We start from the raw sequence: 56173 nt of genomic DNA, 5'->3' as shown, positions 1-56173 counted from the left end.
GCAGAACGGCGGCTTCCTGGGCGGCCTGTTCGGCGGGAACAGCTCGCCCGCGCAGGACCCGGCCACGCAGGACCCGCCCGCGCCCAGCCGCACGGACGAGCAGCAGGCGGCCGCCGAGCAGGCCGCACGCGACCGGGCCGCGCAGGAACAGGCCGCGGCGGAACAGCAGGCGGCAGAGCAGGCCGTCGCCGAACAGGCCGCCCAGGAGCAGGCCGCGGCAGAACAGGCGGCGCGCGATCAGGCCGCGCAGGAACAGGCGGCCGCCGAACAGCAGGCCGCTGCCGAACAGGCCGCGCGTGACCAGGCGGCCGCAGAGCAGGCCGCACGCGATCAGGCCGCGCAGCAGGCCACCCCGGACCAGAACGGCACGCAGCCCACCCCCGACCCCACCCAGACCACGCCCGGCGACACGCAGAGCGTTCCCGGCGACCTGCAACCCCTCCCCGACCAGAACGGCACGGATCAGAGCGGCACCCAGAACAGTACGGACGGCAGCACGACCGGCACGGACTCCACCGTGCCCGGCGCCCTCACCTCCCCCGGCCAGTAAAGGGCGGAAGGGCACGCCACACCCGTCGACGGACCGCATGGAGCACAATCTGGCCGTGCGTGACCCTGTTGCCGGCAGTGTTACGCGAACGCAAAAGCGCGTCCGAGAAGCGCACGTGAACGGAATCGTTCCTCGGCCCCTCCTTCGGGTCTCCCCGGCATGGCGGCGCTTAGCGATGGCTTTACGCCTGCTGGCTCAAAGTAAAGAAGAAAGAGGTCGTGTCGGCTCGGCAGGGTCACCTCGGGCCGGCCGGGTGGCCTGAACGTCAGCTCTCACGGCACGCATCACCGTTGTCATCGAAGGAAAATTAAAGTAAAATCCGCCTGAATTCATGATTTTGACCGATTCATTGCAATCAACCTGCTGTCGTTCACGCCCGGCCGTGAACGGACTTCAAGCGCCGCCCCACACCCGACCCTGAGGTTTACCGTGAAACTCGCCCTGGACGCCAAAATCCTCGTGACCGGCCACAACGAGATCGTGGGGCGCTCCATCGTGCGGCACCTGCAGGGCCTCGGGTACACCCGCATCGTCACGCGCGACGACCACGCGCCCGGCAGCTGGGAACCCGCCGCCGTCAACGCGTTCTTCGAGGAGCACCTGCCCGACTACGTGTTCCTGCTGCCCGTCAGCCTCAGCGGCGACGACCGCCTCACGCCCGCCACGTGGCTGCGGCACGCCCTCATGATGATCACCAGCGTCATCCACGCCTCGTACCTGTACGAAGTGGACCGCCTGCTGTGCATCGACTGCGACCCGACCCTCTTCGACCCGACCCTGCAGGACCCCGCGCCCGGCGAGGACGACTACCTGCAGGCCGAACTCGTCGCCGAGAGCCAGCGCGCCCGCGAGGCCGCCGGGACCATCATGACCGAACTGTGCGACAGTTACCGCACCCAGTACGGCTGCCACTTCTCCAGCGCCCTCGCGGGCGGCCTGTACGGCCCCGGCCTGTGGCTCGACGCGCCACGCGGGAACCTCGTCAGCGCCCTCTTCCGCAAGGTCCTGCGCGCCAGCGACACCGGCCAGAGCACCGTGCACCTGTACGGCCACAGCAGCTCCCCCTGCGACCTGCTGTACATCGACGACCTCGCCGACGCCTGCCTCTTCCTGATCGAGCACCTGTCCGAACCCGGCACGCTCGTCATCCGCCCACACGAACGCCACACCCTGCGGCAACTCGCGGACACCGTCAAGGCCGTCACCGGCTACCACGGCGAATTCAGCTTCGACACGCCCACCCCCGACCCGCGCGCGCCCGAACGCCGCCTCCTGCACCGCAACATCCAGCGGGACGACGTCGCCGAACTCGGCCGACTCGGCCGGGCCGGCTGGACGCCCGAAACCACCCTCGAAGGCGGCTTCCGGAAAACGTACCGATGGTTCCAGCGCCACCGCATCGAAACCACGCACACCTGATCCGGTTTTGAGCTGAACTCCAAAAGTTCAGCCGAGCGGAGCGAGCATCAAAAACTACGGTTTTGAGGAGGTGGAAGCGGTCAGGCGTCCTGTAGGGCGTCCGTTCTGCCCAAGAAGGGATGTAGGTGCTGTTCCCGGCATCCCTGGAACCGGATCAAAACCGTATGACCCGGACCGTCAAGACCCGCCCCCCGATCAGCCACGCGGGGGCATTCCCATGCTGTTCCGGACACAGCAGCACGGCCCCCAGCGCAGGCGGTGCGTCTCTGTGCCGACAGGGCCGGCGGTCGGGGGCGGCCCCTCCCTCTTTCTAGATTCGGTGGTGCGTCTCTGTGCTGATGGGGCAACCGGTCGGGGGCGACCCCTCCCTCTTTCTAGATTCGGTGGTGCGTCCCTGTGCTGATGGGGTTCCTGTTCATGTCCTTGTACAGCAGGTACTTGCTCCACTCGCGGCCCAGCGCGGCGTACCACTGCGGGCAGTGCGCGCCCATCCAGATCACGTCGCCCGTCTGCACGGCGTAGTAGTGCTCGCCGAGCTTGTACAGGCCTTCGCCTTCCAGCATCAGGAGGCCGTGCTCCATGTAGTGCACTTCCGTGTACGGGAGGCTCGCGCCGGGCGCGAAGCTCATGGTGGACACCATGAAGTCGAAGTGCAGTTCGTCCGGCAGGAGTTTCCGGGCGAGCAGGTGATCGTCGCCCTCGAAGGGCGTGCCGGGCACGTCGCGCTCGTTGCCCCAGTGCACGTCCGGGACGCGGCGCGCGTCGGCGGGCTGACCCTCCTCCGGCTGGCCTTCCTCCGGCTGGAAGGGCTTCTCGAAGACGCTCACGCGGGCGGGCGCGCCGGACGTGAGGGTGTGCGGCCGTCCGGCGGGCAGGTACACGTAATCGGAGGGGTGCAGGGTGCGCGTCTCGCCGTTCACGGTGACGTTCACCTCGCCGTCCAGCACGAACACGAAGCGCTGCTGCAGGGAGCGCGGGGCGTGCACGGTCGTCCCGGCCCGCAGTTCCGCCGTGAACTGCGTGAAGCGCGCGCCCGTCCCCATCACGGGCGAGATGTGAACGATGATGCCCGCGTCTCCCCATTCGGCCATGCGGGTGCGGACGAAGGTGTCGGGCGTGATGAGCGCGTGGTCCGTCAGGTGACGGCTGCGGGTGACGCCGAGGTGCTTCACGCGCCCCTCCTGGGCAGGTTCAGCAGGAAGTGCCACGCGACCTGCAGGGCCGCCTGCACGTCCTGGCCGGACACCGTCTCGTCCGGGTGGTGGCTCAGGCCGCCCGGCGTGCGCAGGAACAGCATCGCGGCGGGCATGGCGCGCGCCACGATCATGGCGTCGTGCCCGGCGCCGCTCACGAGTTCCGGCGCGTCCAGCCCGGCGGCGTGCGCCGCGCGGTGCAGGGCGGCGCGCAGCGCGTCGTCGAGAGGCACGGCCGGAATGACGGTCAGCACGTCCAGGCTGACCTGCACGCCGCGCGCCGCGCCGATCCGTTCGAGGGCCGCGTGCAGGTCCGCGAGTTTCCGGGCGCGCAGCGTGTCGTCCGCGTGCCGCAGGTCCAGCGTGAGTTCCGCGCGGCCCGGGATGACGTTGGACGCGCCGGGGAAGGCCTGCACGCGGCCCACGGTCGCCACGAGGCCCGGCGTGTCCTGCGCGGTGCGTTCGGCCTCCAGCATCCATTCGGCGGCGGCGGTGAGGGCGTCGTGCCGCAGGTGCATGGGGGTGGTGCCCGCGTGGTTCGCGCGGCCCGTGAACGTCACCTTCGCGCGGTGATGCCCGACGAGGGCGCTGACCACGCCGAGCGGCTGTCCGGCCGCCTCCAGCACGGGGCCCTGCTCGATATGGAACTCCAGGAAGCCGAGGTGCTCGCCCGTCAGGGCGGCGTTCGGCAGGCGCGCGTCGTCCAGCCCGAAGTCCCGCATGGCCTGCCGCACGCTGACGCCCGCCGCGTCCGTCAGGTCGAGCAGGTCGGCGGCCTGCCCGAGCGTGCTGAGGCTCCCGATGAACGGCACGCCGAAGCGCACGCCTTCCTCCTCCGTGAAGCCCAGCACCTCCAGCCGGTACGGGAGGATCGCGCCCGCCGCGCGCAGCGCCCCGGCCAGCGCGACGCCCATCGTCACGCCGAGCAGACCGTCGTACCGCCCGCCGTCCGGGACGGTGTCGAGGTGCGACCCGATCAGGAAGGTCGGCGCGTCCGGCTGCGCGGCGGGCAGCGCGGCCCGCCAGTTCCCGGCCTCATCCACGCGCACGTCCAGGCCGAGCGTGGTCGCCCAGGCGCTCAGGTCGGCGTGCATGGCGGCCGCGGCGGGACTGAGGAAGGTGCGCTGGATGGTGCCGGGCACTTCGGTGTGCTCGCAGAGCGCCGCGACGCGCGTCATGAGGTCGGCCGTGAGGGCCGCGAGGTCCGGCGGGGTGAGGGTGGCGGTCATGCCTCCATTCTGCCAGGGTGCGGTCCGGCCTGGACGCTCAGGGTGCGTCGGGGAGGGCCGCCTCGGGAAAGAGGGTCTCGGCGACCGCCGGGAAGTACGCTGCGGGCGTGTCCGTCAGCACCAGGGCGTCCAGCAGTCGCGCGGCGGGCGCGTCGTCCGGCTGCTGTTCGCGCCGCAGGTGCAGGTACGCGTCCCGGTCCAGCAGGCCGCGCGCGTGCCAGTGCTGCAGGTGCGCGCGGGCGAGTTCGGCGGTGGCGGTGTCCTCGGAGCGTCCGGCGCGCGCCACGTCGCCCACCCCGGCCAGCCACGCGCCCAGCACGGCGAGCGCCACGCCCAGCGCGTCCCGCACGGCCTCCTCCGGCACGTGCGCCGCGAACGGCAGGTCGAGGGCCGCCGCGCGGTGATCCTCCGGCCGTGGGGGCGGGGCGGGGGTGCGGAAGGCGTCACGGACGGCGCCGAGCAGCTCCGTACGGCCTGCCCAGGCGGCCACGAAGCCCTGCGCGGCCTCGCGGTCCTTGTCGGCGCGCACGGCGTCCAGGGCGGCCCGGTCGCGGCCGGGGTCCCCGGTCAGGGCCACGGCGGCCGTGCCGCCCACCGCCTGCGCGCCGTGCGCGGCGCACACCGACACGATCTGCCGCGCGTACGCCTGCATGGACGGCTCGTTCATCCCGAGCCGCGCACGTTCCGGCAGCGGGGCGGGCAGGTGCGGCCCGAGGTGCTTGACGACGCTGAACACGTAATCCCAGCGGCCCGCGTTCAGGCCGTACGCGTACCCGCGCAGTTCGTGCAGCAGCGCCTCGGCGCGCAGCAGGCCGGGCAGCGTCTCGATCTGCAGGCACACGCGCACGCGGCCTTCCGGCAGCTGCAGCCAGCGTTCCGCGAGCGTCAGCGCGTCCCGCCAGAAGCGCGCTTCGGGCACGCTGTCGATCTTCGGGAGGTACAGCAGCACCTCTCTTGCCCGGAAGGCCGTCATGCACGCGGCGAGGTCCAGCAGGCCCGCCACGGCCGCCCGGCCGTTCAGTGTGGCGCGCGGCTCCCGGTGGGCGAGGGGCCGCACGCGCGTCAGGAACACGCCCGGCAGCGCGGCGTACGCCGGGAAGTTCCGGTACGCGCGCCGCAGGTTCCCGGCGCGCGGCGAGAACACGTCGTCCAAGTCCAGCACCACGGCGTCCGCCCCGCTCTTCAGACCGTGCCGCACGGCCGCGTCGTCGTGCGCGGCCACGATCAGCTCCACCCGGCGTTCCCGCAGGACGTCCGGCACGTCTGCCGCCCGCCACGCGTCCACCGCGAGCGGCGCGAGGTCCGCGGGCAGGTCGGCGGGCGTCCAGCGGGCCGGGAGGGCCAGGGCCTCCCAGGTGGGCATCAGCCGGTCGTGCAGGTGAACGGCGAGCGCGTGCGCGTCCGGGGAGAGCAGGTCAGCGGGCATCACCGGCCAGCATACCGGCCCTGACAGGGCGCCGCCCGGTCAGCGGGGACCGGGCGGCGCAGACAGCTCACGGGGCAGGGATCAGGTGTGGGTGATGACGCCTGCCCCGACGAGCACCAGGATGACGATGCCCGCCACCACGCGGTAGATGGCGAAGCCGCGGAAGTCGTTGCGGGACACGTAGCGCAGCAGCCAGCTCACGGACGCGAGGGCCACCACGAACGACACGACCGTCCCGGTCAGGAGGGCCGGGGTGCCGCCCGCCACCTGCGACAGCGTGTCGCGCGCCTTGTACAGGCTGTACAGGCCCGCCGCGCCGAGCAGAGGGATGCCCAGGAAGAACGAGAAGGCCGTCGCGGTCACGCGGTTCATGCCGGCCAGCAGGCCGCCCACGATGCTCGACCCGGAGCGGGACGTGCCGGGGAACAGCACCGAGAACACCTGAGCGACGCCCACCCACAGCGCCTGCCGCAGCGTGATGCGGTCCAGGTCCGGTTCCGCGCCCTCCTCGGTGTGCGCGGTCGTGGCGCGGCGCTGCTCGATGACGTACAGGATGATGCCGCCCACGATCAGGCTGATGGCGACGACGGTGGGCGTGAACAGCAGGCCCTTGATCTTCTTCTCGAACAGCAGGCCGATCACGGCGGCGGGAATGCACGCGACCACGATGTTCAGCCAGAAGCGCAGGGACGGCTGGTCGCCCCGGAACAGGCCCGAGAGCTTGCTGATGAGCAGCTTCCAGTAGTAGAAGACGACGGCGAGGATCGCGCCGAGCTGGATCACGATGGTGAAGGTCTCGCCCGCGTCGCGGTACCCGATCAGGTTCTCCGCGACGATCAGGTGCCCGGTGGACGAGATCGGCAGGAATTCCGTGAGGCCCTCGACGACGCCGAGCAGCACGGCGCTCAGTTGCGGGTTCACGGGACGCTCCGGCGGAGCGCGGGGACGGGCACGGAGGTGAGGGCAGGCGTCATGACGTTCAGGCTAACAGGCGGGAGTAGCGCTTGGGTATAGCGGGCGGGCGGAGCGGTACGCCATCTGGCGCTTCCGGCGTACAGGGCGCGGGCCGTACCCTGCGGCATGAGCGTGATGTCTTTCGTGCGTCCGGCGGCCCTGCGTGAGGGGGACGTGGTGGCGGCCCTCAGTCTGAGCAGCGGGTTCGTGGCGCGCGTCCCGCACCGGTACGAGGCGGGGCGGCGGCAGGTGCGGGCCGAGCTGGGGTGGCGAGTGGTGCCCGCCCCGAACGCCCTGCGCGGCGAGGCGTACCTGTACCGCAACCCGCAGGCGCGGGCGGACGACCTGCACTGGGCGCTGGAGAACCGCGAGGTGGCGGGCCTGCTGAGCACGCTGGGCGGCGACGACAGCGTGCGCCTGCTGCCGCTGCTGGACCCGGCGGTCATCCGGGCGCACCCGAAGGTGTTCCTGGGCTTCAGTGACAGCACCGTGACGCACCTGCAGTTCCTGCGGGCGGGCGTGACGAGCTTCCACGGTCCGGCCCTGCTGACGGACCTCGCGGAGCACGGCGGCATGCACGGGTACGTGTCGCGCGGGGTGCGGCAGGCCGTGATGGACGCGCGCGGCTTCCGGCTCCGGCCCGCGCCGGAGTGGACGGAGCAGCACCGGGAGTGGCTGGACCCGGACCTGCAGGAGGTGCGGCGGACCTTCGCGCCGTCCGGGGGGTGGGTGTGGCTGCAGGGCGAGCGGCCCGTGCAGGGGCACCTGATGGGCGGGTGCCTGGAGGTGCTGGACATGCTGAACGGCACGCCCGGCTGGCCGGAGCCTGCCCTGTGGCGCGGCGCGGTCCTGTGCCTGGAGACGTCGGAGGACGTGCCGGCGCCCGCGCAGGTGGGGTACTGGCTGCGGAATTTCGCGGCGCAGGGCCTGCTGGCGGGCGCGGCAGGCCTGGTGCTGGCGCGCCCCAGGGGGTACACGCCGGAGCGGGTGGAGGCCCTGTACGGCTGGGTGCGGCGGGTGCTGTGGGAGGCGGGCCGGGAGGACCTGCCGGTGCTGGCGAACGTGGATTTCGGGCACACCAGTCCGCAGTTGACGCTGCCGTTCGGCGCTCAGGCGCGTCTCGATCCGGCCCTGGACGTGTTCGAGGTGCTGGAGGGCGGCGTGACCGCCTGACCGGAGGCGTGGCGGGCGGGTGTGTGCAGCTGGTCAGCCGTTCAGGAACGCCTCGACGAGCGTCCACAGCCGGTCCGGTTCTTCCAGCGAGGGCAGGTGCCCGGCGTGTTCCAGCACCTCCAGTCGCGCGTTCGGGATGAGGCGGGCGACCTCCTCGCCGTCCCGGACGGGGTTGAGCGGGTCGTGCCGTCCGCTGATCACGAGGGTGGGGGCGGTCACGCGCGGCAGGACGGGCCGGAAGTCGAAGCCTTCCAGGGCACGCTGCGCGGCGAGGTCCTGTTCGGGCGTGAGGGTGAGCCCGGCGGCGGCATGTTCGGCGGTGCGGGCGGCCAGGGCGTCCCGGACCGTCTGCGGCGTCTCCGGCGCGAAGATGCCGTTCGCGACGTACGCCTGCACCTGGGAGGGCGTCAGGCCGCGCACGGCGTCCGCGTGTTCCGCGAGGAAGCGCGCGACGGACGACGTCTGCCCGCTGGCTTTCGGGGTGATGAGCACGAGTCGCCGCACGCGGTCCGGGGCACTCGCCGCGACGCCCTGCGCGATGTAACTGCCCATGGAGCTGCCGATCACGTCGGCACGTTCCAGTCCGAGGGCGTCCATGACGCCGAGCACGTCGTTGATGTGGTCCTGCAGGGTGTACGCGGCGGGCCGTGCGGAGCGGCCGTGCCCGCGGCTGTCGATGGCGACGACGCGGAACTGGCGGCCGAGACGTTCGCGTTCGGGGGCGAGGGCGGCGATGTTGCTGCCCAGGCCGTGCAGCATGAGGACGGGCTGGCCTTGCCCGGTCTGTTCGACGTTCAGGTCCGTGCCGTTGACGTGCATGCAGTGAGCATAACACTCGCCCGCCGTTCCGCCCCTGGCGTGCCGCTGCCTGAGACGCGTTGCCCTTTCTTCCCCGCGTGCAGGCACTAGACTGTGGGCATGTCAGCCATCTACCAGCGTGCACGGCCCATTCGCTGGGATCAGGTGGTGGGTCAGGAACACGTCAAGGACGTGCTGAAGGCGGCGCTGGAGCAGGGACGGGTGGGTCACGCGTACCTGTTCTCCGGTCCGCGCGGCGTCGGCAAGACCACCACGGCCCGCCTCATCGCCATGACCGCCAACTGCCAGGGGGGCGGCCTGAAGCCCTGCGGCGAGTGCGAGAGCTGCCTCTCGGTGCGGGCCGGGAATCACCCGGACGTGCTGGAGATCGACGCGGCCAGCAACAACAGCGTGGACGACGTGCGCGAACTGCGCGAGAAGGTCGGGCTGTCCGCCATGCGCGGCGGCAAGAAGATCTACATTCTCGACGAGGCGCACATGATGAGCCGCGCGGCCTTCAACGCGCTCCTGAAGACGCTGGAGGAGCCGCCCGAGCACGTGATCTTCATCCTGGCGACGACCGAGCCCGAGAAGATCATTCCGACGATCCTGTCGCGCTGCCAGCACTACCGCTTCCGTCGCCTGACGCCGGAAGAGGTGGCGGGCAAGCTGGCGGGCATCGCGGCGCTGGAGGGCGTGCAGGCGGAACCCGAGGCGCTGCAGCTGATCGGGCGGCTCGCGGACGGCGCGATGCGTGACGGCGAGAGCCTGCTGGAGCGCATGCTGGCGGCGGGCGCGAGCGTGACGCGCTCCGGCGTGGAGGCTGCGCTGGGCCTGCCGCCCGGCGAGCAGATGCGGGACATGGCGGGCGCACTCGTGCAGGGCGACGCGGGCGGCCTGCTGGACGGCGCGGCCACCCTGTACCGCGCGGGCTACGCGGCCCGGACGGTGGTGGAGGGGCTGGTGACGGCACTCGGGCAGGCGCTGCACGCGGAGCTGGGCCTGGACGCGGGCGGCACGGCGCGGCTGGAGGGTGCGGACGTGCCGCGCCTGCTGCGGCTGCAGGCGGCGCTGGACGCACAGGACTCGCGGTTCGCGCGTGGCGCGGACCTGCAGAGCCTGGAGCTGGCCCTCACGCACGCCCTGATCGCGGGCGACAGCGTGGCAGGGGGGGTGGCAGGGGGAACGGCGCAGGCCGCCTCCGGCGCGGCCCCTTCGGCGGACGTGACGCAGCGCCTCGCGCGGCTGGAGAAGGAACTGCGGGACCTGAAGGCGGGCGGCTTGACGCTGCCGCAGGGACGGCCCGCGCCTGCCGCTGCGTCGGCGCTGGACGAGATTCCGCCACTGGACGCGCCGCGCCCGGCGGCCCGCACGGCGCCCGTGCCGGTCGCACCGGCCGGTCAGGGCAACTGGGCGGACGTGGTGAAGGCTGCGAACTCGCAGACGCGCGCCTTCCTGAAGCCCGCACGGATGCACGCACAGCAGGGCTACGTGAGCCTCAGTTACGACGACAAGAGCACCTTCCACGCGAAGCAGGTCGTCAGCAAGTTCGACGAACTCGGGCGGCTGGTCGCGCAGGTGTTCGGGCCGGTGACGCTGGAGGTGCTCGGGCCGACCCCCGAGAGCAGCCGCCGTGCACACGTGGGGGGCCGCGCGGGGACGCCCGCCGACCCGGCCCCGCAGACGGCCCCGGCTGTGCCGGTGGCGCAGGCTGCGGCTGCCCCGGCTCCGGCGCCCGCGCCGCGCCCGCAGCCGGTCACGCCTCCCCCGCTGGACGACATCCCCCCTTTCGGTGAGGCCCGTGGCAGGCGGGCCACGTCTCCCTCCCCCGTCTCTCCGACCCCCGTCTCTCCCGCCCCTGCCGCGTCCGCCGGACCGTCCCTGGACGACATCCCGGCCTTCGGTGCGCCCCGGAGCAGTCCGGCCCGGACCGTGACCGGTCAGCCGCCCACGAGTCCCGCCAACCTCGACGCGCGCGAGCCGGCCCCGCTGCCCGGCCCGGCCACCGGCGGAAACGCGCACGTCGCGGACACGCCGCCCCTGCCGCCAGACGCCATGCCGGAACCGCGCGGAGCGGACGCCACGCCGGAATCACGCGTGTACATCCCCCCCGAACCGATCTTCGAGGAGCCCGACTGGGACGACCTCGGCGGTCCCTTCAGCGCGGCGCCCGCCCAGCCCGCCACGCCCGCGCCCGCGCCGGAGGTGCGGACAGCAGCGGCCGTGGAGCGCGCCCCCGCCGCGCCGCCCCCGATCCCCATGCCGGACGTGCCGCCCGCACGGCCCCGCACGGCCCCGGGCGGCAGGACGGACGACGTGCGCCCCACCCCCGTGCAGACGCCACTGGGCGCGGACCTTCAGGACCTGCGCGGCCACCCGCTGTACCAGCAGGCGACGCGCCTGTGGCCGGGCCGGGTGCGGGAGGTCGGCAAGCTGAAACTGAAGGGCGACGCGGACCTCCCCGACGCCGACCCTCAGGATGCCGACCCGGCCGACCTGCTCGCGGACGACGAGTCCGCCTGACGGTCCCGGCCGTTCATGCGAAACAGACAAATCCGGTCCGGCGCTTGCATTAAGGTGGAGGGCATGACCGTGACTTCCAAGGTGGATTCCACTCAGCCTTCCGGTGCCAGCACCGCCCAGTCGGAGGCGCTGTTCGACCGGGCACGCCGCGTCACGCCGGGCGGCGTGAACTCGCCCGTGCGGGCCTTCCGTTCGGTGGGCGGCGTGCCGCGCTTCATGGCGAGTGCCGACGGCGCGTACCTCACGGACGCGGACGGCACGCGCTACGTGGACTACATCGGCTCGTGGGGCCCCATGATCCTCGGGCACAACCACCCGGCGGTGCGGGACGCGGTCGTGCAGGCCGCGCAGGACGGCACGAGCTTCGGGGCGCCCGGCTGGCGCGAGGTGGACCTCGCGGAACTCGTGTGCCGCGTGACGGGCGCGCAGAAGGTGCGGTTCGTGAACAGCGGCACGGAGGCCACCATGAGCGCCCTGCGGCTCGCGCGGGGCTTCACGGGCCGCAAGTACACCCTGAAGTTCCGCGGGAACTACCACGGGCACGCGGACGCGCTGCTGGTCGAGGCGGGCAGTGGCCTGATGACGAACGCCGACCAGCTGGGCACGGCCGCGCCGAGCAGTGCGGGCGTGCCGGACGAGTACGCGCGCCTGACGCTGGTGTCGGAGTACAACGACCCGCAGGCGCTGGACGCGCTGATGCGCGAGCGCGGGCACGAGATCGCCGCCGTGATCTTCGAGCCGGTGGTGGGAAACGCGGGCGTGCTGCTGCCCACCCCGGACTTCCTGTCGGCCCTGCACCGCGTGCGGGAGCACGGGACGCTGCTCATCGCGGACGAGGTCATGACGGGCTTCCGGCTGTCCGCGAACGGCGCGACGGGCCGCCTGGGCCTCACGCCGGACCTGAGCTGCTGGGGCAAGATCATCGGCGGGGGCCTCCCGGTCGGCGCGTACGGCGGGCGGGCCGAGATCATGGACTTCGTGTCGCCGCAGGGACCGGTGTACCAGGCGGGCACGCTGAGCGGCAACCCGCTCGCCATGAGTGCCGGTCTCGCGACCCTGCAGGCCCTGCAGGACGACCCCGGCCTGTACGCGAGGCTGGACGCGTACACCGAACGGCTCGCGCAGGGCCTGCAGGCGGCGGCGGACGAGGCGGGCGTGACCGTGTGCATCAACCACGTGGGCAGCATGCTGACGGTGTTCTTCCAGGCGGGACCGGTCGCGACGTACACCGACGCGGCACGGTCCGACACGGCCGCCTTCGCCGTGTGGTTCCAGGGCCTGCTGAGGCGCGGCGTGTACTGGGCGCCCAGCCAGTTCGAGAGCATCTTCGTGAGCGGCGTGCACGGCGACACGGAACTGCAGGCGACGCTGCAGGCGGCCAGGGAAGCGTTCCTGGAAGTGGCCGCACACGCGGGAGCGGACGCGTGACGCTCCTCACCGCCCGTACGGACGTCATGAAGGTGCTGGAGGACAGCCGGGTGGTGGCCGTGATCGGCTTTCACCGCGATCCCGGCAAGCCCGCCCATTACGTGCCGGAGTACCTGGACCGGCAGGGGTACACCATCCTGCCGGTCAACCCGGCCCTGGCGGCCAGGGGCGAGAGTTTCTTCGGGCGTCCCGTCGCGTCCACCCTGGCGGACCTGCCCGGGCCGGTGGACGTGGTGGAGGTGTTCCGACGCTCCGACAGGGTGCACGAGCACCTCGCGGACATCCTGGCGATGCAGCCGCTCCCGAAGGTCGTCTGGATGCAGCAGGGCATCCGGGACGACGGGGTGGCCGCGCAGCTGGTGGCGGCGGGCATCAGCGTGATTCAGGACCGCTGTATGCTGGCCGACCACCGCATGTGGATGTAGGACGGATTCCGACCGAGTCGCACGGTGGCTGCGGGTTCACCCCGAGTGGTACGAGAGGAAACCCGACGCTTGGCGTTCAACTCCCGGAACGCGCGTGAGCACGACAGCGTGCGCCCACACCGGTGGGCGTGGCGGCATGAGGAGAGGGGTCCGGAACGCCGTCAGCGCCGGACCCCTCTGCTTGTCTGTGCGGCGCGCGGGTCGGTGTGGGCCGCGCGGCGGTTCAGCGTTTGTCGCCGACGTGGATGGCGGCGATCCCGAAGGTCAGCAGGCGGTAGCGGGTGCGGAAGCCGGTGGCGACCATGAGGCCCGCGAGCCGGTCGGGGGCGGGGAAGGCGAGGACACTTTCCGGCAGGTACGTGTACGCGCCCGCGTTACCGCTCACCAGGCCGCCGATGCGCGGCAGGATGTGCTGGAAGTAGAAGCGGAAGATGCTGCCGAACACGCCCGGGGCGGGCGGCGGGAACTCCAGGATCACGCAGCGGCCGCCGGGCCGCAGGACGCGCCAGAACTCGGCGAGGCCGCGCGCGTAGTCGGAGAAGTTGCGGAAGCCGAAGGCGCAGGTGACGGTGTCGAAGCTGGCGTCGGGGTACGGGAGGTGCAGCGCGTCGCCTTCTTCGAGGCGGATGTCGAGGTGCTGCGTCCTGGCCTTGGCGCGGCCGATGTCGAGCATCTGCGGCACGAAGTCCGAGCCGGTCACGGTGGTGGCGGGTGAGCGGCGCTTGAGTTCCAGCGCGAAGTCGGCGGTGCCGGTGGCGACGTCGAGCAGGTCGTGCGGGTGCAGCAGCAGGGCTTCCTGCGCGGCGGCGCGGCGCCAGCCCCGGTCCACGCCGAGGCTCAGGACGCGGTTGAGCAGGTCGTAGCGGTGCGCGATGGACGCGAACATCGCCTGCACGTCGTCGGCCTTGCGTTGCTGATCGGTCTGGGAGTGCTGGTCGCCGACGCGCGGAATGGTCATGCGGGGAGTGTAGAGCATCTGCCGGAGCGGCTGTGCAGCTTTTCTGACCGAGCGCACGCTCCGGAAGGCGTGCTGGAGGGACCGCAGGGACGCGGCGGGGGCGGTCAGCGGGCGCGGCCTTCGACGTTCACGGTGAGGGTGCCGCTGGCGGTGCGGCCGCCTTCCTGCACGACGTTCACGTTCACGGTGTACTGCTGGGTGGGGCCGTCCGGCGCGGCGCTGAGCGTGAGCGGCACTTCCTGCCCGAGCTGCACGTCCTGCGTGCGGGCGAGGGTCACGGTGACGGGGGCGGGCGTGGCCTTCAGGGGGTTGGTGGCCTGCGCCTGCAGCGTGAAGCGGTCGGGGCGGGCCTTGACGTCGAAGCCGCCGACGCGCACGCGCAGCTGCTGGCGGGTTCCGGCGGTGAGGGTCGTCTCGCTGAAGCCCTTGCCGGTCATGGGGCTGATGACGACGTACCCGCCCGCGCAGCCGAAGTTGCGCAGGCCCGCGATGTCGCGCGCTCCGAGGAACAGCGCCGGGAAGAGCGACGCGACGACGAGGCCCAGCCCGAAGATCGCGCGGGGCGGGCGGTTCCACTGGCTGGCGGCGAGGCCCAGTCCGCCCGGGCCGAGCAGCAGCGGCGCGATGAGGGCCACGACCGTCTGGCCCTCGCAGGGGTTGGGGTTCAGGCCGCCGAGGAGGCGCACCAGCAGGTACACGAGGACGCCCGCCCCGTACCCGAGCGCAAAGTGCAGGGGGGTGGCGCGGCCTTGCGGTTCGGCGGGGTGGAGGTCAGCGGGAGCGGTCATGACGGCAGGCTAGCAGGCGCGCGCCGGGACAATCACGCCGGGCGCCACGGGGGACGCGGCCTTGAATGTGAACGTTTGTAAGCAAGTGGTGAAGGGCCGACGTCTATCGTGACACTGAAAGGACGTGCCCGCCCGCCACGCTCTCCCGCCGTACCCTCCCCTGAACGCCAAGGACGCCTCATGACCCACGCCCGACCCTCCCTGTCCCTGCTGTCCCTCGCCCTCACGGCGGCCCTGCTGTCCGCCTGCAGTTCCTCCCCCACCCCGCCTCAGGCCTCGCAGGCGACCGCTCCGCCCGTCTTGCAGCCGGTGTCGCTGGTGACGGTGCCGCTGCAGGCGGGCGACTCGCCCTCGTCCGTCGGGGCGGCCCTGCACGGCACGGTCCTCTCGTGGAACGACGCGGGCTGCGCGTCCGGCGTGACCGTGGACTGCGAGGCGATCGTGGGCGTGCAGGCCCCTGTGGCCCTCGCCGCGCAGGGCGTGGGTCGCCTGGGGCGGCCCGTGACGGTGGAGGCGAACGGCGCGGCCTTCCGGGCGACCGGGACGCTGCTGGTGGGCATGGAGGGCGCACGCATCGCCTGGGCGGGCGGGAGCCTGCAGGCCTGGACGCAGGGCGCGCGGATCGCGTGGGCGGGCGGCACGTACGCGCCCGTCCCGCAGAACACCGCCACCTGGACGCAGGTGCACCTGCAGCAGGCGCAGGCGCTCGCCCCGGCCCTCGGGGAGGGCGTCACGGTGGCCGTCATCGACACCGGCCTTGACCTGACGCACCCGGCCTTCGAGGGCGCCCTGACGGACCCCTCGACGTGGCAGGACTACGTGGGCGCGGACCGCGTGCCACAGGAGGAAGGGGTGCTCGGCACGGGCGGTTACGGGCACGGGACGAACGTGGCCGGGATCGTGCTGCAGATCGCGCCCAACGCGAAGATCATGCCGCTGCGCGTGCTGGACGCGAACGGGGTGGGGACGGTGGCGAACGTGGCGCTCGCGGTGCGCTGGGCGGCGGACCACGGGGCGAACGTCATCAACCTCAGTCTCGGCAGCGCGAAGGACTCTAGGGCCGTGCGGGACGCCGTCGCGTCGGCCGCTGCCCGGCACATTCCGGTGATCGCGTCTGCCGGGAACGACGGCAGCACCCGCCTCACGTACCCGGCCGCGAACGCCCCGGACGTCGGCAACCTGCTCGGGGTGGGCAGCGTGGACGCGGCCGACGTGAAGTCGCTGTTCTCCAGTTACGGCAGGGACCTGTCGCTGCTCGCGCCGGGCGAGCACGTGTACGCGCCTGCCCCGGACGGCCTGCTGGCCGCGTGGACCGGCACGAGCATGTCCGCGCCGGAAGTGGCGGGCGGTCTGGCCCTCGCGCTCGGGCAGCCGCTGAAGGTCGGCGTGGACGACCTGACGGGCGCCCTGCGCGGCAGCGCGACGAAAGTGGACGGCCTGCTCCCGAACCTGCCGTACGCGGGGCGGCTCGGCAGTGGCCGCGTGGACCTCTCGGCCTTCCTCGGCAGAACGGTCCGGTAGGCGAGGAACGTCTTGAGTCTCCCGCCGCGTCAGACGGCCCCTCCGGCACCGGAGGGGCCGGGGGCGCTGCATGCCCTGCAGGCGGAACTGGCCACGCTGCTCGAACAGCGTTCCCCGGACCTGCTGGCGCGGGCGCAGGACTACCTCGCGCTCACGGAACTGCTCGGGGACCGGGCCGGGGAGGCGGGCGCGCACCTGCTGCTCGCGCAGGCCCTCGTGGCGGCGGAACCGCACGCGGCCCTCGTGGCGGCGGGCCGCGCCGCCAGGGCGTTCGCGGCGCTGGACATGCCCGTGCAGCACGCGGAGGCGCTCACCTTGAGCGGCCGCCTGCACCTGAACCAGGGAGCCTTCGAGGCGGCGGAAGGCGACCTGCGCGCGGCCCTGCTGCTCGTGCAGCCGCTGGACACGCCGGACGCGCAGACGCTGTCCGCCACGGCCCTGAACGCGCTGGCGGGCGCGCAGTTCAACCGCGGCGAGGCGCGGGAGGCGCTGCTGTCGCTGGAGACGGCGCTGCGCGTGTGGACGCGGCTCGGGCACCTGCCGGGGCAGGCGTCGTGCCTCACGAACATCGGGAGCCTGCAGACGACCTTCGGGGAGTTCCACGCGGCCATCGAGACGCTCGGCCGCGCGTACCGCCTGTACCAGTCGGGCCTGCAGGACGCCCACGCGGAGGGCTGCATCCTGAACAGCCTCGCGTCGGCGCACGCCGCGAACCAGGATCACGCGCTGGCGGTCGAGGTGGCCACGTCGGCCCTCACGGCGGCCCGCGAGAGCGGCGACACCCTGCTCCTGACGACCACTCACCTGAACCTCGGCACGTTCTCCCTGCAGGCAGGGCAGTTCACGGCGGCGGCCGAGCAGCTCGGGCAGGCCCTGCAGCTCAGCCGGGAGGCGGGCTACCGCACGACGGAACTGTCCACGCTGGACAGCCTGGGCCTGCTGCACCAGCGGACGGGCCGCCCCAGGGACGCGCTCGGCGCGCACATCTCGGCACTGGAACTGGCGCTGGAACTGCGGGACACGCAGGGGGAACTGGAGGCGCGCCTGCACCTGGGCCGCGTGCAGAAGACGCTGGGCGAGGTGAGCGCCGCGCGCGAGCAGGTCGGGGAGGCGCTCGGCCTGGCGCTCGACTGCCAGAACCGGAGCGCGGAGGCCGAAGCGCAGCAGCTGCTCGCCGAACTCGCGCAGCAGGAGGGCGACTACCGGCAGGCGTACGAGCACCTGCAGGCGCACCTGAGCGTGAAGGACGAACTCTTCAACGTGGAGCGCGACCGGCAGACCCGCAACCTCAGCGTGCGTTTCGAGGTGGAACGCGCCCGGCATGACGCGGACGTGTACCGCGTGCGGACGGAACTCGCTCAGGAGGGCCTGCACGCGGCCGAGGCGCAGGTGCAGCAGCGCACGGCGGAACTCGCGCGGGCGCAGCACGAGGTCGTGACGCGCCTCGCGATGGCCGCCGAGTACCGCGACGACACGACCGGCGAGCACACGCGCCGCGTGGGCCGGGCGGCCGCCCGCATCGCGCGCGCGCTCGGGTGGACGGCGGAACGCGCGCGGCTGCTGGGCGTCGCGGCGCGCCTGCACGACGTCGGCAAGATCGGCATTCCGGACGCGATCCTGCTCAAACGCGGGCAGCTGAGCGCGCAGGAGTTCGACCAGATGAAGACGCACACCCTGATCGGGGCGCGCATCCTGTCGGGCGGCCGTTCGGAACTGCTGCAGCTGGCCGAGGAGATCGCCCTGACACACCACGAACGCTGGGACGGGAGCGGGTACCCCATCGGGCTGAGCGGCACGCAGATCCCGCTGACGGGCCGGATCGTGGCGCTCGCGGACGTGTTCGACGCGCTCACGCAGGCCCGGCCGTACAAGGCCGCCTGGACGCGCGAGGAGGCGCTGCAGGAGGTGCGCCGCTCGGCGGGCACGCACTTCGACCCGCTGATCGTGGAGACGGCCCTGCAGGTGCTGGGCAGCGATCACGACCCGGACGGCGAAGACGACGCGGACGGCACGGATGGGAGTGACGCGGACGTGCTCAGCGTGTTCGAGCAGCTGCTGCTGGCCCGCACGCAGGACCTCGGGAGCGCGCGGCAGGCGGCGGAGGCGGCCGCGTCGGAGCCCGCACGCATGGCGGTGCAGGACACCCTGACGGGCCTCCCGAACCGCCGCGCGTTCGTGGAGGCGCTCGAGGGTCTGCTCACGCCGGTCCTGTCCGGGCCGGGACCGGTGAGCGCGCGTGCCGCCGTCACGGTCCTGACGCTGCACTGTGACTTCACGCCGCCCGGACAGGACCGCCCCCCGGAAGACGCCATGCCCGACGAGGCCCTGCGGGCCTTCGCGTCCCGGCTGCAGGAGGCCTTCCTGCCACTGGGGCGCACGTACCGGCTGGACGGGCCGGTGCTGGCGGTCCTCGCTCCTTACCTCACGGAGGCGCAGGCGAACGACCTCGTTTGCCGCGCCCTGCAGGGGACCGCCGCGCCGGGTGCGTGCATTCCGCGCGTCAGTTCCGGTCTCGCCTGCAGTCCCGCCGACGCGAGCACCCCGGAGGAGCTGATGCGCGTCAGCGAGCGCCGCATGGACCACCAGCGGCTCAGCCGCCAGCTGGAACACCACACCGAACCCTGAGGGGCAGTGCGCGGCCCGGCGGCACGCCCACCGCAAGCGCCAAGGAACAGCAGAGCAGCGCCCCCCGGCCGTGTGGACCGGGGGGCGCTGCTGGGGGGCCGGATTACTCGGCGGTTTCGGTGGGCGCGGTTTCCGTCTCTTCGGCGGGCGCGTCCTTCTGCTCGGCCGTTTCCGGCTGGCCGAGCTGGCTGATGGCCTGGCTGAGCGCCTGCTCGCGCACGATGCTGGCGTAGTAGCCGTTCAGGCCGTTCGGCCCGAGCTGGGTGCGCAGCTGCTGCACGGTCATGTTGTTCGACTGCGCCAGCGCGCTGAGGGCCGCGTTGAACTGCGTGTCCGTCAGCTGCAGGCCCTGGTCCTCGGCGAGCTGTTCGAGCGCCAGGTCGCGGCGCACGCGCGTCTCGGCGTTCTTGGCGAGGTCCGCCATGAACTCGTCGAGCTTGCCCTGCTCCTGCATGAAGCTCTCGTACTCGCTCCACTTGACGCCCTGGCGGGACAGGTCCGCCTGGATCTCCTCGAGCATCGCCTCACGGCGGTTGCCCAGGAGCGCCTGGGGAATCTCGACCTCCATACCTTCCGTGAGGGCCGTGACGAACTCCTCGCGGCGGGCAGTGTCGCCCTCGCGGCCCGCGCGGGTCTCGAGTTCGGTCTTCAGGTCGCTGCGCAGACGGTCGAGCGACTCGAAGTTCAGGGACTTCGCGAACTCGTCGTCCAGCGCCTGCAGCTGCTTGTGCTTGACGTCCTCCACGCGCACCTTGACGGTGTGGGCGGGGTGCTCGTGGTCGCCGTGCTGGTGGGCGGGAACGGTGATCTCGACCTCGTCGCCCTTGTTCTTGCCGACGAGGGCGTCGCGCACGTGCGCTTCGGCCATGTCGAGGTACACGGGGTAGCTGCCGCTCTGCTCCTCGCTGCCTTCCGCGAGTTCCTGGATGGTGACCATGTCGCTCGCCTCGATGGGACGCTCGACGCTCTCGAAGGTCGCGTTGCGTTCACGCAGGTCCGTGAGGGTCTGCTCCAGCACCTCGTCGGTGATCTCGGGCGCCTGCGCGCTGAGACTCACGCCTTTCCAGTCGCCGAGTTTCACCTGCGGGTACGTCTCGCCGGTCACGCCGAAGTCGAAGGCCTGGCCGTCCTTGAGGGCGCCGGGGTCGATGCTGGCGTCCACGAGGTTCAGCTTCAGTTCGCGGGCGGCCTGGGGGTAGTGGACTTCCAGCAGGCGGTCACGGACCTCGCTGTCCACGTAGCCCATGCCGACGCGCTTCGCGAGGACGCTGCGGGGCGCCTTGCCGGGACGGAAGCCGGGGACCCGCACGTCACGCGAGATGGCGGTCCAGACCTGCTGGTAGGCGCGGCTCACCTCGGCTGCGGGCACCGTGACCTTGAACTCCACCTTGTTGCCGTTTTGACTCACCAGTTCTGCCATTGTCTTCTTCCTCCGGATGTAACCCTGAAACGGTCTTCAAAAAGGAACGGCCCTACAGGAGGGCCGCTTCACGCTTATGGTGCGAGGAAAGGGACTTGAACCCTCACATCTTTCGATACCAGAGCCTAAATCTGGCGCGTCTACCAGTTCCGCCATCCCCGCAAGAAGTCACGACCGCTTGCCGCAGCTTGGCCCTCGGGCCCCACCGCGAAGGCGGCGAAATTCATAGACACTCCAGACTCCAGCATCCAGCCAGGTGAAGTCCCCCGGTATTCGTGTTTGGGGTGGATTATGGGATTTGAACCCACGACCTCCGCTTCCACAGAGCGGCGCTCTAACCGACTGAGCTAAACCCACCACAGGCCCCACGCCACAACTTCAGGCCGTTTCTGGCCCTCATTACAGCCTAGCTATTTTAGGGACGCCCGGCCGACATGTCAAGAAGCCGGACCCGGCATCGCCGCCCGCCCGGCAGACCCCTCCGTTCTCCCGCCCGGCCCCCGGGTTGACAGAATCAGCAACGCCACATATACTCCTCTACGCGCTGAAGGCAGCCAGCCCTGGCGCTTCCCACCCAAACCAGGGGGGTTGGCCGAGTGGTTGAAGGCAGCAGTCTTGAAAACTGCAGTAGGGCAACCTACCGGGGGTTCGAATCCCTCACCCTCCGCCAGCGTGTACAATCGACGTAATTCCGCCTGGAGAGGTGGGTGAGCGGCTTAAACCACAGTCCTGCTAAGACTGCGTACTCAAAAGGTACCGAGAGTTCAAATCTCTCCCTCTCCGCCAAGCTTTACGTCAAAGCCATGTGTGCCTGTAGCTCAGCTGGATAGAGCGTCTGACTACGGATCAGAAGGCCAGGGGTTCGAATCCCTTCAGGCACACCACAGAGACCCTGCCTCCGGGCGGGGTTTTTCTTTTGTGTCGTGCAAATGAACGCCCCCGACGTCGCGGTCGGGGGCGCTGGAGTGAGGGGGCTTCAGTCGCCGGCCATCCGGGAGGGTTTGGTGGAGAGCTGGTCGGCGAGGATGGCGATGTACGTGCCGACGAACACGAGGATGGTCGCGCCGACCACCATGTACACGAGGTTCTGGGGGTCGGTGCCGCTGACGAGGTTGACGACTTCGGTGCTCATGTTGAAGCGCACGGCGGCCATGCCGGTGTAGTGCATGCCGGCGATGGCAAGACCCATCACGAGGGCCGCGCCGGTCTGGATGGCGAGGCGCTGCACGAGGCTGTACGTGGCGGTCATGACGCGCGAGAAGAGGAAGAACGCGACGCTGGCGGCACCGACGGCGATCAGGACGCTGAGCGCGAAGGGAACGGGGAGGTAGGAGGTGACGGCGTTGGCCTGCATGGCGGCCATGCCGAGGTAGTGCATGAGGCAGATGCCGATGCCGGCGATGACGCCGCTGACGAGGATGCGCGGCAGGGTGGGGGTGCCGCGGACCATGTAGAAGCTCGCGCCGATCAGGAAGGCGACGGCGCTCAGGCCGCTGATGAGGGTCAGCGGGAGGCCGTACGTGACGTTGGTGGAGAGCTCGAAGGCGATCATGCCGATGAAGTGCATGGCCCAGATGCCGTACCCGAGCACGCCGCCCAGCGCGAGGGGGGCGGTGACGCTGCCGTCCTGACGGAAGCGGCGCGCGAGTTCCAGGGCGAGGAAGGACGTGACGGACGCGATGAGGAAGGAGAGGACGATGAGGGCCGGGTTCCAGTGGTGCGGCAGCATGGTGTCTTGCATGGGAGCTCCTCGGGGCAGGGTCAGGCAGGGAGGCCATGATGTGCCCAGTGTGAGCATCTTAAGAAGACGGGTGTTTCAGCGTTCTTACATCACGGGACCCCAAAGATCACAGCGGGCAGGCCGACGTTCAGGGATCGAGCGGCAGGCGCAGGACGGCGGTGAAGCCCTCGCCGGGCGTGCTGTGCAGGTCGAGGTGCCCGCCGTGCAGGGCCGCGACGTGCCGCACGATGGCGAGCCCGAGACCGTGTCCGCCGTCCTCGCGGCCGGGACTGCGGGCGCTGTCCGGGCGGTAGAAGGCCTCGCCGAGCCGGTCGAGGACGGCGCCCTGCACGCCGGGACCGTCGTCGTGGACGCGGAGGGTGGCCCAGTCGTCCTGCCGGGCGAGCGTCAGGGTGACGGCACTGCCGGGCGCGTGATGCACGGCGTTCTGCAGGAGGTTCGTGACGGCCTGCCCGAGCAGCACGGCGTCGCCCTGCACGGTCAGCTGTTCGCCGCTCAGGTCGAGGTCCGTGTCGGGGAAGCGGCTGCGGGCGGCGTCCACGGCGTCTGCGGCGACGCCGAGCAGCGGCACGCTGCGGCGGGCGAGGGTCTGCGGGTTGCGCGCGAGGAGCAGCAGATGCTCGGTGAGCGTGGCGAGGCGCGAGAGGTCCGTGCCGATCTCGTGCAGGTCCTGCCGGTAGCGGGCCGCGTCGCGGTCTCGGCTGAGGGACAGCGCGACGCGCGTCTTGAGGGCCGCGAGGGGGCTGCGCAGGTCGTGCGCGGCGGACCGCAGGAACTGCACCTCGCGCGCGCGCGTGTCGGCCAGCTGCCGGAAGCTCGCCTGGAGCGTCCCGGCGAGCCGGGAGAGTTCGTCGTGGCCGTCCGTGCCGGGCAGGGGGCGCGTCAGGTCGCCGCTCTGCCCGATCATCCGGGCTTCCTGTTCGAGGGCGGAGATGGGGCGCAGCATGCGGCCGCCCGCCCACCACGCGGCGAGGCAGGCGAGCAGCAGCACGCAGGGCAGGATGAACAGCACGGCGCGCAGGAAGGCGCGGCGGGCGTCGTCGGTGCCCTGACCGGAGAGGGCCAGCGTGAGGAGCGCGTACCCGCTGCGCGGCCCGAGGCGCTGCGCGAGCACGTAGCGGTCCCCGAGGCGGTACACGCCCGGCGACACGGCGAGCGGCAGGTCGCCGGGGAACTGGCGGCTGCTCATGACGACGGTGCCGCCGACCGAGGCGCGCAGCTGGATGTCGCCGGGCACGTCGCGGCCCATCACGTCGTCGATGTCGTACCGGCCGAACATCAGGCTGTTCTCGACGCGTTCGTGCAGGACGGTCGCCGCGCTCGTCAGGCGGTCGAGCTGCGCCTGCTGCACGAAGCGCTGCGCGACGACGTACAGCCCGAAGGACAGCACCACGGCCACGAACACGCACGCGAGGCCCGCCGCGAGCGCCATGCGGGTCCGCAGCGACAGGTGGCGCGCGCGGGAGGGGCGGGCCGCGTGCACGTCAGGCGTCCACGCGGTACCCACGTCCGCGTTCGCTCTGCACGACGTCCGGGGAGAGCTTGCGGCGCAGGTAGCGGACGTACACGTCCACGATGCGCGCCTCGCCGCTGAAGTCCAGGCCCCACACGCGCGACAGGAGTTCCTCGCGGGTGAACCAGCGGCCCCGGCTCTGCAGGAGGGTGTCGAGCAGCGCGTACTCGCGGCCCGTCACGGCGACTTCCGTGCCGTCCCAGCGGACGGTGCGGCCCACCGTGTCGAGCTGGCCGCGCCCGCCGCCGAACGCGAGGAGGGCGGTGCGGCTGCTGCCCTTGCGGCCGATGGCGCGCAGCGTGGCGAGCAGTTCGGGCGTCTCGAAGGGCTTGACGAGGTACGCGTCCCCGCCGAGGTCGAGGCCCTGCACGCGGTCGCCGACCTCGCCGCGCGCCGTGAGGAACAGGATGGCGGCCTCGATGCCCGCCTCGCGCAGGCGGCGGGCCACCTCGAAGCCGTCCATGCCGGGCAGCATCACGTCCAGCACCATCAGCGGGTACAGGTCGCTGAGGCCCTCGTGCAGGCCCCCGGGGCCGTCCGTGCAGGTGGTGACGGTGTACCCGGCCTCGCTGAGCGTCTCGGAGAGCGGCCCGGCGATGCGCGGGTCGTCCTCGACGAGCAGCAGACGCATCAGGTCTCCCCTGCCGGACGGGCGGCGGTCCGGCCGCGCGCGAAGGTGAGCGTCAGGAGGCGCACGGCGAGCGCGGCGCCCACGGCGGCCGACCCGAGCGCCTCGGTGGCGCCCGCGTGCCCGAGCCAGGTGGCGTGCAGCGTGCCGAGCACGAAGGCCGGGTACGCGAGCAGGTGCAGGGCGCGGGCGGCCCGGACGCCGATCCGGCCGCGCAGCGCCCACGTGACGTACACGGTCGCCAGGACGTACAGGGCGAGCGTGCCGAGCGCGAGCGGCAGCGTGTCCTGCGGGGCGCGGCCCGGCACGAGCAGTTCGGGGAGCGTGAGGGCGCGCGGGCCGACCAGCGTGAACGCGCCGTGCACGACGCACAGCGTCATGGCGAAGCCCGCGAGGACGCCGTGCCAGCCGGTCTTGAGGGCGGCGTTCAGGACCTGCGGCAGGAAGCGCGTGCCGATCAGGCTGCCGAGCACGCAGGTCGCGGCGAGCAGCAGGCTGCCGTACTGGCCGGTCTGCGTGAGGAGCGCGCGGCTCCAACCGCCCGCCAGCGTGCCCCGGTACGCCATGCCCCACGCCAGCACGAGCAGGCCGAGCAGCAGGCCCGTCAGGAGCGCCACGGCCGCCTGAACCGGGTCGTGCCGGGAGGCCCGCACGTCCTGACCGGTCCCTTCTGCCTGCGGCTGGCCCGTCTCCTTCACCGCGTGCCGTCCGGGGTGCCGTCCCACACGGACGGGTGCGGCGCGCGCTCCGGCAGGACGTGCGCGGCCTTCAGGGCACTCGCGCCGAACACGGCGGCACTCAGCAGCAGCAGGGCCAGCGTCGCGCGCGGCTGGTCGAACCGCCGGGCGCGGCGGGCAGTTCGGGCGGGCGGGGGGACCTTCACGCCGTCCATTGTCACCCCTGATCGGTGGGTTTGGCGCTCAGCGTCACGGTGAGGTTCAGGGTGCGGCCGTCACGCACGACGCGCAGCGTCACGCGGTCCCCGACCTGCTTGCCGCGCAGGTACGCGACGAGGCCCGCCGGGGTGCTGACGGCCCGGCCGTCCACGCCCACGATGATGTCCGCGCCCGAGAAGTCCTGCTGCACGTCGCCGGACGCGTCCCGGAACTCGCGGACGGTGCCGCCCTTCAGGCCCGCGCGGGCCGCACCGAGACCCGGCGTGACGGACGTGACGAGCACGCCGTCCTGCCCGGTCGACGAGCGGGCGTCCGTGACGCCGATCCCCAGGACCGGCACGCCGCGCTTGACGCCCGACACGAGCTGCTTCAGGACGGCGCTGTCCTGCGTGACCGGCACGAAATAACTCGCGAAACTGCCGTTCTGGTTGCTGATGGCGGTGCTGACGCCCACCACCTCGCCCTGCGCGTTCAGGACCGGGCCGCCCGAGTCGCCCGGCGCGAGCGGCATGCTGGACTCCACCATGTTGCTCGGGAAGGTCGGGTCGAGCGAGACGTTGAGGGCCGTGACGGCGCCCGCGCGGCCCCCGTCGAAGCTGCCGCGCGAGTTGCCGATGGCGACGACGCCCGCCCCGACGCCCGGGGTGCTGGCCGCGAGCGTCAGGGCCGGGAAGTCCTGTCCGTCGGCCTTGAGGACCGCGAGGTCGCGCACCTCGTCGTACCCGACGAGCGTGACGGGCAGGTCCTGTCCGGCCTGCGTGGTGACGCTCAGTCTGGCGCTGCTGTCGCCGAGCGGGACGTGCGCGGCCGTGAGGATCAGGCCGTTCGCCGACATGAAGAACCCGCTGCCGATGCCGCTGTCGCCGACGTTGACGCGCACGGCGCTGCGGACGGACGCGTCGTACACGCGCCGCAGGGCGGTGCTGCCGGAGCGGCCGCGCGTGCCGGTGTCCTGCGCGGTCGCCTGGGGAGTGGTGGGGGCCGTCGCCTGGGGAGCCGTGGCCTCCGGCGTGCCAGCGTCCGGCGTGAGCGGCGCCTGGTACGGACTGGTGCGCGCGTCGTTCTGCGGCGCGGCATTCCGTGCCGCGCCGTCCTGTGTCGTGTCGTTCTGGGCAGCTCCGTTCTGATCGGGGCTGGCCTGGGCCGTCCCGCGCTGGGCGGCGTCGCTGCGGGTGTGGGCCGGGCCGGGCAGGTACGGCACGGCGACGATGGCCGCCGCGACCGGCAGGGCCAGCAGGGGCCAGTACTTGTTGAAGGTGCTGTTCATCAGGGTGCCTCCAGGGCGGGAGAAGGAAAGGGAACTCGCCTGCATGGAGGCTAGGGGCGCGCGGTTAAACGGCCGTTAACGGGGCCTGCGCGCCCGTGCGGGTGGTGCGGTCCTGCAGGGCCGTCCCGCGTGGAGTGCAAAGGTTCACGGCATGTGAACGCCCGTTCAACATCTGACAGCTTTCTGACAGCAGCGACTTACGCTCTGCAGGTAAGCAGGATGAGTTTCACCTGAAGAACTGCCTTTACCGCATTTACCCGACATCAACACTCCAGACACGGCCAGCCACTCTGCCGTGACGTGCCGCTATTGCAAGGAGCTCCCATGAAGAAGATCATCACGCTGTCCCTCCTCACGCTCGGTTCCTTTGCGGCGGCGCAGACCACCGTGGAGTTCTGGCACTCCTTCGGGGACGCCAAACGCGGCGACTGGATCCAGGCGCGCGCCGACGAGTACAACAAGGCGCACCCCGGCGTGAAGATCGTCCCGACCTTCAAGGGCAGCTACAACGACAGCCTGCAGGCCACCATCCTCGCCGCGCGGCAGGGCAAGGCCCCAGACCTCGTGCAGATCTTCGAGGTGGGCAGCCAGCTCGCGCTGGACAGCGGCGTGTTCCAGCCGGTCAGCAGCGTCAGAAACGTGGATTTCGGCGATTACATCAAGCCGGTCGTGAACTACTACACCATTCAGGGCAAGGTGAACAGCCTGCCGTTCAACAGCAGCAGCCCGGTGCTGTACTTCAACCGGGACCTGATGGTGAAGGCCGGACTGGACCCCAAGGTGCCGCCCACCACGTTCGGCGCGGTCCTGAAAGCCTGCGCGAAGTTCGACGCGGCGAAACTCGGCGTGAAGTGCATGGCGCTCACCCCGTACAGCTGGCTGTTCGAGCAGTGGATGAGCGAGCAGAACGCCGTGCTCCTCAACAACGGCAACGGCCGCCAGGGCCGCGCGACCGCCAGCAACGTCGACAGCGCCGCCGCCCGCAAGGTCTTCCAGTTCTACAAGGACCTGCAGGACCGCGGCTACCTGACGAACACCGGCAAGCTCGCCGACACCAGCGGCACGGACGCCATCTTCGGCAGCCAGAAGGCCCTCTTCACCATCGACAGCACCGCCGCGATCGGGAACCTCACGGACGCCGCCAAGCAGGCGGGCTTCAGGATGGGCGTCGGCGTGCTGCCCATCCCTGACGGCAGCAAACGCAACGGCGTCGTGATCGGCGGCGCGAGCCTGTGGATCAGCAAGACGGCCCCCAGGGCGCAGGCCGAGGCGGCGCTGGACTTCGCGCTGTACATGACCAGCACCGGCAACATGGCCAGCTGGCACAAACTCACCGGGTACTACCCGGTCCGCAGCAGCAGCGTCGACCTGCTCCGCAAGCAGGGCTGGTTCTCCAGCACGCCGCTGCAGATCCTGGCGTTCAACCAGCTGCTGAACACCACCCCGAACGTCGCGAGCGCCGGCGCCCTGAACGGCGCGGCCATCCAGACGCGCAACATCATCGAGCAGGGCATCCAGAAGGTCCTGAGCGGCCAGAGCGTGGACAGCGCCGTCAGCGCCACCAAGGAACAGGTGGACGCCGCCCTCGCCGACTACAACAAGAACTTCAAGTAAGAGGTGGCCCGGTGACCTGCCCCCTGGCGTGGCCGGGGGGCGGCGCCGTTGGAGGTGAGCCGTGAGTCTCGTTCAACAGTCCCCCAACCCCCAGACGCCCGGTCCCCAGACACCCGGCACACAGCCGCCTGCCCCGCCGCAGGCCACGGCGGCCCGCGTCCAGGACGCCCGCGCGGACGTGGCCGCCCTGGAGCACGCGACCTTCCGGGGCCGCTGGCTGCCGTGGCTGTTCCTGGCGCCCACCCTGATCGTGCTGGCGGTCTTCTCGTACTACCCGGCCGCGCGGACCCTGCGCCTGAGCGTGTTCCGGTCGAACATCATCGTCGGCAACGAGCAGTTCGTGGGCCTCGCGAACTTCGCGGACCTGCTCGGCAGTCCCGTGTACCACCAGGTGATGCTGCAGACGGCGGTGTTCGTGGTGCTGGTGGTGCTGCTGGGCCTGCTGTGCGCGCTGGGCCTCGCGTGGCTCGCGAGCCGCCCGGTGGCGGGCGCGAAATTCTACCGCCTGATGCTCATCTACCCGTACGCGCTGTCGCCGGCCATCGCGGGCACGCTGTGGCTGTTCCTGTTCAACCCGGAGATCGGCGCGGTGAACACGCTGCTGGACGCCGTGTTCGGCATCAAGCCCCGGTGGCTCGACAGTCCCTTCCTGGCGTTCCTGCTGGTGGTCGCGGCGTCCGTGTGGAAGGGCCTGGGGTACAACGTGGTGTTCTACCTGGCCGCCATCCAGAACATCCCGGCGGAGGTGACGGAAGCGGCCGAGATCGACGGCGCGACCGCGTGGCAGGGCTTCTGGCGCGTGGTGTTCCCGCTGCTGTCCCCGATGACGTTCTTCCTGATCTTCACGAACGTGGTCGCGTCCCTGTTCGACAGTTTCGGCCTGGTGAACATCCTGACGCGCGGCGGACCGGTGTACGGGCAGACGGGCATCACGACGTTCCTGGTGTACCAGCTGTACGAGGACGGCTTCCGGAACTTCAGGACGGGCGCGGCCGCGGCGCAGGCGGTGCTGCTGCTGCTGGTGGTGGTGTGCATCGTGGTGCTGCAGTTCCGGTACGGGAACAGGCGGGTGCACTATGGCGCGTAGCGTGCCGCGCACCTTCCGGCGCGTGCGGTGGGGGCACGTCTGGACGCACGCCGTGCTGACCCTGGCGGTGCTGGTGGTCGCGTCTCCCCTGCTGTTCGCACTCGTGAAATCCACGCAGACGGGCGCGCAGGTGCAGGGGCCGAGCCTCGTGCCGGGCCTGCACTTCCTGCAGAACGCGCGGGCCGCGTGGGTCGGCGCGGGCCTCGGGCACTACATGCTCAACAGTGCCGTGGTCGCCGTGAGCGTCACGACCGGCAAGACGCTGCTGTCGCTGCTGGCGGCCCTCGCGTTCGTGTACTTCCGCTTCCCGCTGAAGGGCCTGGCGTTCGCGGCGGTGCTGTTCACGCTGATGCTGCCCACCGAGCTGCTGATCGTGGCGCTGTTCGACGAGGTGTCCGGCGGCCTGAAGTGGGCGGACAGCTACGCGGCGATCATCGTGCCGTTCCTGGCGTCCGCGACGGGCGTACTGCTGTTCCGGCAGCACTTCATGAACATTCCCGCGAGCCTGTCGGACGCGGCACGCATCGACGGGGCGGGGCCGCTCACGTTCCTGGGGCGCGTCCTGATCCCCATGAGCTGGAACACCATCGGGGCGCTCGCCGTGATTCAGTTCGTGTCGGCGTGGGACCAGTACCTGTGGCCGCTGGTCATCATGCAGAGCGACGACAAGCAGGTCATTCAGGTGGGCCTCAGCAAACTGATCGACGTGGAGGCGCAGAGCAGCTGGGGCGGCGTGATGGCGGGCGCGGTCCTGGCGATCATCCCGCCGGTGCTGGTGTTCACGGCGCTGCAGGAGCAGTTCTCGAAAGGCTTCGCGCTCGGGCAGGACAAGTAGGTCAGGGAGCAGGGCGGGTGCCGACCGCAGGAACGCCCGGACCGGCATGCACGGTCCGGGCGTCTCCTTGAGGGTCAGGCGGGCCGGAAGTGCAGGGGGTCGCCGGGGCGGAGGTCCGCGAGGCGCCACAGGTCGTGCGGGTGGACGCGGGCGGGGGTGCTGTACCCGCCGAGGGTGCCCTTGTCGTGCAGCAGGATCAGGGGTTGCCCGCCGGGCGGCACCTGGACGCTGCCGACGGGGTTGCCCTGGCTGAGCGTCTCGCCGCCCGCGAGGGCGTGGCCGTGCAGGCGGACGCCCATCCGGTCGGCATCCTGCACGGTCCAGGGGTGGGCGAGCAGCGTGGCGAGCACGTGCGGGTCGTGGTCCGGGAACGGCAGGAGGCGCAGCGGGCCGGGCGCGGCGTGGGGGCGGTAGGTGCGTCCGGGCAGAGGGCGGCGGGCTTCGGCGCTGCCGAGGGTGTCTCCGGCGCGCAGGGGGCGGCCGATGCTGGCGCGCAGGTCGGTGCTGGCGCTGCCGAGGAAGGGTGTGGCGTCCAGTCCGCCCGGCAGGGCGAGGTAGCTGACGCGGCCGTCACGGCCGGGCCGGAAGGTGAGGCGCTGGCCTGCGCGCACCGCGAAGCTGCTCCAGGCGGGGACGGGCGTGCCGTCCAGACTGGCCTGCGGGCCGTTGCCGGTGACGCTGAGGGTGGTGTCGCGCAGGACGGTGCAGGTGGGGCCGCCGAGGTGCAGTTCGAGGAGGGGGGCGGTGACGGGCGTGCCGAGCAGGCGGTGCGCGGTGTGCGCGGCGGGCCGGTGCGCGTACCCGGCGCGCACGAGGCCGTGGCGGCCCCCCATGAAGCGGCCCTCGTCCTGCACGAGGTCGAGCGGGCCGGGGCGGTCCACGTGCAGGGTGGGGTGCCGGGGGTGGGCGGGCAGCACGTCCAGTGGGGCGGGCGGGGCGGGCACGTCGCCGTGCAGGGTGGGCGTGAAGGTGACGGTGTCGCCGGGGTGCAGCAGGAAGGGGTCGGGGCGGTGCGGGTCGTACACGGCGTCGAGCGCGTGTCCGAGCAGGTGCCAGCCGCCGGGGGACGGGACGGGGTACACGCCGGTCTGGGCGTTCGCGATGGCGACGCTGTGGGCGGGCACGCGGGCGCGTGGGGTGTCGCGGCGCGGGAGACGCAGGGCGGGCGGCACCTCGCCCAGGAACGGGAAGCCTGCCACGAAGCCCACGGCGTACACGCGGTAGGGCGCGGCGGCGTGCAGGGCCACCACGTCCTGCTCGCTCAGGCCGGTACGGGCGGCGATGTCGGGGAGGTCCTCGCCGTCGTAGCGGACGCGGAGCGTGACGTGGCGGCCGCTGCCGGACGCGCCGGGGGGCGGTTCGTGCCGGGCGAGCCACGCGCGCACGTCGTGGCCCGTGTGGCGGTCGGCGTCGTACTCGACGTACAGGGTGGTGTAGGCGGGCACCACGTCCAGCAGGCCGGGGAGCGGGTGGGCGAGCAGCTGCGTGGCCCAGGCGTGCAGGTGCGCGTTGCCGGTGGCGGTGAGGGCCTGCTGACGCGTGTGGTGCGGGGCGGGGCGCATGTCAGGCGGGCGGGGCGACGGGCACGTCGGCGGCGGCGAGGGCGGCACGGACGGCGGCAGCGATCTGGACGGCGTTCGGGTTGTCGCCGTGGATGCAGAGCGTGTCGGCGTGCAGGGCGATGCGCGTGCCGTCCAGGGCGGTGAGGGTGCCGCGCGCCATCTGCACGGCGCGGTCGGCGGCTTCGTGCGGGTCGTGGACGCTGCTGCCGGGCAGGCTGCGCGGGGCGAGCAGGCCGCTGGCGAGGTAGCCGCGTTCAGGGAAGGCTTCGCGCCACACGCGCAGGCCGCTGGCGTGGGCGGTGGCGGCGAGCGTCTCTCCGGCGGGTCCGGCGAGGACCATCAGGGCGGCGTGCGGCACGAAGCGCTGCACGGCGTGGCAGAAGGCCTGTCCGGCGTGCGCGTCGCCGTGGATGCGGAAGTACAGGGCGCCGTGCGCCTTGACGTGCTGCATGGGGGTGCCGCTGAGGTGCAGGAAGGCGCTGAGCGTGCCGAGCTGCGCGAGGGTGAGGTCGTGGATCTCCTCGGGCGTGAGGGCCAGTTCGCGGCGGCCGAAGCCCTGCAGGTCGGGGTAGCCGGGGTGCGCGCCGATGCCGAGGCCGTGCTGCCGGGCGAGGTCCACGGCGCGGCGGAGGGTGCCGGGGTCGCCGGCGTGCGCGCCGAGCGCGAGGTTGACGCTGCTGAGGTGCGGGTACAGGCGGGCGTCGTCGCCCAGCGTCCAGCGGCCGTAGCTCTCTCCGGCGTCGGCATTGAGGTCCATGCGGGCAGTGTAGTGCAGGGCGTGTCGGGCGGGTCGGGAGGGTCGTGTCCGGCTGGAGGTGCGATTGGAGGACGTGCACGACGGGCACCGATAATGGGGTGATGGCCCCCCATCATGAAGTCTTGACGAAGGCGTGAGGGTGTGTCACACTTCAGCCATAAGCAAATTGAAATCGATTGCAGTGGTTGCCTCCACCGCGTCGAGCCCCTGAATTCTCACCTCGTGCCGTCCTCCCATGCGGAGTCCGGCAGTCGGTGAATCGTCCCGGCCAACCGCCGCAAACGATTTCATCCAAAGGAACGGACCTGTCATGATCGGACTGTACGAAGTCGCTCAAGCTGCGGGGGTGTCGCCCGCGACCGCCTCACGGGCACTGCACCGGCCCGAGCTGGTGGCCCTCCGCACCCGCGAACGCGTCGAACAGGCCGCCCAGCAGCTCGGCTACCGCCCCAACGTCCTGGCGCGCGGCCTCCGTACCCGCGGCAGCCGCACCATCGGCCTGATCGTCACCGACATCCTCAACCCCTTCCACGCCACCCTCGCCAAGGGCGTGCAGGACACCGCCGAGGAAAGCGGCTACACCGTCCTGATGTTCAACTCCGACGAGCAGCCCGACAAGGAACGCCGCGCGCTCGAAACCCTGCACGGCCACCTCCCGCAGGGCCTGATCGTGGTGCCCACCGCGCAGACGCAGGAGAACCTCGCGGTCGTGCCGGGCCTGCCCACCATCGAACTCGACCGTGCCAGCGGCCGCGAGGGCGCGCACACCGTCATGGTCGACAACGTCGCCGGGTCCAGGGAAGCCGTGCAGCACCTGCTGTCCCTCGGGCACCGCCGCATCGGCATGATCGTCGGCCAGCAGGACATCAGCACCGCCCGCGAACGCCTCCAGGGGTACCGTGAAGCGCTCGAAAGCGCAGGCGTCGAGTACCACGACAGCCTGGTGCTGCCCGGCAACCACCGCGAGGCGGACGGACGCCTCGCCGCGCTGCGCCTGCTGTCGCGCCGCGAACGGCCCACCGCGCTGTTCGTCGGCAACAACGAGATGACGGTCGGCGCGGTCCTCGCCACCCGCGAACTCGGCCTCGACATTCCCCGCGACCTGTCCATCGTCGGCTTCGACGACTCCCGCTGGGCGCAGACCATGTCGCCCGCCCTGAGCGTCGTGTCGCAGCCCACCTACGAACTCGGGCAGATCGCGTGCCAGCACCTGCTGAACCTCATCTCCGGGCAGCGCCTGCAGGGCAGCGTGCGCCTCCCCACCCGCTTCGTCCACCGCCAGAGCACCGGTCCCCTCCCGGCAGGTCAGGAATGACGCCGCTCCCCCAGCCGGTCCTCACGGTGCAGCCGCTCAGCGCCGGGGCCTTCGCGCCCTTCGGGACGCTGCTCGAACAGCCCGCCACGCCCGCCAAACTCACGCGCGGCGACATCACGTACTGGCACCACACCGCCGACCTCGCGGGCCTGCAGGGCAGCGGCGTGACCGGGCACCTGATCGCGCACCGCCGCGACCTGCACGTCACGCAGATCGAACGTCACCACCACACGCCCGAAGCGTTCATCGCCACCCAGGGCAGCAGCGTCATGATCTTCGGCGCGCCCGGCCCCGCCGACCCCGCCGCCCTGCGCGCCTTCCGGATCGACGCCGGTCAGGCCGTCCTGATGCACCCCGGTACGTGGCACTGGGCCCCGTACCCGCTGAGCGACACCGCCACCTTCCTGCTCGTGCTGCGCGCCGAGACGGCCGACCACGACGTGGAGATCGTCGACATCCCACAGGTCCGCCTGCAGTTCCCCTCCCCCACCACCCCGGAGCACGCCAAGCCCACACCCGGAGCGTCCCCGTGACCACCTCCGAACGCGCCCCACCCTGACCTCACCCACACTCCACGCTCCATGCCCGGACCGCCCCCGCCATCCGCCCCCACTCACGAGGAGTCCCACCATGCCCCAGATCAAGCGCTCCACCCTGACCGTCGCCGCCCTGACCGCCGCCGTCGCCGTTGCCGCCACCGCCACCGGCGTCACCCTGGCCGCGCAGAGCAGCAAGCCGGTCATCGGCCTGATCACCAAGACCGAAACCAACCCCTTCTTCGTCAAGATGAAGGAAGGCGCGCAGAAGGCCGCCACCGCCGGCGGCGCGCAACTCATGACCGCCGCAGGCAAGCAGGACGGCGACAACGCCGGGCAGGTCACCGCCATCGAGAACATGGTCGCGGCGGGCGCCAAGACCATCCTCATCACGCCCAGCGACAGCAAGGCCATCGTGCCCGCCATCCAGAAGGCCCGCGCGGCCGGCGTGATGGTCATCGCGCTCGACAGCCCCACCGAACCTGCCGACGCCGTCGACGCGCTCTTCGCCACCAACAACTACAAGGCCGGACAGCTGATCGGCCAGTACGCCAAGAAGGCCATGGGCAGCAAGAAGGCCGTCATCGCCACCCTCGACCTCTTCCCCGGCCACCCGGTCGGCATCGCGCGCCACAACGGCTTCCTGCAGGGCTTCGGCACGGCCGGCATCACCGCCAAGACCGCCGACCAGGTCTCGACGGGCGTCGCGTGTGCCGCCGACTCCTTCGGCGACCAGGCCAAGGGCCAGACCGCGATGGAGAACTGCCTCCAGAAGAACCCCGACATCAACCTCGTGTACACCATCAACGAGCCCGCCGCGGCCGGCGCGTACCAGGCCCTGAAGGCCATCGGCAGGGAGAAGGACGTCATGATCGTCTCCGTCGACGGCGGCTGCGCGGGCGTCCGCAACGTGCAGGCCGGCGTGATCGCCGCGACCAGCCAGCAGTACCCCCTCAAGATGGCCAGCATGGGCGTCGCGGCGGGCCTCAACTACGCCAAGACCGGTAAGAAGGTCAGCGGCTACACCGACACCGGCGTCACCCTCATCAGCGACAAGAGCGTCGCGGGCGTCACCAGCAAGGACACCAAGTTCGGCCTCGCCAACTGCTGGGGCAACTGATCCCGCACGGCCGGGCGCGCCGCGCCTGACCTGACCGCCCCGCGCACAACATGAGCTGTGAACAAGGGTCACGCCCGAAGTTCATGGCTCATGTCGTTCAGCCCCGCGCCCCGATTCACGGCAGGCAACACAGAACGCCCCGCAACACAGACCGCGCCCCGGCCAGCCGCACCCGCCCCGCAGGTTGCTGCACACCGGACGACACGGGCGCATATTGAGCGTCACCCCTTTGCCTTTCGCAGCACGGCCAGTCCGGCCCGCACCGTCCGTCCGCGACCCGTAAGGCCGCCCCCGTCCCGCCCGACGGTCACCGCGCTGACCGAGGAGGTCCAGATGACACAGTCCACCCCCACCCCCACGCCCGCAGCGCCCGGCGCAGGCCTGCGGCGCTTCCAGGTGCCGAACCTCAGCACGCTCGGCCCGCTGATCGCGCTGCTGCTCGCGTGCCTGTTCTTCGCGACGCAGTCCAGCCGCTTCCTGACCCTGAACACCTTCTCGCTGATCCTGCAGCAGGCGTCGTTCGTGGGCGTGATCGCCATCGCGCAGACGCTCATCATCCTGACGGCCGGCATCGACCTGAGCTGCGGGATGATCATGGCGCTCTCCAGCATGGTGATCGGCAAGCTCGCCGTCGAGCAGGGCGTCCCGGTCGTGCTGGCCATCCTGGCGGGCTTCGCGGTCGGCGCGTTCGTCGGCTGGCTCAACGGCCTGCTCATCACGAAATGGAAGCTCCCGCCGTTCATCGTGACGCTCGGCATGTACTCCATCGTGTTCGCGGCCGTGAAGATCTACAGCCACTCGACCAGCGTCGCCATGCCCCCGGACGGCCTGACGTTCCTCGCGCACCGCTTCAGCGTGTTCGGCACGCCCTTCACGTACGGGTCGCTGCTGATGGTGGCGCTGTTCTTCGTGACGTGGCTGCACCTGAACTTCACCGCGCCGGGCCGTCACATCTACGCGCTCGGCAACAACCCCGAAGCGGTCCGCCTGAGCGGCATCCCGCAGAACCGCCTGCTGATGTCGGTGTACACCTTCGCGGGCCTGCTGTACGGCGTGGCGGCCCTGCTGCTGCTGGAACGCATCGGCGGCGCGTCCCCCGAGGCGGGCACCACCGAGAACCTCGAAAGCATCACGGCCGTCGTGATCGGCGGCACCAGCCTCTTCGGCGGGCGCGGCAACGTGCTCGGCACCCTGATCGGCGCGCTCATCGTGGGCGTGTTCCGCAGCGGCCTGACCCTGATGGGCCTGGACAGCGTGTACCAGAACCTCATCACCGGCATCCTGATCATTCTCGCGGTCGCCCTCGACCAGTTCTCCCGGAGGAAGTCCTGATGACCGCCCTGCAGAACGTGCCCGCCCCGCAGCCCACGCCCGCCCGTCCCCTCGTGATGGAGGCCCGCAACCTCGTCAAGAAGTACGGCTCGGTGGTCGCCATGGGCGGCGCCGACTTCGAACTGCGCCCCGGCGAGATCATGGCGGTCATCGGTGACAACGGCGCCGGGAAATCCAGCCTCATCAAGGCGCTGTCCGGCGCGACCATCCCCGACAGCGGCGAGATCTACCTCGACGGGCAGCAGGTGCACTTCAAGAGCCCCATCGACGCCCGCAAGAACGGCATCGAGACCGTGTACCAGGACCTCGCGGTGGCGCCCGCCATGACCATCGCCGAGAACCTGTTCCTGGGCCGCGAGATCCTGCGTCCCGGCCCGCTCGGACGGCTCTTCAAGGTGCTCGACAAGAAGAAGATGCACGACGAGGCGGTGCGCCACATGTCGGGCCTGCAGTTCGCCATCAAGAGCATGAAACAGCCGGTCGAGACGCTGTCCGGCGGGCAGCGGCAGGGCGTGGCCGTGGCGCGCAGCGCGGCGTTCGCGCGGCACGTCGTCATCATGGACGAACCGACCGCCGCGCTCGGCGTGCGCGAGGGCAACATGGTCCTCGACCTGATCCGGCAGGTGCGCGACAACGGCCTGCCCGTCATCCTGATCAGCCACAACATGCCGCACGTCTTCGAGATCGCCGACCGCATCCACGTGCACCGCATGGGCAAACGCGCCGCCCTCCTGAACCCCAGGAAGATCAGCATGGCCGACACGGTGTCCGTCATGACGGGCGCCATCAAGCCCGAAGACCTGAGCGCCGACCTGCTCGCCCACTGACCGGCCGACCCCCGGCTGATCCCGCCCCCAGGCCCTCCACGACGCCGTTCCCGCACGCACAGCCCCCACGGGGCGGAAACCGCCGCTCCGGCAAATGCACTACAATGCGGGCATGAGCGACGACGCCCTCCAGCTGCCCCCCCAGCTCGCGACCCTCGAGGCGCTGGGGGGGCAGCTCGTGTGGCGCATCGGCAAGGACGACGCGTCCGACGACGTGATCGTGCGCCTGGGCTTCGCGTCGGCCACGCCCCGCTTCGCGCACCTGCCGCGCCTGCGCAGCGCCACCGACCAGGAGCTGCAGGCGGCGCTGGAGTCGGGGCACATCAGTATCGAGTGGGTGGACTGAGCGTTGAAGATCGAGGCCGAGCAGCGCTTCATCCTGCAGCACCCCGGCACGCCCGCCGAGGCGCTCGCGTTCCTGCGCGACCCGGCCCGGTCCCTGGCGGGCGTGCGGTTCCTGCAGGACCTGCAGGTGCAGGGGCGGGACGTGCGGGCCGTGCTGCTCGTGAACGTCCCCATGCTGGGCGAGGTGGACCTGCCGCTGCACAGCCGCGTGACGGACACGCCCGGCGGCGCGCGCCTGGACGCGCAGGCCCTGCCGGACGAGCGCGCGTGGATCGAACTGAACGGGGACGGGCAGGCGGACGGGTCCACCCTGACGTACGCGTTCCGGTTCACGGCGCACCTGAGCGTCCCGAGCGCCGAGAAGTGGGGCGGCGCGGCCTTCGAGAAGATGATGCGCGCCGCGGCCGAACGCACCCTGGCACGCCTCGCGCGGGAACTGCCGGAAGGCGTGACGCGCAGCCTCCCCGCACCGGACTGATCCCAAATGGAGCTGAACCCCGGGGTGTGGCCGAGTGGAGCGAGAGGCAACACGTACGGTGTCCGGCTCAGGAGTGCAGGCGCTGCAGCATGGCGCGGATCAGGGGGCCGCTCAGGTCGTCCGGGCCGGGCAGGTCCGGCGGCGCGAACCACGCGGCCTCCAGGACCTCGCTCACCTGCGGGGTGAGCGTGCCCGTCACGCCGTGCGCGCGGTACAGCACGGCGACGTTGTCGATCACGTCGCCGTGCGGGTACGTGAAGCGGTACGCGGCCCCGGCGTAGAACTCCAGTTCCTCCAGCTGCGCGGCGCGCAGGCCCGTCTCCTCCAGCAGTTCCCGCTGCGCGCCCTGCACGAGCGACTCCCCGAGCTCCAGACTGCCGCCCGGCAGCGTCCAGCGGCCCGTCCCGGCGTGACGCAGCAGCAGCACGCGGCCCGCGTCGTCCTGCACGATCACGTTCGCTCCCGGCGCGAACAGCGGGCGCGGACCGAGCACGGCCCGCAGCTCCGCCAGGTGATTCCCGCCCGCCTGCACGGCACGCGGGACCGGCTGCAGGTCCGGCCGTGCCGGGAGGCCCCGCTCGGCCCGCAGCTGCCGCGCCGCCCAGCGTTCCACCGCGCCGCTCAGGGCAGGCAGGTCGTCCAGCGCGAAGACGCGCAGTTCCAGCGTCTCGCCGTCGCTGCCGAGCGTCGCCCTGCTCAGCTGCGCCGCGCTCAGGGTGCCCCGGAACGCGCGGCCCACCAGGAACACCTCGTCGCCGTTCGGGTACACGTGATGCATCTCCGGGCCGCTCAGCGTGCCCCACGGGGCGAGCGTCACGCCCGTCAGGCCCGTCTCCTCGTGCAGTTCCCGCGCGGCCGCCTCCTCGAAGGTCTCGCCCGGCTCCACCCCGCCGCCCGGCACGCCCCACAGGCCGTTGTCGCTGCGGCGCTGCAGCAGCCACCCGCCCGCATCGTCCTGCAGGACCGCACTCACGCCCACGCTGAACAGAGGGCGCGGCCCGAGCAGCGTCCGGAGGTCGCCCATGTATGACACCCGGTCAGTGTACCGGCCGGGGCGGCGGTATCATGACGCATGAGCACAGACAGCCCCCATCCGGACGCCCTGAGTTACGACACGCAGGCGGTGCAGGTCGGCATTCCGCGCGGGAACACGCTCGGCGTCGGCATTCCCATCCACCAGATCGCGGCGTTTCAGTTCGAGACGCTGCAGGACGGCGCGACGGAATTCGTCACGAACGCCACGTACAGCTACGCGCGCCTGCAGAACCCCACCGTGCAGGCCCTCGAGGAGCGCCTCACGGCGCTGGAGGGCGGCACGGCCACCGTCGCCCTGTCGAGCGGGCAGGCGGCGACCTTCACCGCCATCCTCAGCGTGTGCCGCGCCGGGGATCACGTCGTGGCGACCAGCAGCCTCTTCGGCGGGTCGGCGGGCCTGCTGAACAACATCCTGCCGCTGATGGGCATCACGTCCACCATCGTCCCCAACACGCCGGAAGCGGTGCAGGCCGCCATGCAGCCCGGCACGCGCCTCGTGTGGGCCGAAACGATCGGCAATCCCGCCGCCGACATCGCCGACATCGGCGCGTACGCCCGCATCGCACACGAGCACGGCGCACTGCTCGGCATCGACAACACCTGGGGCGGCGTCGGCTTCCTGTGCAGGCCCCTCACGCACGGCGCGGACATCGTCACGCACTCCCTCACCAAGTGGGCGGGCGGGCACGGCACGGTCCTCGGCGGGAGCGTCACGGTCGGCACACACCACGACCTGAGCCGCAACGCCATCTACACGGACGGCGACCCCAGCCTGCTCACCACGCGCGGCCCGGCGGCCCTCGCGTGGCGGCAACGCTGGTTCGGCGCGCACCAGCTCGGCATGACGCTCAGCGCGCACAGCGCCTTCCTGATCGCACAGGGCCTCGAGACGCTCTCGCTGCGCCTCACGCGCGAATCCCAGACGGCCCTCGACCTCGCGCAGTACCTCAGTGCGCACGACGCGGTCACGGGCGTCGCGTACCCCGGCCTGCCCGCCAGCCCGCACCACGCGCTCGCTCAGCAGTACCTGCACGGCGGGTACGGCGCCGTCCTGACCTTCGAGGTGCCGGACCCCGCACCGTTCCTCGCGGCCCTCCGGGTGATCCGCATGGCCCCCAACCTCGGGGACACGCGCACGCTCGTCGTGCACCCGTGGACGACCACGCACAGCCGCATGCCCGAACCGGCCCGGCGCGCGGCAGGCGTCACGCCGCACACCATCCGCATGAGCGTCGGCGTGGAAGACGCCAGCGACCTGAAACGCGACCTCGACCAGGCGCTCCAGGCGGGCCGCGCACACGCCACGCCACACGAAGCCGCCCTGATCTGACACCGGGTGGCGCTGAACTTCTGGAGTTCAGCCGGGCGAAGCGAGCACCGACGGGTACGGTTTGAAGGAGGGTGTGCGGCGAGCTTTCCCGCACGCCCTCCCCTGTTCACGGGGCAGAGGTCCTACGGGTCGAGCGGGCGCTCGCCGAGGCCCTGCGAAAACCTCAGCAGGTACCCGTCCGGGTCCTGCACCAGGAACTCCCGGTCGCCGCTCTGCCGGTCGCCCGTCACGCGCCACACGTCCCGCAGCGGGCGGAACAGCGGCCAGTTCAGGCGCTCCAGGCCCGCCAGGACGGCCGTGACGTCCGTGACCGCAATCTGGAAGTTCAGGCCCCGGCCGAGCGGGTACTCGTGCGGGCCGGTCTGCCACGTGCCGTCCATGCGGCACAGCATCACCTGCGCGCCCTCACGCTCCAGGTACGCGAAGCCGCTCTCGGGCCGTCCGTACGCGACCGTGAACCCCAGGCCCGCGCACCAGAAGTGCAGGCTGCGCGGCAGGTCCGTCACGTCGAATTCCGGGACGAGAGCGTTGAAGCCGCCTGCCGGGAGGCCGTCCGTGCGGGTCATCCGTTCCGCCTGCATGGGGGGCGGGCAGGACCCCTGCTGCATGGTGTGCTCCTGCGTGTCATGTCCCGAGTATGCCCGTGCGGCGCGCACGGCCGGGCGTCAGATGCGGCCGGGCGTCCAGGGGGCCTGGATGAGGCGTTCGTAGTGCCGGGCGAGTTCGGCGGCGCGGACGCGCACGTCGTACGTCTGCGCGGACGCGAGCGCCCCGGCGCGCAGCTGCGGGAGCAGGTCCGGGCGCAGGGCGCGCAGGAGGGTGTCGGCGAGCGCGGCGGGCGCGGCGCCACTCAGCAGGCCGTTCTGGCCGGGCCGGATCAGGTCGAGGGCGGCGGGGCTGCGCGCGGCGACGAGGGGCGCTCCGGCGGCGAGCGCCTCGATCATGGACATGGGCAGCACCTCGCTCTCGCTGGCCGTGAGGAACACGTCGGCTGCGGCGAGCACGTCCGGCACCTGCGGGTACGGGACGCCGCCCGCGAAGGTGACGTTCTCCCCGGCGTGCGCGGCGAGGGCGGCGCGGCTGGGGCCGTCCCCGACGATCAGCAGGTGCAGGTCCGGCTGCCGGGTGCGGGCGATGCGGAAGGCGTCGAGGAGCGCGGGGAGGTTCTTTTCGGGCGCGAGACGGCCGAGGCTCAGGACGAGCGGCGCGTGCTGCGGCACGCCGTACTGCGCGCGGATGCCCGCGCCGGTCGCGGCGGCGAAGTTGGCGAGGTTCACGGGGTTGGGGAGGGTCGTGACGGGACCGTCGTACCCGTAGCGGGCGAGCATGTCGGCCATCGCCTGACCCGGCACGAGGACCTGCGAGACGTGCCGCGCGAAGGCCGTGACGTGCGCGCGGACCAGGGAACTGCCGGCGCGGCGCGGCACGCGCGCGTAGTGCAGGTACTGCTCGTACTGGGTGTGCGCCGTGAACACGAGCGGCACGCGGCGGCGGCGGTGCGCGGCGATGCGGCGCGCCCACAGCGACGCGAGCTGCCCGGCCAGGAAGGGATGCATGGTGTGGACGACGTCCAGATCGAAGAGCGGGAGGCGCGCGACGACCGGGCGGCTCGGCCACAGCAGCAGCGGGTAGTCGGCGGGCGTGCCCCAGGAGCTGCTGGGCAGGCGGTACACGCCGTCCTCGGGCTGCTGGGCGGGGTGGACGGGCGCGAAGATGCGCACCTCATGCCCCAGGTCCCGCAGTCCCTGCGCGAACAGGGCGCTGCTGGTCGCCACTCCGTTCCGGGAGGGCAGGTAGGTGGCGGTCACGAAGCCGATACGCACAGTCTGAGCGAGTCTATCAGCCTGCGGGGACGGAGGCGGCGCGGGCCGGGCGTGCTCTACACTTCTGGGCATGTCAGTGAAGCCTCAGATCATCCCGTGCGTGGACATTCAGGGTGGGCGGGCCGTGCGCCTCTACGAGGGCGACCCGGACCGTGAGACGGTGTACTTCGAGTCGCCGCTGGAGGCCGCGCGGCACTGGGCGGGCCTGGGTGCGCCGCTGCTGCACCTCGTGGACCTGGATGCCGCGACCGGGCGCGGCGAGAACCGCGCCGTGATCCGGCGGATCGTGGAGACGCTGGACGTGCCGGTCGAGGTGGGCGGCGGCATCCGTGACCAGGAGAGCGCGGAGGCGCTGCTGGCGCTGGGCGTGGCGCGCGTCGTGATCGGCACGGCGGCCGTGAAGCGCCCGGAACTGGTGGGTCAGCTGCTGGACGCACACGGGCCGGAGGCGGTCGTGGTGAGCCTGGACGCGCGCTGGCCGGACGTGGCGGTGTCCGGGTGGGCGGAGGCGAGCGGCGTGAAGGTCGCGCAGATGACGGCGCGGCTCGGGCAGCTGGGCCTGGAGACGCTGATCTTCACGGACGTGACGCGCGATGGGACGCTGCGCGGCCTGGACCGGGACCTGATGGCGCAGGTGAGGACGCTGTGGACGAACACCCTGATCGTGGGCGGCGGCGTGGCGAACACGCAGGACGCGGACCTGCTGACGGAACTGGGCATCGAGGGGGCCATCGTGGGCCGCGCGATCTACGAGGGCACGCTGCCGTACCCGCTGTAAGCCGGACTCCGGTCAAATGATACGGTTTTGAGCTGAACTCTACGAGTTCAGCCGAGCGAAGCGAGTGCCAACAAGTACGGTTTGGAGGAGATGGAAGCGGGCAGGCGTCCTGCAGGGCGTCCGTTCTGCCCAAGAAGGGATGCCTTCGCTGCTTCCGGCATCCCTGGAATCGGATCAAAACCGTATGGCAGCGGCCCGCCCTCCTGGGGGTGCGGGCCGGCGCGGTCGTGCTCGGATGGGGTCGGGTCAGCGGCGGCGCGTGACGAGGCGCACGGCGCGCAGCACGATCACGGACGGCACGGCGAGGACGGCCACGGCCGCGTGCGCCAGTGCGGCGGACACGCTCGGCAGGGCGTCCTGCGGGCGGGCGGGTGGGGTGACCGCACCCTGCGGGCGGGTGTCCTGCTGGCTCCGGGGTTCGGGGGCGTCCTTCTTGGCGGCCACGCGGGCCTGACCGGCACGGGCGCGCGCCTCGGGGCCGCTCGCGCCTGCGTCCAGCTGCCGGGAATGCTCGGTGACGGCAGCGGCCTTCTCGGTGTTGTCCGCGCCGCCCTGCCGGGTACCGTACTGCTGCGAGTACACCCACGTGATCTCCGCGCCGAAGAACACGATCATGGACGAGTAGTAGATCCACAGCAGCATCAGGAACAGCGCGGCGGCCGCGCCGTACGGGCTGTTGCCCGCGATGCGCCCGAAGTACAGGCCGATCAGGACCTGACCCAGCGTGAACAGGGCGGCCGTGACGGCCGAACCCACCCACACCTCGCGCCAGGGGAGTTTCACGCTCGGCAGGAACTTGTACAGGCTGGCGAAGACGGGCGTGAACAGCAGCATCGAGAGCAGGAACGTCCCGATCCGCACGAAGAACGCGCCGAACCCGATGGTGTCGCCCAGCCGGGACGCGACGGCGGACAGGACGGTGTTCCCGACGAGGAACGCGATGATGAACGCCCCGAACAGCAGCACGAGCGCGAAGGCGATCAGGCGCGTCTTGACGATCAGCCACACGTTCTGCAGGAGGGTGGGGGGCGTGTCGTCGGGCGGCACGAGGCCCCACAGGGAGTTCAGGGAGCCCTGCAGCTGCACGAAGAGGCTGGTGGCGGTCAGGAAGACCGTGACGCCGCCGATGACGCTGGCCCACGTGAGGTTCCCGCCGGACAGTTTCGGGAGGAGCGTCTGGATGAAGGTGGACACCTGCGGGCCGACGCTGTCGTTCAGGGCGTTGAACAGCTGCGCGCGCACTTTCGCCTGCCCGAGAAAGTACCCGGCGACGACCGTGACGAGGAACAGCAGGGGCGCGATGGCGCTGAACGCGTAGTACGCGAGGGCGGCCGCGAGGCGCGGCGCGTTGTCCTGACTGAACGCCAGGGACGCGTCGCGCAGCAGCGCGAACACGCGGGCCGGACGGAGCGGAGGCTTGGCGGGAACAGTCACCCGCTCAGTGTACCCACCCCCTCCCACTCACCGGACTGCGGGGGCTTCATTCAGCGTTGGAGGTCGCTGGCCGTCCCTGCACGGTCCGGGGCCGCGTTGCGGGAGTGAATCCGCACACACCACCCGGCCGGAGTCCGGGTCAGTGGGTGTGCTGTGCGGCCCACGCGGCGAACGTGACGGGGAAGAGCGGCTCGGCGAGGGCGTGCATGGCGCGGGCGTACAGGCGCGTCTCGTACTGCGCGCCTTCGTGGTCGCGCAGCGCCAGGAAGTGCAGCAGGCTGCGGACGTTGAAGGTGTAGTAACTCTCGGTGTAGAGGGCCTGGGGGAGCACGCCCCGGGCCTGTTCGCGCGTCACGCCGAGCTCCAGCAGGCGCGTGTACGCCGTGTACGCGGCGTTCCAGGCCTCACGGTACGTTTCGGTGGCGGCCGCCTGGTCGAGGTGCTCGCCTGCCTCCACGGACGCCTGCCGGTTGCTTTTCGCCTGCTGGCGGAACTGGGCGGGGACGTACACGCGTTCCTGCATCTCGACGTAGCGGCCGCTGATCTCGTTCTTGCTGACGCCGACGCGGTGGCGGACCATCTGGCGGTCCACGAAGACGGGGCACACGACCTTGAAGGTGATGAGGTTGTGCTCGAAGGGCGAGCCGTGGTGTTCGCGCAGCAGGTATCCGATGAGTTTCTCGTCGCGCGCGGTGAGGGGGGTGTCGCTGTCCCCGCCGAACGAGACGCGGGCGGCGTTCACGATCATCTTGTCGTCCCCGACACTCTGCACCAGCGACACCGAGCCGATGTCGTCGTGCAGCGGGTAGAGGGTGGCGGGGCGGGCGTCGGTGGCGGGCAGGGTCATGCGGTCACTGTACCGCCTTCCATAAAGGGCAGATGAACCGGGCAGAAATCATCGCGTCACTGTTGCGGTCCTGCATGCCAAGAAACCGCCCGCGACTCCGGAGAGACGCGGGCGGCCTGAAAGGTCAGATCACAGGGAGGACGCTACACGACGATGCAGGACGATGCGGGGCGGGAAGACGGAGTCACTTTGAACTGCGCACACGGACAGGCACGGGAACGACCCTGGAACGCCGCTGACTGGCCTGAGTCACGGCAGAGAGAGCGAAGACGGAGACCAGCAGCGCCAGCAGCGTGAGTTCCATGAGGCATGATGAACGATCCGGCCTGACAGAAGGCTTACACCCGGTCCAGAAGTTCACAGCCATCCGCAGGTCCAGCCGCGCCTCCCGTCTTCCCCACCGGGCCGCACCGCACGCCGCCAGGGTCAGGGGAGGCGGACACCGGCCTCGGCGAGCGCCGCCGTGAACTGCTCGGCCGTGACGGGCAGCACGCTGAGGCGCGTGCCTTTCTGCGTGAGCGGCGACGCCTGCCACGCGGGCAGGTCCCGCAGGCGCTCCAGTGTCAGCAGGGCCGGGAAGGCCAGCACGGGCGACACGTCCACCATGCTCCAGCGCGGCTCGGCCGGGTCGGAACGCGGGTCGTGGTACGCGCTGCCGGGATCGAACTGCAGGTCGTCCGGGTACGCCGCGCGCACCACGCGCGCCACGCCCGCCACCCCGGCCGGTTTCGCGTTGGAGTGGTAGAACAGCGCGAGGTCGCCCGCCCGCATGGCGCGCAGGTTGTTGCGCGCCTGGTAGTTGCGGACGCCGTTCCACGGCTCGCGCCCCACCCGCAGCAGGTCCGGGAAGCCGAACACGTCCGGCTCGGACTTCAGGAGCCAGAAGGCGTGCGGGGCGGCAGGGTCGGGCACGGTCGTCACGGCCCGATGATACCCGCAGCGCAGCAGGGCATTCTGCCGTCAGGGCTGACCGGAATCCGGGTCAGTCGAGTTTCATGGTCATGATGTGCGCGCCGGCGTCCACGTACACCACTTCGCCCGTCACGCCGCTGCCCAGGTCCGACAGCAGGAACAGCGCGAGCTTCCCGACCTCCTCGGGGGTGGCGTTGCGGCCGAGCGGGGCGGCCTTCGCGGCCTTGTCGTACATGCCGCCGAAGCCGGGAATGCTGCGCGCCGCGATGGTCCGCATCGGGCCGGCCGAGATGCTGTTCACGCGCACGCCCGCCGCGCCCATCTCGCTCGCGAGGTAGCGGGTGGCGGCCTCCAGCGCGGCCTTGGCGACGCCCATCACGTTGTACTTCGGGACGACCTGCTGCGACGCGTGGTACGTGAGGCTCACGATGCTGCTCCCGTCACGCAGGAGCGGCTCGGCGTGCCGGGCGATGCTGACGAGCGTGTACGCGCTGACGCTCATGGCGGTGTTCCAGTCGGCGGGCGTCGTGTCGATGAAGCGGCCCTCCATCGCTTCGCGCGGCGCGAACCCGATGCTGTGCACGAGGTAGTCGAGCGTCCCGAATTCCTCGCGGACCTTCGCGAAGAGGGCCGTCAGGTCGTCCTCGCTGGTCGCGTCGGCCTGCAGGGTCCACGTGCCGACCTTGTCCGTGAGGAGCTTGTCGAGTTCGGGTTTCAGGCGCTCGCCCTGATAACTGAAACCGACGCGGCAGCCCGCCTCCAGCAGTTTCTCGGCGATGGCCCAGCCGAGGCTGCGGGCGTTGGCCACGCCCATCACGAGGGCGGTCTTGTCGCTCAGATCAATGCTTATCATCCCAACGAATGTATCAGGCGGCCTCCCGGAGCGGTTGAAGCCGGTCCAAGAAGCCGCCCGTGACGGGGGAGCGGGTCAATCCCGCAGCGTGTGCGGGCCGAATCGGATTCCGGGTCAGCCGTGCGCGGCGAGCACCTGCCCTTCGTCGTCCAGGGCCGGGTACGCCTCGCCGCGCTCGCGGTACAGCGGCGCGAGTTCCGGGTACCCCCACTCGAAGGCGAGCCGGTCGAGTTCGGCGTCGTCCAGCTGCGGGGCGGCGTACAGGCCCGCCGCGAGCCGCTGGCGCTGCGCCTCGAAGAGGATGGTGGCGGCCGCGACCGACACGTTGAGGCTCTGCACCATGCCCATCATGGGGATCACGATGTTGGCATCGGCGGCCTGCGCGGCCGCGTCCGACACGCCCCACTTCTCCGCGCCGAGCAGCACGCAGGTGGGACGGGTGTAGTCCGGCTCGCGGTAATCGACGCTCTTCTCGGACAGGTGCGTGGCGAGCACCTGGAAGCCGCGCGCCTGCAGGGCCTGCACGGCGCTCACGGCGTCCCTGTGCGTCTGCACGTCCACCCACTTGTCGGCGCTGCCGGACGTGGCGACGTAGGTGGGCAGCGCGCTCGGCAGGGTGCCGCTGCGGTGCGGCGGGACCGCGTGCGCCTGCAGCACGCCCACGGCGTCGCAGGTGCGCAGGATGGCGCTGAAGTTGTGGGGTTTGTTGACCTCGTCCATCAGGACGGTCAGGGTCGGCTGGCGCAGGCTCAGCACGCGGCGGATCTTGGCGTAGCGTTCGGGCGTCACGGTTAGCCTCGCACCACTTCCAGGATCTTCTCGCCGTACTTGCGCAGCCGTTCGGGGCCCATGCCTTTCACGGCCTTCAGGTCGGCCTCGGTGTACGGGACGCGCCGGGCGACTTCGGCGAGCGTGGCGTTGGACGCGATGATGAAGCGGCTGACCGTCTGCCGTTTCGCTTCGGCGTTCCGCCACTCGCGCAGGCGCGCGAAGATCGCCTGCTGTTCGGGCGTCAGGCCGTCCACGTCCAGGGACGCGTCGGTGGGCAGGTCCGGCGGGAGCTGCAGCGGCAGGTGCGCGTCCGGGTCCGCCGTTTCGGGCGTGGGGGTGTATTCGGCGGGCGTGGCGAGGGCCTCCTCGGGCCACGCGTCCTGCGTCTCTTCGGGCGCGGTTTCCGGTTCGGGCGGGCGCGTGAAGCTTTCGGACATCACGATTTCCGGCTGGCTGTCCTGCGCCTGGAGCGGCGCGGTCCCGGCGGGCGCGGCGTCGTGCTTGCCGCGGCGGCCTCGGCGACCGCGGGCGGGGCGGCCGTCGTCGTGCGCCATGTCGCCCAGCGAGTCGGGGACGTTCGGGACGCTCGGCTGGCTGACGGGCGTCGGGACGCTCGGCGCGGTGAGGGCCGGGAGGGGAGGCAGGACGGGCGGCGGCGTGAACACGAACTCCCGGTCGGAGTAGTCGTGCTGCGCGGCGTCCTGCGGCTGGGCAGGCGCGTCCTGCGGGGCGGGCTGTTCCGGCGCTGCCTCGGGCGCGTGCGGTTCGGCCTGCACGGCGCCGTTCGGCCGCGCATCACCCGCCGGGGCGGAACGGTCGGGGCGTTCCTGCGGCTCGGTGCGGGGGCGACGGTCCGGCTGACGGTCACGTTCGCCGTCCGGCGCACGCTGCCCCGGGTCACGTTGCCCAGGCTCACGCTGCCCCGGTTCGCTCTGCAGGGACACGCCCCGACTGACCGGCGCTTCCGGCAGGTCCTCGTCCAGCATGGGGAACTCGTCCGGCGCGGGAGCGGGCCGCGCCTCACGGTTCAGGACGGCGCCCAGCACGGTCCACGCGTCGTCCGGCGACTCGATGCCCACCGTGACGAGCGTCCCCGCAGGCACGGCGCGCGCCGCCGACAGGTTCCCGCCGAGCGGCGTGACGGTGCTGGGACCGTCGTGCTCCAGCAGCAGCACCCCGCCCGACACCGGCAGGGCACGCCCCGCGAAGCGCGGCAACAGCGCCTCCGCGTTGCGGGTGCGGCGGTTCATGCGCAGCGCCAGCGTCCCGATGTCGCGCAGCGCGAGCGCCACCGCGAGGTCCGCCGGGCCGGACGCGACGCGGCGGGGACGGCTGCCCAGGCCCGACACGCTGCTCAGCTGCACGTCGTCGTACCCGGTGAGGGTCACGGCGTCGCGGTACACCACGAGGTGTACGCCCTGCTCCAGCCAGCGGCCGCCGGGCGCGAGGGTCGCGTCCACGATCACCGGCACGTCCGCGCGGCGCGCGCGCGTCAGGGCGCGCTCGTCGGGTTCCAGCAGCCACACGGCCCGCGCGCCCTTCCAGTCGCCGTCGCTGCTCGCCAGGGCCAGCCCGAAGCTCGCGAAGGCCTCACGGTTCAGGTTCAGGCGCGGGTCGAGGCGGATCAGGCCCGGCCCGATCAGGGACGCGATCTGCGCCGCGAGCGCCTCCTGGCCGCCCATCAGCAGGGTCCAGTCGGCGTCCTCCAGGGCGCTCAGCAGGCCCGACAGTCGGGTCTGAGGTTCGCCCGGCTGAGCGTGGGCCTGGGCGAGCAGGGTCTCGAGCGGGGTGGGAGAAACAGTCATACCCTCTATCATGACAGCCGCAGGCGCACTGCACTGCGACGCGGACCGGGAAGCGTCCCGTCAGGAGCGCCCGCCCGGCCCGCCCCGGTTCACTTCCCGAAGCGGCGCTTGCGGCCCTGGAAGTCCCGCAGGGCCCGCAGGAAATCCACCCAGCGGAAGCCCGGCCAGTACACGTCACAGAAGTAGAATTCCGAGTACACGCTCTGCCACAGCATGAAGCCGCTCATGCGGATCTCGCCGCTCGTCCGGATGATGAAGTCCACCTCCGGCGTGCCCGCCGTGTACGTGCGGGCGCTGATGTCGTCCGGGCGGAGTGCGGCGGCCGCCTGCTGCAGCGTCGCGCCCGCCTCCTGCTGGTGCTCCAGGTACACCTTGACGGCGTCCACGATCTCCTCGCGGCCCCCGTACCCGACCGCGATGTTCAGCAGCATGCCGTCGTAACTGGCGGTCGCGGCCTCCAGCTGCTTCAGGGCGTCCAGCACGTGCGCCGGGAAGCCGTGGTGCTGTCCGATGGCGCGCACCCGCACCCGGTTCCCGTGAATACGGGGGTCCTGCGCGAGGTTGCGGGCCTCACGGTCGAAGAGCTTCATGAGGTGCGCGACCTCTTCCGGGTCGCGGGCGACGTTGTCGGTGCTCAGCACCCAGATCGTCACGGCGGGAATGCCGAGCTCCAGGCACCACTGCAGCACCTCGTGCGCCTTGTCGATCCCGAACTCGTACCCGATCTCGCGCTGCACGCCCGCCGCCTTCGCGAACCGGCGGTTGCCGTCCAGGATGAGGCCCAGGTGCTGCGGGAGCTTGCCGCCCTCGCGGACCTTGCGGCGCAGGCGGCGCTCGTACCACCAGTACACGGGTTTGGTGACGGCGGCACGCAGCGAGTAGATGGCCCGGAGACTGGAAGCGAGGGTCGGGCGGCCGGTCATGATGCGGGCAGTCTAGCGCCTGCCGGACGCGCACGCCCAGAAGGAGCCGTTCGTGCGCGTTCCGTCCGAGCGGGACCGAACCCGCATACCCCACGGGATTCCACCGGAACCCGGATCAGAACAGCGGGCGCTGCACACCCAGGTCCGCCGCGAGCGCCAGCAGTTTCCGGTCGAGGCGCGACAGGGGCCGCGCGTCGGCAGGCGTGCCGGGCAGTGCGCCGTCCGCGCGGTACAGGGTGACGGTCAGGTGCCGGTGCGTCATGGTGTGCGTCACCACGCCCAGCCGCTCGGCGGGCCGCACCTGCAGTCGTCCGGCGAGCCGCGCGAGCGCGTCGCCTTCCGTGCCGTCCCCGCAGTCCTCCAGCGGCAGGCCCCACAGGCCGCCCAGCAGCGTCCCGTGACGCTCCTCCAGGTACGGCGTGCCGGGCGTGCCCGCCAGGACCGCGACGGCCCGCACCTCGCGCGCCGCCGCCCGGACCTTCGGGGCGGGGTAACGGGCAGGCTCGCCGGACGCCAGGGCCGCGCACTGCGCCCGCAGCGGGCACGCACCGCACAGCGGGCGTTTCGGGACGCAGACGGTCGCGCCGAGATCCATGACGGCCTCGTTCCACTCGCCGGGCCGGGCCGGGTCGAGCAGGGCGTCCGCCGTGCCCTGCACCCACGCGTCCGTGGGGACCTCCACGGCGTACAGGCGGCTCAGCACGCGGCGCACGTTGCCGTCCATCACGGCCCGCCCCTCCCCGAACGCCAGGGACGACACGGCCGCCGCCGTGTACGGCCCGACGCCCGGCAGGGCCAGCCAGCCGTCATACGTGACGGGCACGCCTTCCCGCGCCATGACCTGCGCGGCCCGGTGCAGGTTGCGGGCGCGGGCGTAGTACCCGCAGCCCTCCCAGGCCTTCAGGACCGCCTCCTGCGGCGCCAGCGCGAGCGCCTGCACGGTCGGGAAGGCCGTCAGGAAGCGCTCGAAGTACACGCGGCCGCGCACCACCTGCGTCTGCTGCAGCAGCACCTCCGCCACCCACACCCGGTACGGGTCGCGCTGCCCGTCCTCGCGCGTCACGCGCCACGGCAGGTCCGCGCGGCCCTGGGCGGCGAACCACCCGAGCAGCGACGCACGCAGCGCAGCGACATCCATGCCGGGCAGTGTAGCGGCCCGCGCGTGGCCCGCCAGGAAGAACGGTGACGATCCGCACGCCGGACCGTCAGGCGGAGGGCGTGACCTGCACCGCGAAGTGCAGCGTCAGGCGCAGGAACGGCACGCGCAGCGAGAACCGCACAGCCGGACGCGCGGCCTGCAGCTGCCGTGCCATGCCCGCCTCGTGCTGGAGGGCCTGCAGGCGAAGGGTGGCGACCTCGTGGCGCTGTTCGGGACTGGTCATGCCTCCACGGTGCGGCCCAGCCTGCTCGCACAGTAAGATCAGAATGTGAGTAGTGTCCAGCACGTCATCGACGCGCAGGCCGTGCGCCTGCTGCTGCACCCGCGCGTGCGGCGCACCCTCGGGCAGTTCATGGCGCAGGAGGGCAGTGCCGCCACCGCCGCCCGCGCCCTGAACGCCGACCTGCGCGCCGTGCACCGCGACGTGCAGGCGCTCCTGCAGGCGGGCCTGCTGCGGGAGACGCGGCGCGAGGCGCGCGCCGGACGCGACATCCGCCACTACCGGGCGAGCGCGGACGCGTACTTCGTGCCGCGCGAACACACGCCCGACGCCGACTTCGCCGAACGCTTCGAACGGCAGTTCGGTCCGGTCGACCGCCTGCTCGCCCGCACGCTCGGGCGGAGTTTCGAGGATGCCGTGCACGAGCACGCCCACGGGCGACGCTGGGGCCTGCGGGTGTTCCGGGACGGGCAGGACCTGCAGATCGACGAGAGTTACGACACGGCCGAACTGCGCGGCGTGCTGACCGGGTGGCAGGGGCCGCCCGTGGACGCCTTCACCGGCCTGAACGCCGGACCACTCACGCCCGAGCAGGTCCGGCAGGTGCAGTCGGAACTCGTGACGCTCGCCCTGCGCCTGAAGGGCATGTTCGATGAGAACGCCGCCTCCGGGCAGGGCGCGCCGCACGCCGTCCGCCTGACGCTCGCGCCGCTCCGCCCGGACGACCTGAACGACCTGCGCCCCTGACGGCAGGACCGGTGCGGAAAAGAGGAGCAGTCTAAAGCCGCGTTCCGTGAACACGGCAGCTTCCCACGGAATGCCAGGGTACGCTCACGGCCCCGGCTGCCGGGGACCGACCCATGCCTGCCTCCCCCCCTCCCCCCACCTCCTCCACTGCATCCGTCGCCTCCGGGCGACTTGCGTGGGTGGACGTGTGCCGTGGCCTGACGGTGCTGCTGGTGGTGGTGCATCACGTCAGCGGAGCGAACCTGGACCGCGCGCCCGAGGGCAGCGCGCTGCACGTGGCGCTGCTCGTCGTGAACCGCGTCACACAGTTCGTGGTGCCGACCTTCCTGTTCCTGAGTGCGCTGGTGTTCGCGCGCTCGTCGTCGGTGTTCTCGTGGCGGCGGTATCTCGGCAGCCGTGCCCGGCAGCTGCTGTGGCCGTACGTGCTGTGGACGGCCCTGTACCTGACGTTCAAGGTCGTGACGGGGGCCGGGCCGGGACCGGGGGAGCGGCTCGCGGCGTTCTGGGATCCGGGCCTGCTGCACGGCAAGGGGTACTTTCACCTGTATTACCTGCTGCTGGCCCTGCAGGTGACGCTGCTGCTGCCCCTCCTGCGGCGCCTGAACCGCTTGCCGTGGCCGCTCTGGGCCGTGCTGGCAGGCGCGGCGGCCGTGCAGTCCGGCGTGTACGCCCTGAACCTGCGCGTCTGGCATCTGGAGAGCGTCGGAAGTCTGGCCCTGTGGTACGTGCTGCCGCTCGTCGCGGGCACCGCGCTCGGCGCACGGCCGGAGCGGTTCACGGACCTGTGGGCACGCCGTGGCGGTCAGCTGACCGTGGCGTGCGCCGTGGCCCTGGCGGTGTACCTGCCGCTGGGTGCCGCGCAGGCGCTCGGCAGGCCGCTGAACGTGCTCGCGTACACGGCCGGGAACTGGGCGTACACCCTGCTGGCCGCCGTGGTCATGGGCGGCCTGAGCGTGCGGCTGGCCCGGGCGGGCGGGGCGCTGGCCGGGCACGTCCGTCCGCTGCTGGCGCGACTGGGGCAGTTCAGTCTGCAGGTGTACCTGCTGCACCCGCTGCTGCTGTGGACCTTCGACCGGCTGGCGTCGCCGGGGTCGGCGCTGCTGCAGGTGCCGCTGGTCGCGCTGTACGTCGTGCTGGGGACGGGGGTCCCGCTTGCCGTGGCGCGGTGGATGGCGGGGCGGCCCATGTCGGTGTGGCTGTTCGGCCGCTGACCGGCCGGGCGGGAACGGACAGGAAGGAACAGAGAACACCTTCACGCCCGGCCCCACAACGGACAGGCCTCCCGGTCCACGGGGGACGGGAGGCCTGCTCGGCTGAACGCCGGGAGTTCGAGTTCAGCTCAATTCGGTCTCAGGCGGTCGCCTGGGTGATGGCGCGCTGCGCGAACACGCCCGCGAGGTGCGCGCGGTACTCGGCGCTCGCGAAGCGGTCGCTGAGGAGATCGCCGGGATCGATGGCGTTCTGCGTGGCGTTCGCGACGTTGCTCTCGCTGTAGTCGCTGCCGAGGGCCGTCTCGACACGCGGGAGGCGCACGGCCTTGGCGCCCGCGCCGGTCAGGGCGAGGCGGGCGCCGCTGTCGGTGAGGACGGCAGCCACGCCGACGATGGCGTAGTGGCTGGCCGGGTGAGGGAATTTCGCGTACGCCATCTTCGCGCCCTGCAGGACCGGCACGTGGATTTCGGTGAGGATCTCGCCTTCCCGGGCGGCCGTCTCGAACATGCCGTGGAAGAAGTCGCGGGCGTTCACGACGCGCTCGCCGTCACGGCTGACGAGTTTCAGGTCCGCTTCCAGCGCGAGGATGCTGGCGGGGTAGTCGGCGGCCGGGTCGGCGTGCGCGAGCGCCCCGCCGATGGTGCCGCAGTTGCGGACCATCGGGTCGCCGATCCAGTCGGCGGCGTCCGGGAGGATCGGGCAGAGTTCCTTCAGCAGGTCCGAACGCAGGATCTGGGCGTGCGTGGTGCCTGCCCCGATGATGATCCTGTCGCCTTCCTGCCGGATGCCCTGCATCTCCTCGACCTGCGAGATGTCGATGAGGGCGGTGGGGCTGGCCAGACGCAGCTTCATGGACGGCACGAGCGAGTGTCCGCCCGCGAGGAGTTTGGCGCCGTCGTTGGCGGCCAGGAGTTCCAGGGCGTTCTGGACGCTGGTGGCGCGGTGGTAGTCGAAGTCGGTGGTGTACATGGAACCTCCGGTGCTGGAATGAATATCGGTCCTGCTCGTCGTGGCGCTCCGGTCCGGCGACGGGGACGGTGCCCCGTCGCCCTCACTCCGGCCCCGCTGCGGACGGGTTCACGCTCCGCGCTGGCCGCTTCTCGCGGCGCTGGCGGAGGTGCGCTTCAGTCGTCGGCGGCCTGCGGCATGTCGCGCTTGGCGCCCTGGATGGCCTGCCAGACCTTCTCGGGCGTGTACGGCATGTCGAGGTGGTTGATCCCGAAGGCTTCCAGTGCGTTCACGACGGCGTTGGCGACGGCGGCGGTGCTGGAGATGGTGCCGGACTCGCCGATGCCTTTCACGCCGAGCGGGTTGTGGGGGCTGGGCGTGACGGTGTGGTCCACCTGGATCTGCACCATGTCCTCGGCGCGCGGCATGGCGTACTCCATGAAGTTGCCGCTCAGGAGGTTGCCGTCGTCGTCGTACACGGTCTCTTCGAGGACGGCCTGCCCGTAGCCCTGTGCGATGCCGCCGTGCACCTGACCTTCCACGATCAGCGGGTTCATGAGGGGGCCGCAGTCGTCCACGGCGACGTACTGGCGCAGCTTGACCTTGCCGGTGTCGGCGTCCACCTCGACCACCGCGACGTGCGTCCCGAAGGGGTACACGAAGTTCTTGGGGTCGTACATGTACTGCTCTTCGAGGCCGGGTTCCATCTCGGCGGGGATGTTGTGCGCGAGGTGCGCCATGAGGGACACGTCGAAGAAGCTCTTGCCGCCTTCGGGGACGCCCTTGACGCGGAAGGTGCCGTCCACCTGTTCCACGTCCTCGGGGGCCGCTTCAAGGAGGTGCGCGGCGATCCTGGTGGCTTTGGCCTTGATCTTGCCGAGCGCCATCTTGAGGGCGCTGCCGCCGACCGCGGCCGAGCGGCTGCCGTAGGTGCCCCAGCCGAAGGGCATCTTGCCGGTGTCGCCGTGCACGATGGTCACGTCTTCCATGGGGATCTGCAGTTCCTCGGCGACGAGCTGCGCGAAGGTCGTCTCGTGGCCCTGGCCGTGGCTGTGGCTGCCGGTGAGCACCTCGACCTTGCCGGTCGGCATGA

General features: G+C 71.6%; 52 protein-coding genes and 5 tRNA genes (2 of these 57 only partly in view). 25 read left to right on the top strand and 32 right to left on the bottom strand.

Annotated elements, in window-relative coordinates:
* Together IEY33_RS12675 and IEY33_RS12670 are read left to right on the top strand one after the other, a co-directional pair.
* Positions 1-550, top strand: the 3' end of a protein-coding gene (locus IEY33_RS12675) for a transglycosylase domain-containing protein (protein ID WP_188963630.1). Its footprint begins 1961 nt before the window's first position; the window shows 550 of its 2511 coding nt (coding positions 1962-2511); its start codon lies beyond the left edge, outside the window; its stop codon occupies positions 548-550.
* Between the two features lie 429 nt (positions 551-979).
* Positions 980-1969 carry an NAD-dependent epimerase/dehydratase family protein gene (locus IEY33_RS12670; RefSeq protein ID WP_188963629.1) on the top strand — a complete coding sequence of 330 codons (990 nt, stop codon included), beginning with the start codon at positions 980-982 and terminating at the stop codon, positions 1967-1969.
* Between the two features lie 374 nt (positions 1970-2343).
* Here the strand turns inward: IEY33_RS12670 and allE are convergent, their stop codons facing one another.
* From allE to IEY33_RS12650, 4 genes are all read right to left on the bottom strand, one after another.
* On the bottom strand, positions 2344-3141 hold the full coding sequence (gene allE, locus IEY33_RS12665) for a (S)-ureidoglycine aminohydrolase (protein WP_188963628.1): 798 nt from the start codon (positions 3139-3141) through the stop codon (positions 2344-2346).
* Positions 3138-4391: an allantoate amidohydrolase gene (locus IEY33_RS12660; protein WP_188963627.1), complete on the bottom strand. Its 1254-nt coding sequence runs from the start codon at positions 4389-4391 to the stop codon at positions 3138-3140. Before IEY33_RS12660 ends, allE begins: the two co-directional genes overlap by 4 nt.
* A 37-nt stretch (positions 4392-4428) precedes the next feature.
* Positions 4429-5817, bottom strand: a complete 1389-nt coding sequence (locus tag IEY33_RS12655; protein ID WP_229670992.1) for an aldolase/citrate lyase/malate synthase family protein — start codon at positions 5815-5817, stop codon at positions 4429-4431.
* Positions 5818-5898: 81 nt separating this feature from the next.
* Complete coding sequence (locus tag IEY33_RS12650) at positions 5899-6738, bottom strand: undecaprenyl-diphosphate phosphatase (RefSeq protein ID WP_188963626.1); 840 nt, start codon at positions 6736-6738, stop codon at positions 5899-5901.
* A gap of 159 nt (positions 6739-6897) precedes the next feature.
* Here IEY33_RS12650 and IEY33_RS12645 point away from each other — a divergent pair, with 159 nt between their 5' ends.
* Complete coding sequence (locus tag IEY33_RS12645; protein ID WP_188963625.1) at positions 6898-7944, top strand: S66 family peptidase; 1047 nt, start codon at positions 6898-6900, stop codon at positions 7942-7944.
* A gap of 33 nt (positions 7945-7977) precedes the next feature.
* Here the strand turns inward: IEY33_RS12645 and IEY33_RS12640 are convergent, their stop codons facing one another.
* Entirely contained in the window at positions 7978-8763 is a 786-nt protein-coding gene (locus IEY33_RS12640) for an alpha/beta fold hydrolase (protein WP_188963624.1), read from the bottom strand.
* 99 nt (positions 8764-8862) lie between these two features.
* On the opposite strand from IEY33_RS12640, the gene dnaX reads away from it, so the two are divergent.
* The 3 genes from dnaX (at position 8863) to IEY33_RS12625 (ending at position 13118) form a co-directional block, all read left to right on the top strand.
* Positions 8863-11265: a DNA polymerase III subunit gamma/tau gene (gene dnaX, locus IEY33_RS12635; RefSeq protein WP_188963623.1), complete on the top strand. Its 2403-nt coding sequence runs from the start codon at positions 8863-8865 to the stop codon at positions 11263-11265.
* A gap of 63 nt (positions 11266-11328) precedes the next feature.
* Positions 11329-12693, top strand: a complete 1365-nt coding sequence (hemL, locus tag IEY33_RS12630) for a glutamate-1-semialdehyde 2,1-aminomutase (protein WP_188963622.1) — start codon at positions 11329-11331, stop codon at positions 12691-12693.
* Complete coding sequence (locus IEY33_RS12625) at positions 12690-13118, top strand: CoA-binding protein (RefSeq protein ID WP_229670991.1); 429 nt, start codon at positions 12690-12692, stop codon at positions 13116-13118. Before hemL ends, IEY33_RS12625 begins: the two co-directional genes overlap by 4 nt.
* A gap of 223 nt (positions 13119-13341) precedes the next feature.
* Here IEY33_RS12625 and ubiE read toward each other — a convergent pair whose 3' ends face one another.
* Both ubiE and IEY33_RS12615 read right to left on the bottom strand, forming a co-directional pair.
* The gene (gene ubiE / locus IEY33_RS12620; RefSeq protein ID WP_188963621.1) at positions 13342-14076 is read right to left on the bottom strand and encodes a bifunctional demethylmenaquinone methyltransferase/2-methoxy-6-polyprenyl-1,4-benzoquinol methylase UbiE; all 735 of its coding nucleotides are present in this window, start codon (positions 14074-14076) and stop codon (positions 13342-13344) included.
* A 104-nt stretch (positions 14077-14180) separates the two neighbouring features.
* Positions 14181-14864: a hypothetical protein gene (locus IEY33_RS12615; protein WP_188963620.1), complete on the bottom strand. Its 684-nt coding sequence runs from the start codon at positions 14862-14864 to the stop codon at positions 14181-14183.
* Between the two features lie 180 nt (positions 14865-15044).
* Here IEY33_RS12615 and IEY33_RS12610 point away from each other — a divergent pair, with 180 nt between their 5' ends.
* Together IEY33_RS12610 and IEY33_RS12605 are read left to right on the top strand one after the other, a co-directional pair.
* Entirely contained in the window at positions 15045-16385 is a 1341-nt protein-coding gene (locus tag IEY33_RS12610) for a S8 family serine peptidase (RefSeq protein WP_188963619.1), read from the top strand.
* 12 nt (positions 16386-16397) lie between these two features.
* Entirely contained in the window at positions 16398-19010 is a 2613-nt protein-coding gene (locus IEY33_RS12605) for an HD domain-containing phosphohydrolase (protein ID WP_188963618.1), read from the top strand.
* Between the two features lie 103 nt (positions 19011-19113).
* On the opposite strand, the gene tig is transcribed toward IEY33_RS12605, so the two are convergent.
* The 3 genes from tig to IEY33_RS12590 all read right to left on the bottom strand — a co-directional run bounded on the left by tig (position 19114) and on the right by IEY33_RS12590 (position 20787).
* Complete coding sequence (gene tig / locus IEY33_RS12600) at positions 19114-20430, bottom strand: trigger factor (RefSeq protein WP_188963617.1); 1317 nt, start codon at positions 20428-20430, stop codon at positions 19114-19116.
* Between the two features lie 77 nt (positions 20431-20507).
* Positions 20508-20592, bottom strand: a tRNA-Leu gene (locus tag IEY33_RS12595).
* Between the two features lie 118 nt (positions 20593-20710).
* Positions 20711-20787, bottom strand: a tRNA-His gene (locus tag IEY33_RS12590).
* A gap of 225 nt (positions 20788-21012) precedes the next feature.
* Between IEY33_RS12590 and IEY33_RS12585 the strand changes: the two genes are divergently transcribed.
* From IEY33_RS12585 to IEY33_RS12575, 3 genes are all read left to right on the top strand, one after another.
* Positions 21013-21100, top strand: a tRNA-Ser gene (locus tag IEY33_RS12585).
* A 27-nt stretch (positions 21101-21127) separates the two neighbouring features.
* A tRNA-Ser gene (locus IEY33_RS12580) sits at positions 21128-21216 on the top strand.
* 21 nt (positions 21217-21237) lie between these two features.
* Positions 21238-21314: transfer RNA gene (locus IEY33_RS12575), tRNA-Arg, on the top strand.
* 92 nt (positions 21315-21406) lie between these two features.
* Here the strand turns inward: IEY33_RS12575 and IEY33_RS12570 are convergent.
* From IEY33_RS12570 to IEY33_RS12545, 6 genes are all read right to left on the bottom strand, one after another.
* Entirely contained in the window at positions 21407-22171 is a 765-nt protein-coding gene (locus tag IEY33_RS12570) for an MHYT domain-containing protein (protein ID WP_188963616.1), read from the bottom strand.
* A gap of 127 nt (positions 22172-22298) precedes the next feature.
* Positions 22299-23678, bottom strand: a complete 1380-nt coding sequence (locus tag IEY33_RS12565; protein WP_229670990.1) for a sensor histidine kinase — start codon at positions 23676-23678, stop codon at positions 22299-22301.
* Positions 23656-24315: a response regulator transcription factor gene (locus IEY33_RS12560; RefSeq protein ID WP_188963615.1), complete on the bottom strand. Its 660-nt coding sequence runs from the start codon at positions 24313-24315 to the stop codon at positions 23656-23658. Before IEY33_RS12560 ends, IEY33_RS12565 begins: the two co-directional genes overlap by 23 nt.
* On the bottom strand, positions 24315-25010 hold the full coding sequence (locus IEY33_RS12555; protein ID WP_188963614.1) for a ferric reductase: 696 nt from the start codon (positions 25008-25010) through the stop codon (positions 24315-24317). The genes IEY33_RS12560 and IEY33_RS12555 overlap by 1 nt, the downstream gene beginning before the upstream one ends.
* Complete coding sequence (locus tag IEY33_RS12550; RefSeq protein ID WP_188963613.1) at positions 25007-25195, bottom strand: hypothetical protein; 189 nt, start codon at positions 25193-25195, stop codon at positions 25007-25009. Before IEY33_RS12550 ends, IEY33_RS12555 begins: the two co-directional genes overlap by 4 nt.
* 11 nt (positions 25196-25206) lie before the next feature.
* A complete protein-coding gene (locus IEY33_RS12545; RefSeq protein ID WP_188963612.1) occupies positions 25207-26475 on the bottom strand; it encodes a trypsin-like peptidase domain-containing protein in 1269 nt (422 codons plus the stop codon).
* Positions 26476-26799: 324 nt separating this feature from the next.
* On the opposite strand from IEY33_RS12545, the gene IEY33_RS12540 reads away from it, so the two are divergent.
* The 3 genes from IEY33_RS12540 (at position 26800) to IEY33_RS12530 (ending at position 30011) form a co-directional block, all read left to right on the top strand.
* Complete coding sequence (locus tag IEY33_RS12540; RefSeq protein WP_188963611.1) at positions 26800-28089, top strand: ABC transporter substrate-binding protein; 1290 nt, start codon at positions 26800-26802, stop codon at positions 28087-28089.
* A 61-nt stretch (positions 28090-28150) separates the two neighbouring features.
* Positions 28151-29176: a carbohydrate ABC transporter permease gene (locus IEY33_RS12535; protein WP_229670989.1), complete on the top strand. Its 1026-nt coding sequence runs from the start codon at positions 28151-28153 to the stop codon at positions 29174-29176.
* A gap of 1 nt (position 29177) precedes the next feature.
* Complete coding sequence (locus tag IEY33_RS12530; RefSeq protein WP_229670988.1) at positions 29178-30011, top strand: carbohydrate ABC transporter permease; 834 nt, start codon at positions 29178-29180, stop codon at positions 30009-30011.
* 74 nt (positions 30012-30085) lie between these two features.
* On the opposite strand, the gene pxpB is transcribed toward IEY33_RS12530, so the two are convergent.
* Positions 30086-31573, bottom strand: coding sequence for a 5-oxoprolinase subunit PxpB (gene pxpB / locus IEY33_RS12525; protein WP_188963609.1), 1488 nt, complete (start codon positions 31571-31573; stop codon positions 30086-30088).
* A gap of 1 nt (position 31574) precedes the next feature.
* On the bottom strand, positions 31575-32330 hold the full coding sequence (locus tag IEY33_RS12520) for a 5-oxoprolinase subunit PxpA (RefSeq protein ID WP_188963608.1): 756 nt from the start codon (positions 32328-32330) through the stop codon (positions 31575-31577).
* Between the two features lie 310 nt (positions 32331-32640).
* Between IEY33_RS12520 and IEY33_RS12515 the strand changes: the two genes are divergently transcribed.
* From IEY33_RS12515 to IEY33_RS12485, 7 genes are all read left to right on the top strand, one after another.
* A complete protein-coding gene (locus IEY33_RS12515) occupies positions 32641-33645 on the top strand; it encodes a LacI family DNA-binding transcriptional regulator (protein WP_188963607.1) in 1005 nt (334 codons plus the stop codon).
* Complete coding sequence (locus IEY33_RS12510; protein ID WP_188963606.1) at positions 33642-34178, top strand: ureidoglycolate lyase; 537 nt, start codon at positions 33642-33644, stop codon at positions 34176-34178. The genes IEY33_RS12515 and IEY33_RS12510 overlap by 4 nt, the downstream gene beginning before the upstream one ends.
* A gap of 97 nt (positions 34179-34275) precedes the next feature.
* On the top strand, positions 34276-35301 hold the full coding sequence (locus IEY33_RS12505; RefSeq protein ID WP_188963605.1) for a sugar ABC transporter substrate-binding protein: 1026 nt from the start codon (positions 34276-34278) through the stop codon (positions 35299-35301).
* Positions 35302-35634: 333 nt separating this feature from the next.
* On the top strand, positions 35635-36633 hold the full coding sequence (locus tag IEY33_RS12500) for an ABC transporter permease (protein WP_188963604.1): 999 nt from the start codon (positions 35635-35637) through the stop codon (positions 36631-36633).
* Entirely contained in the window at positions 36633-37460 is an 828-nt protein-coding gene (locus IEY33_RS12495; protein WP_188963603.1) for an ATP-binding cassette domain-containing protein, read from the top strand. Before IEY33_RS12500 ends, IEY33_RS12495 begins: the two co-directional genes overlap by 1 nt.
* Positions 37461-37572: 112 nt before the next feature.
* The gene (locus IEY33_RS12490) at positions 37573-37806 is read left to right on the top strand and encodes a DUF3248 domain-containing protein (RefSeq protein ID WP_188963602.1); all 234 of its coding nucleotides are present in this window, start codon (positions 37573-37575) and stop codon (positions 37804-37806) included.
* Between the two features lie 3 nt (positions 37807-37809).
* Positions 37810-38283, top strand: a complete 474-nt coding sequence (locus tag IEY33_RS12485) for a DUF3809 domain-containing protein (RefSeq protein WP_188963601.1) — start codon at positions 37810-37812, stop codon at positions 38281-38283.
* A 67-nt stretch (positions 38284-38350) separates the two neighbouring features.
* On the opposite strand, the gene IEY33_RS12480 is transcribed toward IEY33_RS12485, so the two are convergent.
* On the bottom strand, positions 38351-39307 hold the full coding sequence (locus IEY33_RS12480; protein ID WP_229670995.1) for an NUDIX domain-containing protein: 957 nt from the start codon (positions 39305-39307) through the stop codon (positions 38351-38353).
* 48 nt (positions 39308-39355) lie between these two features.
* Here IEY33_RS12480 and IEY33_RS12475 point away from each other — a divergent pair, with 48 nt between their 5' ends.
* Positions 39356-40648 carry a PLP-dependent transferase gene (locus IEY33_RS12475; protein WP_188963599.1) on the top strand — a complete coding sequence of 431 codons (1293 nt, stop codon included), beginning with the start codon at positions 39356-39358 and terminating at the stop codon, positions 40646-40648.
* A gap of 122 nt (positions 40649-40770) precedes the next feature.
* On the opposite strand, the gene IEY33_RS12470 is transcribed toward IEY33_RS12475, so the two are convergent.
* Positions 40771-41256, bottom strand: a complete 486-nt coding sequence (locus IEY33_RS12470) for a bleomycin resistance protein (RefSeq protein WP_229670987.1) — start codon at positions 41254-41256, stop codon at positions 40771-40773.
* A 57-nt stretch (positions 41257-41313) separates the two neighbouring features.
* A complete protein-coding gene (locus IEY33_RS12465) occupies positions 41314-42471 on the bottom strand; it encodes a glycosyltransferase (RefSeq protein ID WP_188963598.1) in 1158 nt (385 codons plus the stop codon).
* A 70-nt stretch (positions 42472-42541) separates the two neighbouring features.
* Between IEY33_RS12465 and hisA the strand changes: the two genes are divergently transcribed.
* A complete protein-coding gene (gene hisA / locus IEY33_RS12460) occupies positions 42542-43249 on the top strand; it encodes a 1-(5-phosphoribosyl)-5-[(5-phosphoribosylamino)methylideneamino]imidazole-4-carboxamide isomerase (RefSeq protein ID WP_188963597.1) in 708 nt (235 codons plus the stop codon).
* Positions 43250-43495: 246 nt separating this feature from the next.
* Here hisA and IEY33_RS12455 read toward each other — a convergent pair whose 3' ends face one another.
* The 9 genes from IEY33_RS12455 to IEY33_RS12415 form a co-directional block, all read right to left on the bottom strand.
* Positions 43496-44683 (bottom strand): YihY/virulence factor BrkB family protein, encoded by a 1188-nt coding sequence (locus tag IEY33_RS12455; RefSeq protein WP_188963596.1) that lies wholly within the window; start codon positions 44681-44683, stop codon positions 43496-43498.
* A gap of 139 nt (positions 44684-44822) precedes the next feature.
* The gene (gene thyX / locus IEY33_RS12450; protein ID WP_188963595.1) at positions 44823-45530 is read right to left on the bottom strand and encodes an FAD-dependent thymidylate synthase; all 708 of its coding nucleotides are present in this window, start codon (positions 45528-45530) and stop codon (positions 44823-44825) included.
* A gap of 426 nt (positions 45531-45956) precedes the next feature.
* Positions 45957-46451, bottom strand: a complete 495-nt coding sequence (locus tag IEY33_RS12445; RefSeq protein ID WP_229670986.1) for an EVE domain-containing protein — start codon at positions 46449-46451, stop codon at positions 45957-45959.
* Positions 46452-46512: 61 nt separating this feature from the next.
* Positions 46513-47295 carry an enoyl-ACP reductase FabI gene (locus IEY33_RS12440; protein ID WP_188963594.1) on the bottom strand — a complete coding sequence of 261 codons (783 nt, stop codon included), beginning with the start codon at positions 47293-47295 and terminating at the stop codon, positions 46513-46515.
* A gap of 114 nt (positions 47296-47409) precedes the next feature.
* Entirely contained in the window at positions 47410-48084 is a 675-nt protein-coding gene (trmH, locus tag IEY33_RS12435; protein ID WP_188963593.1) for a tRNA (guanosine(18)-2'-O)-methyltransferase TrmH, read from the bottom strand.
* A gap of 2 nt (positions 48085-48086) precedes the next feature.
* Positions 48087-49871 (bottom strand): HRDC domain-containing protein, encoded by a 1785-nt coding sequence (locus tag IEY33_RS12430; RefSeq protein WP_188963592.1) that lies wholly within the window; start codon positions 49869-49871, stop codon positions 48087-48089.
* Positions 49872-49960: 89 nt separating this feature from the next.
* A complete protein-coding gene (locus tag IEY33_RS12425; RefSeq protein WP_188963591.1) occupies positions 49961-50794 on the bottom strand; it encodes an isoprenyl transferase in 834 nt (277 codons plus the stop codon).
* Positions 50795-50909: 115 nt separating this feature from the next.
* Entirely contained in the window at positions 50910-51932 is a 1023-nt protein-coding gene (gene mutY, locus IEY33_RS12420; protein WP_188963590.1) for an A/G-specific adenine glycosylase, read from the bottom strand.
* A gap of 67 nt (positions 51933-51999) precedes the next feature.
* Positions 52000-52176: a hypothetical protein gene (locus IEY33_RS12415; RefSeq protein ID WP_188963589.1), complete on the bottom strand. Its 177-nt coding sequence runs from the start codon at positions 52174-52176 to the stop codon at positions 52000-52002.
* Positions 52177-52221: 45 nt separating this feature from the next.
* On the opposite strand from IEY33_RS12415, the gene IEY33_RS12410 reads away from it, so the two are divergent.
* Positions 52222-52920 carry a hypothetical protein gene (locus IEY33_RS12410; RefSeq protein WP_188963588.1) on the top strand — a complete coding sequence of 233 codons (699 nt, stop codon included), beginning with the start codon at positions 52222-52224 and terminating at the stop codon, positions 52918-52920.
* Between the two features lie 113 nt (positions 52921-53033).
* On the top strand, positions 53034-54131 hold the full coding sequence (locus tag IEY33_RS12405) for an acyltransferase family protein (RefSeq protein WP_188963587.1): 1098 nt from the start codon (positions 53034-53036) through the stop codon (positions 54129-54131).
* Between the two features lie 139 nt (positions 54132-54270).
* On the opposite strand, the gene IEY33_RS12400 is transcribed toward IEY33_RS12405, so the two are convergent.
* Both IEY33_RS12400 and IEY33_RS12395 read right to left on the bottom strand, forming a co-directional pair.
* Positions 54271-55101 (bottom strand): FAD binding domain-containing protein, encoded by an 831-nt coding sequence (locus tag IEY33_RS12400; protein WP_188963586.1) that lies wholly within the window; start codon positions 55099-55101, stop codon positions 54271-54273.
* Between the two features lie 155 nt (positions 55102-55256).
* Positions 55257-56173, bottom strand: the 3' end of a protein-coding gene (locus IEY33_RS12395; protein ID WP_188963585.1) for a xanthine dehydrogenase family protein molybdopterin-binding subunit. Its footprint extends 1495 nt past the window's final position; only the last 917 of its 2412 coding nucleotides appear in the window; its start codon lies beyond the right edge, outside the window — the gene reads right to left on this strand; it ends in the stop codon at positions 55257-55259.

Source organism: Deinococcus aquiradiocola (assembly GCF_014646915.1).
GTDB lineage: Bacteria > Deinococcota > Deinococci > Deinococcales > Deinococcaceae > Deinococcus > Deinococcus aquiradiocola.
The sequence above is the reverse complement of the archived record's forward strand: the minus strand, read 5'-3'. Positions and strand labels throughout refer to the sequence as shown.

Excerpts from the sequence above, each read along its gene's own strand:
- ubiE (WP_188963621.1), bottom strand. The coding sequence starts at position 14,076 with ATGACCATTCCGCGCGTCGGCGACCAGCACTCCCAGACCGATCAGCAA.
- thyX (WP_188963595.1), bottom strand. The coding sequence starts at position 45,530 with ATGACCCTGCCCGCCACCGACGCCCGCCCCGCCACCCTCTACCCGCTG.
- IEY33_RS12505 (WP_188963605.1), top strand. The coding sequence starts at position 34,276 with ATGCCCCAGATCAAGCGCTCCACCCTGACCGTCGCCGCCCTGACCGCC.
- IEY33_RS12415 (WP_188963589.1), bottom strand. The coding sequence starts at position 52,176 with ATGACCAGTCCCGAACAGCGCCACGAGGTCGCCACCCTTCGCCTGCAG.
- IEY33_RS12660 (WP_188963627.1), bottom strand. The coding sequence starts at position 4,391 with ATGACCGCCACCCTCACCCCGCCGGACCTCGCGGCCCTCACGGCCGAC.
- IEY33_RS12515 (WP_188963607.1), top strand. The coding sequence starts at position 32,641 with ATGATCGGACTGTACGAAGTCGCTCAAGCTGCGGGGGTGTCGCCCGCG.
- IEY33_RS12510 (WP_188963606.1), top strand. The coding sequence starts at position 33,642 with ATGACGCCGCTCCCCCAGCCGGTCCTCACGGTGCAGCCGCTCAGCGCC.
- IEY33_RS12475 (WP_188963599.1), top strand. The coding sequence starts at position 39,356 with ATGAGCACAGACAGCCCCCATCCGGACGCCCTGAGTTACGACACGCAG.
- IEY33_RS12480 (WP_229670995.1), bottom strand. The coding sequence starts at position 39,307 with ATGGGCGACCTCCGGACGCTGCTCGGGCCGCGCCCTCTGTTCAGCGTG.
- IEY33_RS12655 (WP_229670992.1), bottom strand. The coding sequence starts at position 5,817 with ATGCCCGCTGACCTGCTCTCCCCGGACGCGCACGCGCTCGCCGTTCAC.
- hemL (WP_188963622.1), top strand. The coding sequence starts at position 11,329 with ATGACCGTGACTTCCAAGGTGGATTCCACTCAGCCTTCCGGTGCCAGC.
- IEY33_RS12495 (WP_188963603.1), top strand. The coding sequence starts at position 36,633 with ATGACCGCCCTGCAGAACGTGCCCGCCCCGCAGCCCACGCCCGCCCGT.
- IEY33_RS12405 (WP_188963587.1), top strand. The coding sequence starts at position 53,034 with ATGCCTGCCTCCCCCCCTCCCCCCACCTCCTCCACTGCATCCGTCGCC.
- tig (WP_188963617.1), bottom strand. The coding sequence starts at position 20,430 with ATGGCAGAACTGGTGAGTCAAAACGGCAACAAGGTGGAGTTCAAGGTC.
- IEY33_RS12500 (WP_188963604.1), top strand. The coding sequence starts at position 35,635 with ATGACACAGTCCACCCCCACCCCCACGCCCGCAGCGCCCGGCGCAGGC.
- dnaX (WP_188963623.1), top strand. The coding sequence starts at position 8,863 with ATGTCAGCCATCTACCAGCGTGCACGGCCCATTCGCTGGGATCAGGTG.
- pxpB (WP_188963609.1), bottom strand. The coding sequence starts at position 31,573 with ATGCGCCCCGCCCCGCACCACACGCGTCAGCAGGCCCTCACCGCCACC.
- IEY33_RS12520 (WP_188963608.1), bottom strand. The coding sequence starts at position 32,330 with ATGGACCTCAATGCCGACGCCGGAGAGAGCTACGGCCGCTGGACGCTG.
- IEY33_RS12645 (WP_188963625.1), top strand. The coding sequence starts at position 6,898 with ATGAGCGTGATGTCTTTCGTGCGTCCGGCGGCCCTGCGTGAGGGGGAC.
- IEY33_RS12570 (WP_188963616.1), bottom strand. The coding sequence starts at position 22,171 with ATGCAAGACACCATGCTGCCGCACCACTGGAACCCGGCCCTCATCGTC.
- IEY33_RS12640 (WP_188963624.1), bottom strand. The coding sequence starts at position 8,763 with ATGCACGTCAACGGCACGGACCTGAACGTCGAACAGACCGGGCAAGGC.
- IEY33_RS12425 (WP_188963591.1), bottom strand. The coding sequence starts at position 50,794 with ATGACCGGCCGCCCGACCCTCGCTTCCAGTCTCCGGGCCATCTACTCG.
- IEY33_RS12615 (WP_188963620.1), bottom strand. The coding sequence starts at position 14,864 with ATGACCGCTCCCGCTGACCTCCACCCCGCCGAACCGCAAGGCCGCGCC.
- IEY33_RS12430 (WP_188963592.1), bottom strand. The coding sequence starts at position 49,871 with ATGACTGTTTCTCCCACCCCGCTCGAGACCCTGCTCGCCCAGGCCCAC.
- IEY33_RS12610 (WP_188963619.1), top strand. The coding sequence starts at position 15,045 with ATGACCCACGCCCGACCCTCCCTGTCCCTGCTGTCCCTCGCCCTCACG.
- IEY33_RS12400 (WP_188963586.1), bottom strand. The coding sequence starts at position 55,101 with ATGTACACCACCGACTTCGACTACCACCGCGCCACCAGCGTCCAGAAC.
- IEY33_RS12540 (WP_188963611.1), top strand. The coding sequence starts at position 26,800 with ATGAAGAAGATCATCACGCTGTCCCTCCTCACGCTCGGTTCCTTTGCG.
- hisA (WP_188963597.1), top strand. The coding sequence starts at position 42,542 with ATGTCAGTGAAGCCTCAGATCATCCCGTGCGTGGACATTCAGGGTGGG.
- IEY33_RS12440 (WP_188963594.1), bottom strand. The coding sequence starts at position 47,295 with ATGATAAGCATTGATCTGAGCGACAAGACCGCCCTCGTGATGGGCGTG.
- IEY33_RS12470 (WP_229670987.1), bottom strand. The coding sequence starts at position 41,256 with ATGCAGCAGGGGTCCTGCCCGCCCCCCATGCAGGCGGAACGGATGACC.
- mutY (WP_188963590.1), bottom strand. The coding sequence starts at position 51,932 with ATGGATGTCGCTGCGCTGCGTGCGTCGCTGCTCGGGTGGTTCGCCGCC.
- IEY33_RS12490 (WP_188963602.1), top strand. The coding sequence starts at position 37,573 with ATGAGCGACGACGCCCTCCAGCTGCCCCCCCAGCTCGCGACCCTCGAG.
- IEY33_RS12545 (WP_188963612.1), bottom strand. The coding sequence starts at position 26,475 with ATGAACAGCACCTTCAACAAGTACTGGCCCCTGCTGGCCCTGCCGGTC.
- IEY33_RS12560 (WP_188963615.1), bottom strand. The coding sequence starts at position 24,315 with ATGCGTCTGCTGCTCGTCGAGGACGACCCGCGCATCGCCGGGCCGCTC.